Origin of the sequence: Streptomyces sp. CB02009 (genome assembly GCF_001905825.1) — a bacterium.
Taxonomy (GTDB): Bacteria; Actinomycetota; Actinomycetes; order Streptomycetales; family Streptomycetaceae; genus Streptomyces.
Window position 1 is genome coordinate 748,041 of record NZ_LIVV01000003.1, and the last position, 56,293, is coordinate 804,333.

Annotated in this window: 52 protein-coding genes and 1 pseudogene (2 of these 53 only partly in view); 29 read left to right on the top strand and 24 right to left on the bottom strand. The window is 72.7% G+C overall.

Annotation, left to right across the window (positions count from 1 at the left end; all coding sequences use genetic code 11):
- A protein-coding gene (locus AMK27_RS15985; protein ID WP_073907319.1) for an alpha/beta fold hydrolase crosses the window boundary here: on the bottom strand, window positions 1-1,409 show its 5' portion. Its footprint begins 151 nt before the window's first position; 1,409 of the gene's 1,560 nt are visible here — the first part of the coding sequence; its start codon is at window positions 1,407-1,409; the stop codon falls past the left edge of the window.
- Window positions 1,410-1,524: 115 nt separating this feature from the next.
- The gene (locus AMK27_RS15990) at window positions 1,525-2,787 is read right to left on the bottom strand and encodes a hypothetical protein (protein ID WP_073907322.1); all 1,263 of its coding nucleotides are present in this window, start codon (window positions 2,785-2,787) and stop codon (window positions 1,525-1,527) included.
- Between the two features lie 123 nt (window positions 2,788-2,910).
- Between AMK27_RS15990 and AMK27_RS15995 the strand changes: the two genes are divergently transcribed.
- A complete protein-coding gene (locus tag AMK27_RS15995; protein ID WP_073907724.1) occupies window positions 2,911-4,167 on the top strand; it encodes a cytochrome P450 in 1,257 nt (418 codons plus the stop codon).
- On the opposite strand, the gene AMK27_RS16000 is transcribed toward AMK27_RS15995, so the two are convergent.
- Window positions 4,118-4,849: a hypothetical protein gene (locus AMK27_RS16000; protein WP_073907325.1), complete on the bottom strand. Its 732-nt coding sequence runs from the start codon at window positions 4,847-4,849 to the stop codon at window positions 4,118-4,120. The two genes, AMK27_RS15995 and AMK27_RS16000, sit on opposite strands and share 50 nt — an antisense overlap.
- 105 nt (window positions 4,850-4,954) lie before the next feature.
- Here AMK27_RS16000 and ggt point away from each other — a divergent pair, with 105 nt between their 5' ends.
- On the top strand, window positions 4,955-6,766 hold the full coding sequence (gene ggt / locus AMK27_RS16005; RefSeq protein ID WP_073907328.1) for a gamma-glutamyltransferase: 1,812 nt from the start codon (window positions 4,955-4,957) through the stop codon (window positions 6,764-6,766).
- A 179-nt stretch (window positions 6,767-6,945) separates the two neighbouring features.
- Here ggt and map read toward each other — a convergent pair whose 3' ends face one another.
- A complete protein-coding gene (gene map / locus AMK27_RS16010; RefSeq protein WP_073907331.1) occupies window positions 6,946-7,713 on the bottom strand; it encodes a type I methionyl aminopeptidase in 768 nt (255 codons plus the stop codon).
- A 32-nt stretch (window positions 7,714-7,745) separates the two neighbouring features.
- On the opposite strand from map, the gene AMK27_RS16015 reads away from it, so the two are divergent.
- The 10 genes from AMK27_RS16015 to AMK27_RS16060 all read left to right on the top strand — a co-directional run bounded on the left by AMK27_RS16015 (window position 7,746) and on the right by AMK27_RS16060 (window position 17,894).
- Window positions 7,746-7,997 (top strand): helix-turn-helix domain-containing protein, encoded by a 252-nt coding sequence (locus AMK27_RS16015; RefSeq protein WP_055601124.1) that lies wholly within the window; start codon window positions 7,746-7,748, stop codon window positions 7,995-7,997.
- A 59-nt stretch (window positions 7,998-8,056) separates the two neighbouring features.
- On the top strand, window positions 8,057-8,629 hold the full coding sequence (locus AMK27_RS16020) for a DinB family protein (protein WP_073907334.1): 573 nt from the start codon (window positions 8,057-8,059) through the stop codon (window positions 8,627-8,629).
- A 63-nt stretch (window positions 8,630-8,692) separates the two neighbouring features.
- Window positions 8,693-9,076 carry a PPOX class F420-dependent oxidoreductase gene (locus AMK27_RS16025; RefSeq protein WP_073907337.1) on the top strand — a complete coding sequence of 128 codons (384 nt, stop codon included), beginning with the start codon at window positions 8,693-8,695 and terminating at the stop codon, window positions 9,074-9,076.
- 113 nt (window positions 9,077-9,189) lie between these two features.
- Window positions 9,190-10,470, top strand: a complete 1,281-nt coding sequence (locus AMK27_RS16030) for a UL36 very large tegument protein (RefSeq protein ID WP_073907340.1) — start codon at window positions 9,190-9,192, stop codon at window positions 10,468-10,470.
- Window positions 10,471-10,765: 295 nt separating this feature from the next.
- Window positions 10,766-11,608: a nitrilase-related carbon-nitrogen hydrolase gene (locus AMK27_RS16035; protein ID WP_073907343.1), complete on the top strand. Its 843-nt coding sequence runs from the start codon at window positions 10,766-10,768 to the stop codon at window positions 11,606-11,608.
- A complete protein-coding gene (locus AMK27_RS16040; RefSeq protein ID WP_073907346.1) occupies window positions 11,605-12,885 on the top strand; it encodes an aspartate aminotransferase family protein in 1,281 nt (426 codons plus the stop codon). The genes AMK27_RS16035 and AMK27_RS16040 overlap by 4 nt, the downstream gene beginning before the upstream one ends.
- 149 nt (window positions 12,886-13,034) lie before the next feature.
- The gene (gene hydA / locus AMK27_RS16045; RefSeq protein WP_073907350.1) at window positions 13,035-14,438 is read left to right on the top strand and encodes a dihydropyrimidinase; all 1,404 of its coding nucleotides are present in this window, start codon (window positions 13,035-13,037) and stop codon (window positions 14,436-14,438) included.
- A 10-nt stretch (window positions 14,439-14,448) separates the two neighbouring features.
- The gene (locus AMK27_RS16050; protein WP_073907353.1) at window positions 14,449-15,462 is read left to right on the top strand and encodes a TIGR03842 family LLM class F420-dependent oxidoreductase; all 1,014 of its coding nucleotides are present in this window, start codon (window positions 14,449-14,451) and stop codon (window positions 15,460-15,462) included.
- A gap of 124 nt (window positions 15,463-15,586) precedes the next feature.
- Complete coding sequence (locus tag AMK27_RS16055) at window positions 15,587-16,150, top strand: GNAT family N-acetyltransferase (RefSeq protein WP_073907355.1); 564 nt, start codon at window positions 15,587-15,589, stop codon at window positions 16,148-16,150.
- 193 nt (window positions 16,151-16,343) lie between these two features.
- A complete protein-coding gene (locus AMK27_RS16060; protein WP_073907358.1) occupies window positions 16,344-17,894 on the top strand; it encodes an NCS1 family nucleobase:cation symporter-1 in 1,551 nt (516 codons plus the stop codon).
- Here the strand turns inward: AMK27_RS16060 and AMK27_RS16065 are convergent.
- The 3 genes from AMK27_RS16065 to AMK27_RS16075 form a co-directional block, all read right to left on the bottom strand.
- A complete protein-coding gene (locus AMK27_RS16065; protein ID WP_073907361.1) occupies window positions 17,848-18,660 on the bottom strand; it encodes a serine protease in 813 nt (270 codons plus the stop codon). The genes AMK27_RS16060 and AMK27_RS16065 overlap by 47 nt on opposite strands.
- Before the next feature lie 187 nt (window positions 18,661-18,847).
- On the bottom strand, window positions 18,848-19,735 hold the full coding sequence (locus AMK27_RS16070) for a hypothetical protein (protein WP_073907364.1): 888 nt from the start codon (window positions 19,733-19,735) through the stop codon (window positions 18,848-18,850).
- A gap of 321 nt (window positions 19,736-20,056) precedes the next feature.
- Window positions 20,057-21,124, bottom strand: a complete 1,068-nt coding sequence (locus AMK27_RS16075) for a lipoate--protein ligase family protein (protein WP_073907367.1) — start codon at window positions 21,122-21,124, stop codon at window positions 20,057-20,059.
- A 112-nt stretch (window positions 21,125-21,236) separates the two neighbouring features.
- On the opposite strand from AMK27_RS16075, the gene AMK27_RS16080 reads away from it, so the two are divergent.
- The 6 genes from AMK27_RS16080 (at window position 21,237) to AMK27_RS16105 (ending at window position 27,288) form a co-directional block, all read left to right on the top strand.
- A complete protein-coding gene (locus AMK27_RS16080) occupies window positions 21,237-22,073 on the top strand; it encodes an inositol monophosphatase family protein (protein WP_073907370.1) in 837 nt (278 codons plus the stop codon).
- Between the two features lie 72 nt (window positions 22,074-22,145).
- The gene (locus tag AMK27_RS16085) at window positions 22,146-23,573 is read left to right on the top strand and encodes a phytoene desaturase family protein (protein ID WP_073907727.1); all 1,428 of its coding nucleotides are present in this window, start codon (window positions 22,146-22,148) and stop codon (window positions 23,571-23,573) included.
- A gap of 9 nt (window positions 23,574-23,582) precedes the next feature.
- Entirely contained in the window at window positions 23,583-24,203 is a 621-nt protein-coding gene (locus AMK27_RS16090) for an L-threonylcarbamoyladenylate synthase (RefSeq protein ID WP_073907374.1), read from the top strand.
- Window positions 24,204-24,333: 130 nt separating this feature from the next.
- Window positions 24,334-25,095, top strand: coding sequence for a metallophosphoesterase (locus AMK27_RS16095; RefSeq protein WP_073907377.1), 762 nt, complete (start codon window positions 24,334-24,336; stop codon window positions 25,093-25,095).
- A gap of 195 nt (window positions 25,096-25,290) precedes the next feature.
- The gene (locus AMK27_RS16100; RefSeq protein WP_073907380.1) at window positions 25,291-26,766 is read left to right on the top strand and encodes an AlkA N-terminal domain-containing protein; all 1,476 of its coding nucleotides are present in this window, start codon (window positions 25,291-25,293) and stop codon (window positions 26,764-26,766) included.
- 21 nt (window positions 26,767-26,787) lie between these two features.
- The gene (locus AMK27_RS16105; RefSeq protein WP_073907383.1) at window positions 26,788-27,288 is read left to right on the top strand and encodes a methylated-DNA--[protein]-cysteine S-methyltransferase; all 501 of its coding nucleotides are present in this window, start codon (window positions 26,788-26,790) and stop codon (window positions 27,286-27,288) included.
- 59 nt (window positions 27,289-27,347) lie between these two features.
- Here the strand turns inward: AMK27_RS16105 and AMK27_RS16110 are convergent, their stop codons facing one another.
- On the bottom strand, window positions 27,348-28,067 hold the full coding sequence (locus AMK27_RS16110; RefSeq protein WP_073907386.1) for an SIR2 family NAD-dependent protein deacylase: 720 nt from the start codon (window positions 28,065-28,067) through the stop codon (window positions 27,348-27,350).
- 64 nt (window positions 28,068-28,131) lie between these two features.
- On the opposite strand from AMK27_RS16110, the gene AMK27_RS16115 reads away from it, so the two are divergent.
- Window positions 28,132-28,335, top strand: coding sequence for a type II toxin-antitoxin system VapB family antitoxin (locus AMK27_RS16115; protein ID WP_073907390.1), 204 nt, complete (start codon window positions 28,132-28,134; stop codon window positions 28,333-28,335).
- A 6-nt stretch (window positions 28,336-28,341) separates the two neighbouring features.
- On the opposite strand, the pseudogene AMK27_RS43685 reads toward AMK27_RS16115, so the two are convergent.
- Window positions 28,342-28,473: pseudogene (locus AMK27_RS43685) on the bottom strand (ADP-ribosylglycohydrolase family protein); the annotation flags it as partial.
- 121 nt (window positions 28,474-28,594) lie between these two features.
- Entirely contained in the window at window positions 28,595-30,304 is a 1,710-nt protein-coding gene (locus AMK27_RS16120) for a BCCT family transporter (protein WP_073907394.1), read from the bottom strand.
- 112 nt (window positions 30,305-30,416) lie between these two features.
- Between AMK27_RS16120 and AMK27_RS16125 the strand changes: the two genes are divergently transcribed.
- Complete coding sequence (locus AMK27_RS16125; protein ID WP_073907397.1) at window positions 30,417-31,568, top strand: glycerate kinase; 1,152 nt, start codon at window positions 30,417-30,419, stop codon at window positions 31,566-31,568.
- A gap of 431 nt (window positions 31,569-31,999) precedes the next feature.
- Here the strand turns inward: AMK27_RS16125 and AMK27_RS16130 are convergent, their stop codons facing one another.
- Window positions 32,000-33,199, bottom strand: a complete 1,200-nt coding sequence (locus tag AMK27_RS16130) for a PucR family transcriptional regulator (protein ID WP_073907400.1) — start codon at window positions 33,197-33,199, stop codon at window positions 32,000-32,002.
- A gap of 205 nt (window positions 33,200-33,404) precedes the next feature.
- On the opposite strand from AMK27_RS16130, the gene AMK27_RS16135 reads away from it, so the two are divergent.
- Genes AMK27_RS16135 through AMK27_RS16155 form a run of 5 tightly spaced genes read left to right on the top strand, consistent with a single transcriptional unit; the run spans window position 33,405 to window position 38,355 of the window.
- Window positions 33,405-34,223, top strand: a complete 819-nt coding sequence (locus tag AMK27_RS16135) for an ABC transporter ATP-binding protein (RefSeq protein WP_073907403.1) — start codon at window positions 33,405-33,407, stop codon at window positions 34,221-34,223.
- The gene (locus AMK27_RS16140; protein WP_241847510.1) at window positions 34,220-35,050 is read left to right on the top strand and encodes an ABC transporter ATP-binding protein; all 831 of its coding nucleotides are present in this window, start codon (window positions 34,220-34,222) and stop codon (window positions 35,048-35,050) included. The genes AMK27_RS16135 and AMK27_RS16140 overlap by 4 nt, the downstream gene beginning before the upstream one ends.
- Complete coding sequence (locus tag AMK27_RS16145; RefSeq protein WP_073907406.1) at window positions 35,047-35,937, top strand: branched-chain amino acid ABC transporter permease; 891 nt, start codon at window positions 35,047-35,049, stop codon at window positions 35,935-35,937. The genes AMK27_RS16140 and AMK27_RS16145 overlap by 4 nt, the downstream gene beginning before the upstream one ends.
- Window positions 35,930-37,072, top strand: coding sequence for a branched-chain amino acid ABC transporter permease (locus AMK27_RS16150; protein ID WP_445194851.1), 1,143 nt, complete (start codon window positions 35,930-35,932; stop codon window positions 37,070-37,072). The genes AMK27_RS16145 and AMK27_RS16150 overlap by 8 nt, the downstream gene beginning before the upstream one ends.
- Before the next feature lie 17 nt (window positions 37,073-37,089).
- The gene (locus AMK27_RS16155) at window positions 37,090-38,355 is read left to right on the top strand and encodes an ABC transporter substrate-binding protein (RefSeq protein ID WP_073907409.1); all 1,266 of its coding nucleotides are present in this window, start codon (window positions 37,090-37,092) and stop codon (window positions 38,353-38,355) included.
- A gap of 15 nt (window positions 38,356-38,370) precedes the next feature.
- On the opposite strand, the gene AMK27_RS16160 is transcribed toward AMK27_RS16155, so the two are convergent.
- Window positions 38,371-39,201: an NAD-dependent epimerase/dehydratase family protein gene (locus tag AMK27_RS16160; RefSeq protein WP_073907733.1), complete on the bottom strand. Its 831-nt coding sequence runs from the start codon at window positions 39,199-39,201 to the stop codon at window positions 38,371-38,373.
- 58 nt (window positions 39,202-39,259) lie between these two features.
- Here AMK27_RS16160 and AMK27_RS44355 point away from each other — a divergent pair, with 58 nt between their 5' ends.
- Window positions 39,260-40,261 (top strand): GNAT family N-acetyltransferase, encoded by a 1,002-nt coding sequence (locus AMK27_RS44355; protein ID WP_073907736.1) that lies wholly within the window; start codon window positions 39,260-39,262, stop codon window positions 40,259-40,261.
- 69 nt (window positions 40,262-40,330) lie between these two features.
- Here the strand turns inward: AMK27_RS44355 and pssA are convergent, their stop codons facing one another.
- The 9 genes from pssA to AMK27_RS16210 all read right to left on the bottom strand — a co-directional run bounded on the left by pssA (window position 40,331) and on the right by AMK27_RS16210 (window position 51,215).
- Window positions 40,331-41,197, bottom strand: coding sequence for a CDP-diacylglycerol--serine O-phosphatidyltransferase (gene pssA, locus AMK27_RS16170; RefSeq protein ID WP_073907412.1), 867 nt, complete (start codon window positions 41,195-41,197; stop codon window positions 40,331-40,333).
- The gene (locus AMK27_RS16175) at window positions 41,190-41,846 is read right to left on the bottom strand and encodes a phosphatidylserine decarboxylase (RefSeq protein ID WP_015037483.1); all 657 of its coding nucleotides are present in this window, start codon (window positions 41,844-41,846) and stop codon (window positions 41,190-41,192) included. Before AMK27_RS16175 ends, pssA begins: the two co-directional genes overlap by 8 nt.
- A 169-nt stretch (window positions 41,847-42,015) precedes the next feature.
- Entirely contained in the window at window positions 42,016-43,221 is a 1,206-nt protein-coding gene (locus AMK27_RS16180; RefSeq protein WP_015037484.1) for an acyl-CoA dehydrogenase family protein, read from the bottom strand.
- A gap of 2 nt (window positions 43,222-43,223) precedes the next feature.
- Complete coding sequence (locus AMK27_RS16185) at window positions 43,224-43,748, bottom strand: MaoC family dehydratase (protein ID WP_024759160.1); 525 nt, start codon at window positions 43,746-43,748, stop codon at window positions 43,224-43,226.
- A gap of 5 nt (window positions 43,749-43,753) precedes the next feature.
- A complete protein-coding gene (locus tag AMK27_RS16190) occupies window positions 43,754-44,719 on the bottom strand; it encodes an HpcH/HpaI aldolase/citrate lyase family protein (RefSeq protein ID WP_073907415.1) in 966 nt (321 codons plus the stop codon).
- Entirely contained in the window at window positions 44,716-46,737 is a 2,022-nt protein-coding gene (locus AMK27_RS16195) for a protein meaA (protein ID WP_030320140.1), read from the bottom strand. Before AMK27_RS16195 ends, AMK27_RS16190 begins: the two co-directional genes overlap by 4 nt.
- Window positions 46,738-46,751: 14 nt before the next feature.
- Window positions 46,752-48,089: a crotonyl-CoA carboxylase/reductase gene (gene ccrA, locus AMK27_RS16200; RefSeq protein ID WP_073907418.1), complete on the bottom strand. Its 1,338-nt coding sequence runs from the start codon at window positions 48,087-48,089 to the stop codon at window positions 46,752-46,754.
- Between the two features lie 398 nt (window positions 48,090-48,487).
- Window positions 48,488-49,318: a TetR family transcriptional regulator gene (locus tag AMK27_RS16205; RefSeq protein ID WP_198955879.1), complete on the bottom strand. Its 831-nt coding sequence runs from the start codon at window positions 49,316-49,318 to the stop codon at window positions 48,488-48,490.
- Between the two features lie 115 nt (window positions 49,319-49,433).
- On the bottom strand, window positions 49,434-51,215 hold the full coding sequence (locus AMK27_RS16210) for a 3-hydroxyacyl-CoA dehydrogenase family protein (RefSeq protein WP_073907424.1): 1,782 nt from the start codon (window positions 51,213-51,215) through the stop codon (window positions 49,434-49,436).
- A gap of 300 nt (window positions 51,216-51,515) precedes the next feature.
- Between AMK27_RS16210 and AMK27_RS16215 the strand changes: the two genes are divergently transcribed.
- Window positions 51,516-52,118, top strand: coding sequence for a HEAT repeat domain-containing protein (locus AMK27_RS16215; RefSeq protein ID WP_073907427.1), 603 nt, complete (start codon window positions 51,516-51,518; stop codon window positions 52,116-52,118).
- Here the strand turns inward: AMK27_RS16215 and AMK27_RS16220 are convergent.
- From AMK27_RS16220 to AMK27_RS16230, 3 genes are all read right to left on the bottom strand, one after another.
- Complete coding sequence (locus tag AMK27_RS16220) at window positions 52,089-52,565, bottom strand: RidA family protein (RefSeq protein ID WP_073907430.1); 477 nt, start codon at window positions 52,563-52,565, stop codon at window positions 52,089-52,091. The two genes, AMK27_RS16215 and AMK27_RS16220, sit on opposite strands and share 30 nt — an antisense overlap.
- A gap of 84 nt (window positions 52,566-52,649) precedes the next feature.
- Window positions 52,650-54,242: an alpha/beta hydrolase gene (locus tag AMK27_RS16225; protein WP_073907433.1), complete on the bottom strand. Its 1,593-nt coding sequence runs from the start codon at window positions 54,240-54,242 to the stop codon at window positions 52,650-52,652.
- A 116-nt stretch (window positions 54,243-54,358) separates the two neighbouring features.
- The gene (locus AMK27_RS16230) at window positions 54,359-55,390 is read right to left on the bottom strand and encodes an Rv2578c family radical SAM protein (RefSeq protein ID WP_073907436.1); all 1,032 of its coding nucleotides are present in this window, start codon (window positions 55,388-55,390) and stop codon (window positions 54,359-54,361) included.
- 147 nt (window positions 55,391-55,537) lie between these two features.
- On the opposite strand from AMK27_RS16230, the gene AMK27_RS16235 reads away from it, so the two are divergent.
- Together AMK27_RS16235 and AMK27_RS16240 are read left to right on the top strand one after the other, a co-directional pair.
- Complete coding sequence (locus AMK27_RS16235) at window positions 55,538-55,981, top strand: SRPBCC family protein (RefSeq protein ID WP_073907439.1); 444 nt, start codon at window positions 55,538-55,540, stop codon at window positions 55,979-55,981.
- A gap of 238 nt (window positions 55,982-56,219) precedes the next feature.
- On the top strand, window positions 56,220-56,293 hold the 5' end (the start) of the coding sequence (locus tag AMK27_RS16240; protein ID WP_073907442.1) for an MFS transporter. It continues 2,413 nt past the right edge of the window; the window shows 74 of its 2,487 coding nt (coding positions 1-74); it begins with the start codon at window positions 56,220-56,222; the stop codon falls past the right edge of the window.

The following is a 56,293-nucleotide window of genomic DNA, read 5'->3' on the forward strand; positions in this document are numbered from 1 at the left end:
GCCGTGGAGAACAGCTCCAGATCGACGCCGAACGCCTGGCCCGGGGTCCGGTCGTGGAAGGTGTACGGGGCGTTGCTGACGAGCTTGCCGACGCCGAGCGGACCCACGTCGTAGAGGTACGCGACGAGCGTGCCGCTCTCCTCGGTGGACGTGACGGTGGTGTGCACCTTCACCGTGCCGCGCACCCGCTGCGGGGTGTCGTACCGCTCCGACTGCCAGACGCCGGCGAAGGCGCGGGGGAGGAGGGGGACGGAGACGACGGGCGGCGTGCGGAGGAACTGGTCCAGGGCGTTGGTGAGCAGGGTGATGCCGCCGTTGGCGCCGGAGTCGACGTTCGCCCAGACCCGCTGGGTACCGCCGAGGGCGAACTTCCGCTGGTCGGCGTGGACGGACTTCCAGTCGGGGTATCCCTCGTAGCCGCCGGTGGAGCGGGACTTGAGCTGGACCGGCTGCTCGCGGTCGATGCCGTTGTCGGCGCCCTTGAGGTAGCGGTCGAACCAGCGGTGGGCGCTGGTCCAGGTGTCGTTGGGCAGGCCGAACAGGCCGGTGGCCTCGGCGGTGGCGTGGTCGCCGGGGCGGAACTCCAGCCGCTTGGGGCCGGTGAGCTTCTCGAAGAAGCTCGCGTACTGGTTGGGCGGGAAGATGGTGTCGCCCCAGGCGTTGCCGAGCATGATCGCGGCGCCGTTGGCGTTGATCCGGTCCAGCTGCTCGACGGGGGAGCGCTTGCGGCCCCAGGCGATCATGTCCTCCTCCTTGTCCAGGTTGGAGGAGAGGAAGTCGCCCAGGATCTGCTTGAGTTCGGGACCGGGGCGGCCGGTGAGGTAGCCCGCGCCCCCGAGCAGGGCGGCGGCCTGGAGGTGCTGGGTGCGGCCGCTGTAGATGGACTCGATGAGGTCGGCCCAGCCGCTGAGCGCGGCGACGGCCTTGATCCGCGGGTCGTGGGCGGCGGCGAGCAGGCTGATCCCGGCGCCGTACGAGACGCCCGCCATGCCGATGTGGGCGGGGTCTGCGGCGGTGTTGGCCAGCGCCCAGTCGATCACCTTGGAGGCGTCGGCGATGTCCTTGGGGCCCGCGGTCTCGATCTCGCCGCCGGACTGCCAGAAGCCCCGCGAGTTGTAACTCACCACGATGTAACCGGAGTCGGCGAGCAGCTTGGCCTGGACGAGGTACTCGACCTGGGGCATGGCCCAGCTCGTCGGCAGCACGATCAGGGGGTGGCGGGCGGTGTCGGTGGATCCGGCGGGGGTCACGACGTTCGCCTTGAGGACGGTGCCGCCCTCCCCGGCGATGTCGACGAAGCGGATGCCGGTGCCGCCGGTCTCCGCGGCCTGGGCGGCGGGCGCGAGCCCGAGGGCCGCCCCGGCCACGAGGGCGGCCGAGGCGGCGAGGGCCAGGGGTGTGCGTCGCACGGGTCACTCCTCACTGGGGTACTGCTGGGGAGGCAGTACGGGGCACTGATGGGGGGGCAGTGAAAGTGACCCGACGGTAACCGTGACGCCTTACCCGTGGTAACCGGTCGGTAAGTTACGTGCGGGTAACGATTGATGGCCGAGTGGCGCCTTCCCGGAGCGCCACGGCCTCCGCGAAGTCCGCGTGGGCCTCCCCGTAGCGGTCGGCGGCGGCCAGGAACATGGCGCGGTCGGTCAGGGCCCCGGCGGTCGCCTCCGACGCCCCGGGAAGGCGCCGGGCGAGCGCCACACCCTGGTCGAAGAGCGGGCGGAGCGGCTCGTGGATCCGCCGGGTGCGCTGCTCCTGGAGGACCGCGGAGCGCCGGACCAGCCGGTGGTGCGCCTCCATCGCCTCGGGGAGCCGGCCGTCCCCGGTCAGCTCGGCGACCCGGGCTTCCAGGGCGGGGATCTCACCCAGGTAGGACTCCCTCGCATCGGGCGACCAGTCGCGGAAGTCGGCGCCGAGGGGCGGCCGGGGCGCCTCCCGGGTGGCGGCCGGCTCGGCCGCCCGGCCCGACAGGGCGAACAGGGCGGACCACCAGGAGAGGGCGTTGCTCCGGCGGCTGGGCTCGCCCGTCTCCGCCAGCCGGGTGAGCAGCCGGAGGGCCTCCCGCCGGTCCGCTCCGGCCTCCTCCGGCCGACCGCAGGCGTCGAGCATCCCCGAGCGGTGGACGAGCAGCCACACCAGGTTGGCCAGGGCGGTCGCCCCGGCGTCCGTCTCGCTCCGGGTGAGGTCCACGAGCTCCGAGAAGGGCTCCGGCGCCTCCTCGTGCCGGCCGGCCGCGGCCAGCTCCGCCGCCCACCCGACCGCGGTCGAGAAGTCGCCCGTCGGCCGGCCCGGTCGGGCACTCCTGGCGAGGACGTCCCCCGCCTCGCCGTGGCGTCCCTCCTCGGCGAGCATCATCGCCAGCGGATGCTGCCCGTGTCCGGGGGCCCGCACGTGCCCCCGATCGAAGGCGAGCCGCCCCGCCTCCGCCATCTCCTCGCACACCGCGAAGGCCTCGCCGCGCCGGCCGACGGTGAGCGACGTGCGCCGGTACGCGTCCAGGACGCCGCAGAGCGCGTGCGCCCTGTTCGGTTCGTCGGCGCCGATGCGCCGGGCCGCGTCCGCGGCCTCCGCGTGGAGGGCGAGCCGCTGCTCCATGCCGCCGCGGCCCTCGACCTCGTACCCGTACGAGACCAACGCCTCGGCCAGCTTGGGCAGATAGGACGCCGGGCTGACCCGTGCGAGTACCCGGTACGCCTGGACCTCCTGCGCGAGGCTCGGCCGGCCGGATCCGAGCAGCATCGTCCGTGCCTGCAGCACCGCATCGTGATCGATCTTCTCGGAGTGATTCATGACGGCGATTCTGGGATCCGGAGGAGGGGCCGGACAAGGCTGTCGAAGTGTGCGATCAGTCCTACGAAAACCGCCTCTGACCTGTCATGATGGAAACGTCTTCACCCCTGACCTGGAGGCGTGGTGCACGAGTCGAGCGGCGTACCGGACGTCTTCGACCCACGGATCCACGCGGCCGGGATCCCGCACGACCGCTTCCGCGCCCTGCGCGACCGCACGCCCGTCGCCTGGCAGCGGGAGCCCCAGATCCTCGGCTGGCCCGCGGGTCCCGGGTTCTGGGCCGTCACCCGGCACGCCGACGTCGTGCGGGTGCTGAAGGACCCGGACACCTACTCGTCCTGCCTCGGCGCCACCCAGATCCGCGACCCCGACCCCACCGATCTGCCCTTCATCCGTCGCATGATGCTCAATCAGGACCCTCCGGGACACCACCGGCTGAGGCGCCTCGTCAGCCGGGCCTTCACCCCCGGCCGGATCGAGCGGTTCGAAGCCACCGCGCGCGAGCGGGCCCGGGAGCTGCTCGCCGGGGCGGTCGACGGCGGGGGCGAGGTGGACCTCGTCCGGTCCGTCACCGACGACTACGCCCTGCTCAACCTCACCGATCTGCTCGGCGTGCCCCCGAGCGACCGCGGGCTGCTGCACACCTGGACCGAGCGGGTCATCGCGTACCAGGACCCCGACGAGCCACCCGTCCTCGACGACGGGGGCCGGCCCGTCAACCCGCGCTCACCGGCGATGCTCGCCGACATGTTCGGCTACGCGCAGGAACTCGCCGCCCACAAGCGGACGCACCCAGCCGACGACGTGATGAGCGTGCTCGCCGCGTCCGAACTCGCCGACGCAGAGCTGGAGATGTTCTTCTTCCTGCTGACCGTCGCCGGGAACGACACGGTCCGCAGCGCCGCCCCCGGCGGCCTGCTCGCCCTCGCCGAACACCCGGACGAGCAACGGAGGTGGTGGACCGGCGGAGTCGGCACCGACACCGCCGTGGACGAACTCCTGCGCGTGCACCCGCCCGTGCTCTCCTTCCGGCGCACGGCCGCCGTCGACACCGCGCTCGCCGGGCAGCCGATCCGCCGCGGCGACAAGGTCGTCGTCTTCCACGCCTCCGCCAACCATGACGAGCGCGCCTTCCCCGACCCGCACCGACTCGACCTCGGACGGACCCCGAACCCCCACGTGTCCTTCGGCGACGGCCCGCACGTCTGCCTCGGCGCGCACTTCGCCCGGCTTCAGCTCCGCGTGCTCCACGAGGAGGTGCGCCGGGCCTGCGGCGGTCTCGAACTCGCCGGAGAGCCCCGGCGGCTCGTCTCCAACTTCATCAACGGCCTCAAGACGCTGCCGGTGCGACTACGGGAACCGATCGCGCCGCCCGCGTGACATCGGCCACCAGCTCCACCACATCGGGTCCGTACGCCTGCGAGTTGACGACCTTGAGCAGCACCACGAACGAACCGGAGCGGTGCAGGCGCGCCAACTCCTGGTAGTGCCGGGCGAGATAGCGGGTCGCCGCCTGGTTGGTGATGGCCCGCTGCCCGCAGAAGAGGAACACCGGCCGACCGCCCTCCCCGGCCGTGAGCCGGGCGAGGATCACGTACTCGCTGACCCCCGGGTCCGACGGGTAGCGCTCCCCGCCGATCAGGAACGCCCCGCGGTCCGCGCTCGGCTCGACCTCGACGTTCACCTCGATGCCCGGGAGCAGCGTTGCCAGATGGGCGGCCATCCGCCGGTTCGAGTAGGGGCCGCCGACGCAGAACTCCGTCCGGTCGCCGAACCCCTGGTGGGTCTGATCGTGCGAGAGGATCCTGGCCTGCGCCCCGCAGTCCTTGATCAGTGCGGACAGTTCGAGGAGGGCGAACACGTCGAACCGGTGGACCGAGCGGTCGCCGCCCGACTCCCTGTTCACCACGAGCAGGCACTCCGAGTTCCCCGGCAGGCCGAAGAACTCCTGCTTGCGGCGGAGCCTCCGCCGCCAGAGGTACGTGCGGCCCAGCCAGCCGAGCGACGCGCTGACCCCCGTCGCGAGCACCCCGAGCACGATGTTGCGCAGGTCTTCGTCCATGGGCGCGCATGCTAGCGGGGAAACGGCCTTCTGTTCGAGGCGGTCCTGACGGGAGGGGCCGGGGGAAGTTACGCTGCGCGGACGGTCCTTGACTGGAGGTAGGGAATGCGTCGTTCCGTCGCCGGGAAGGTCTCCGCACTCGCCGTCGCGGCGACAGTGCTCTCGATGGGCGCCGCCGCCCCGCCCCCGGCCCCACCGGCCGCACCGCCACCGCCCGTCAAGGAACCCGTCGCCGTCGGCTACGGCGGCGCGGTCGCCAGCGTCGACGCCGACGCCTCGGCCGCCGGCGTCGAGGTGCTCCGCAAGGGCGGGAACGCCGTGGACGCCGCCGTCGCCGTCGCCGCCGCGCTCGGCGTCACCGAGCCCTACTCGGCGGGCATCGGAGGCGGCGGCTACTTCGTCTACTACGACGCGAGGAGCCGTACGGTCCACACCGTCGACGGACGCGAGACCGCGCCACGCTCGGCCGACGCGAACCTCTTCGTGGAGAACGGCGCGCCGATCCCCTTCGAGGAGGGGATGACCAGCGGGCGCGGCGTCGGCACCCCCGGCACCCCGGCGACCTGGAAGGCCGCCCTCGACGCCTGGGGCAGCAAGCGGCTCGGCACCCTGCTCGAACCCGCCGAACGGCTCGCCCGCGAGGGCTTCACCGTCGACTCCACCTTCCGCGCGCAGACCGCCGGCAACGAGGCGCGCTTCCGCGACTTCCCCGCCAGCTCCGAACTGTTCCTGCCGGGTGGGCAGTTGCCCGTGGTCGGCTCGGTCTTCAAGAACCCCGACCTGGCCCGGACGTACGAGAAGCTCGGGCGCGAGGGCGTCGGCGCGCTCTACCGGGGTCCGCTCGCCCGGGACATCGTGAACACCGTCCGGACGCCTCCGGTCCGCGAGGGAGCCACCCGGAAGGTCCGCTCCGGTGATCTGACGGAGCGTGACCTCGCCGCGTACCGCACCGTGTTCCGCAAGCCCACCAAGGTCGCGTACCGAGGCCTCGACGTCTACGGCATGCCCCCGTCCTCCTCCGGCGGCACGAGCGTCGGCGAGGCCCTCAACATCCTGGAGGGCACCGACCTCGCGAGCGCCTCCCCGGCCCGCTATCTGCACCGCTTCATCGAGTCGAGCCGCATCGCCTTCGCCGACCGGGGCCGCTGGGTCGGCGACCCCGCCTTCGAGTCCGTGCCGACCCGCGGGCTGCTCTCCCAGCGGTACGCCGACTCGCGCGCCTGCCTGATCCGGGACGACGCCGCCCTGACCAGCCCCCTCGCTCCCGGCGACCCGAACAGCCCGGTGCCGTGCGCGAGCGGCGGCACGGCCGCGCCGACCACGTACGAGGGGGAGAACACCACCCACCTCACGGTGTCCGACAAGTGGGGCAACGTCGTCGCCTACACCCTCACCATCGAGTCCACCGGCGGCAGCGGGATCACCGTGCCCGGCCGGGGCTTCCTGCTCAACAACGAGCTGACCGACTTCTCCTTCGCCCCGGCGAACCCGGCCGTGCACGACCCGAACCTGCCCGGCCCGGGCAAGCGCCCGCGCTCCTCCATCTCGCCGACGATCGTCCTCGACGGACACGACCGGCCGGTCCTCGCCCTCGGGTCGCCCGGCGGCGCGACCATCATCACGACGGTCCTCCAGACCCTCACCGGGGTGGTCGACCGGGGGCTGCCGCTCGTCGACGCGATCGCCGCGCCGCGCGCCAGCCAGCGCAACCAGGCCACCACCGAACTCGAACCCGGCCTGTGGAACAGCCCGGTCAGGGCGGAACTCGAAGCCATCGGGCACGGCTTCCGGCAGAACCCGGAGATCGGCGCGGCGACCGGCGTCCAGCGGCTGCCGGACGGCCGCTGGGTCGCCGCCGCCGAGACCGTCCGCAGGGGCGGCGGGTCGGCGATGGTGGTCAGGCCGGCGGGGAAGTAGCGGCGGGAGGGGGCGCAGCCGGGCCCACCCGCCCGCACCCTGGCCCATCCGGGCCGCACCCTGGCCCAGCCGGGTGCGGGCGGGAGGGGCCCACCCGGGCCCACCGCGGCGCACCCGCGTGCGGGCGGGAGGGACGCACCCGGGCCCACCCCGGCCCACCCGGGTGCCCCCTCCGCGTCCTACAGCGCTGTCAGTACCCGCGGGCCCTCGTCCGTGATCGCCACCGTGTGCTCCGCGTGCGCGGCGCGCGAGCCGTCGAGCGTGCGGATGGTCCAGCCGTCACGCGCCGTGTAGTGGTCGTCGGTGCCGCCCCCGATCAGCATCGGCTCGATCGCGAGCACCATCCCGTGGCGCAGCTTCATGCCCCGGCCCGGTCGTCCCTCGTTGGGGACGCCCGGGTCCTCGTGCATCGTGCGGCCGATGCCGTGGCCGCCGAAGCCGTCCGGGATGCCGAACCCGGCGGCGCGGCACACCCGGCCGATCGCGTGCGCGATGTCGCCGATGCGGTTGCCGACGACGGCGGCCGCGATGCCCGCCTCCAGGGCCTCCTCCGCCGCGTCGATCAGGCGGGAGTCCTCCGGCCGGGCCGGGCCGACCGTGAAGCTGACGGCCGAGTCGCCCGCCCAGCCGCCGAGCAGGGCCCCGCAGTCGGCCGAGACCAGGTCGCCCGCGGCGAGCCGGGTGTCGTCCGGGATGCCGTGGACGATCGCGTCGTTCACGGAGACGCACACGACCGCGGGGAACGGCACCGGTGCCCACTCCGGGCGGTAGCCCAGGAAGGGCGATCCGGCGCCCGCTTCGGCGAGGACCTCCCGCGCGGCCCGGTCGAGGTCGGTCAGCGGCACGCCGGGCGCCGCCTTCTCCCGTACGGCGGCGAGGGCGCGGGCCACCACCCGCCCCGCCTCACGCATCGCGGCCAGGTTCTCGTTCGTCTTGATCTCCACCATGCCAATTACTATACCGGTATTAGTATGGCCTCATGGTGCGCACACCCCTGACCCCCGAAGAGCGCGAGCGCGGCGAGCGCCTCGGCCTGTTCCTGCGCGAAGCGCGCGGCGAGCGGTCGATGGTGGAGATCGCCGCCGCCGCGGGCCTGTCCGCCGAGACCCTCCGCAAGATCGAGACGGGCCGGGCCCCGACCCCGGCGTTCTTCACCGTCGCGGCCCTCGCCCGGGTCCTCGGCCTCTCCATGGACGAGCTGGTCGTCCGCTGCGCGCTCGCGCCCGTCTGACGGGCCGGGCCCCGGGCTGCGCGGGAATTCGGTGGCGCGGCGGACCGGCGCGGACGATCATGCGACGCATGAGCGACGAACCCACGCGATGGACCACGGCGACCGTCTACCCCGACATGTGGGCGGACCCCGACGACGACCCCCGCAACAACAACGGGGGTCCGGCCTCCGAGGGTGAACTGGCGACCCTCCAGGACGGTCTGCGGGACTTCCGGCTGACGCTCCTGATGAAGTGCGAGGGGCTGGACGCGGAGCAGCTCGCCCGCCGGTCGGTCCCGCCGTCGACGATGTCGCTGCTCGGCCTGGTCCGGCACCTCGCCGAGGTGGAGCGTGACTGGCGCAACTGGATCAGCGACGGTGAACCGCTGCCGAAGCTGTACGGCGCGAGGGACGCGGACTTCGACGGCGCCGTCGCCGAACAGGGCGTGGTCGACGCCGCGTTCGCCGACCTGGAGCGCGAGCAGGCGGCGCTCGACGCCGAGCTGGCCGAGTTCCCCGACCTGGGCGCACGGGTGGGGAAGGACGAGATCGCGATCCGGGAGCTGCTGGTGCACCGGATCGACGAGTACGCCCGCCACTGCGGCCACGCCGACCTGCTGCGCGAGTGTGTCGACGGCCGGGTCGGCCAGTGACGGGCCCCGCCCGGGAGGCCCTGCCCCGCGCCTCCCGGCCGGCCCCGGCATAGGCTCGCGGGCATGATGCCCGAAGAGCTGCGGCGCGGCCGCTACGTCAGCCTGACCACCTACCGCAAGAACGGCACGGGGGTCGCCACACCCGTCTGGTACGCGGTCGACGGCGACGAGCTGTACGTCTGGACCCGCACGGACTCCTGGAAGGTCAAGCGGCTCCGGAACGATCAGAGGGTCGAGGTCGCCGTCTGCGACCTGCGCGGCAACGTCGCCGAGGGCGCTGAGCGCTTCGCGGGCGAGGGCCGGCTGGTGACGGGGGAGGAGCTGCGCCGGATCCGGGGGCTGCTCTCGCGCAAGTACACCTGGCAGTACTGGCTGACCGACGTCCCCGCCATGCTCGCCCGGCGCGGGAAGCGCCCGCACACCGGGATCGTCGTACGACTCGGGTGAGCGGCGACAGGGCACGCGCAGGAAAACGGTCCGTAGTCGTCCCGTAACACGACTGCGGTCCAATACCCGCGGACCGGAAGGTTCCAGTCGACGGCGGGGCAGGTGCGAATCGCATGACGGTGTTTCAACTCCCGGTGGAAGTGGCCACGTTCAGACACTGGCTGGCGGACCTCGCGCGCCGCATCCCGCCGTACGGCGGCTGGTACGGAGTCTTCGCCGAACGCGACCCGGACGGGCTGCGGGCCTGCTTCGCCGGGACGGAGATCCTGCCCTGGGACATCGTCGAGTCCCTGCTCCAGGACGCCGGCGAAGCGGACGGGGGCTCGTTCGCCCTCCGGGGCAGGACGCTGTACGCGGCGGCCACCGGCGCCCACGACCGCCGCCCCGGCGCGGCCGGGACGCTCACCGAACGCCGCGCGCTCATGGAACGCGAACGCCGCTACGCCGAGTCCCGCGCCCGCGAACTGGGCGCCCTGCTCCGCGTGACCCCGGCCCCGGGTCCCGACGACACGGCGCGCCTGGAGCACGACCTGGCCTGGGCGCGCGACGACCACACACGGGCGACGGCCCGGGTCGCCGACCTGACGGCCCGGCTCGCACGGCTGGGGGAGCGGGGCGAGGGAGCGGCGGCGCCGGAGCCGCCGCAGGCGAAGGCCGGACGCCGCCCGCGCGGGGCGCGCTACGCCTGGCTGGACAGCGCGGCCGAGGACCAGGGTCCGGTGGCCGCGCCCGCACCCGTTCCCGTACTGCCCGCCGGGGGAGCGGCGCCTCGCGGGGCCCGGTTCGGCGGCGCGCCGCAGTCCGCCGGGGCCGCGGCGCCGAGCGGCGCCGACCCGGCCGCGCTGTCCGAGGCCGACGCCGTCGAGGCGGGCCGCGCCGCCGCCAACGCGGTGTACGCGCTCCAGCGGCTCCGCGCCCAGGGCCGCAGCGGCGAGGCCTACGCCCTGCTCTGCGAGGCGCTCAACGGGCCGCCCGCCCGGCTGCCCGCCCTCGCCGGGGAACTGCACCGGGCCGGTCTCGGCGCGGACTGGTCCATCCTGCTCTGGGAGGCGGCCTCGCTGCCGCCCGGCCGGCTCGCCGCCGTCGCCGGCGTGCTCGCCGACGCGGGCCGGCCCGCCGACTGCGATCAGCTCCTCCGCCAGGGCGTGGCCCGCCCCGTCGAGGAGCTCGCCGGGGCGTGCGCCGCGCTGCGCGCCGAGGGTCACCACCGCGAGGCCCACGCCCTGCTCACCGCGTTCGTCCGGGTCCGCGCTCCGGAGGACGCGGCCCGTCTGGCGGCCGAGGACCCGCGAGGCCTCACGCCCCAACTCCTCGAAGCGGCCCGAGCGGTGTCCGCGGCCCGCGAGCGCGATCTGCTGCACGCCCTCCGCGTGGCGGGCCTCGCGGGCATGTGAACCGGCGGGCCGGGCAGGTTCCGGGGGGCCGGAACGGCCGGCGATCCGCTCCTCCCGCGGTCCGGAATCCCACCCCGTACGGGCAGGCCCGCGCCGGTACGTCTCCGTCATGCCGGGACGTGCCGGTACGTGTCGGTACGTGTCCGACGTGGACCACTCGGGTATGAAACATGATCGACCCCGCCGCTTCCCGGCGGCGGTCTTGCTCCGAGGTGTGACGGGGCTTACGTTCTCCTCCTACGCATCGCGTCTACGTGCGTAGAGGCTCTCTGACGCCGTGCCGAAGGAGCAGATCATGACCGACGTCGTACGCGCCGCACTCGTCCAGGCGACCTGGACCGGCGACACCGAATCCATGATCGCGAAACACGAGGAGTACGCCCGGGAGGCCGCCCGCCAGGGCGCCAAGGTGATCGGCTTCCAGGAGGTGTTCAACGCCCCCTACTTCTGCCAGGTCCAGGAGCCCGAGCACTACCGGTGGGCCGAGCCCGTCCCCGACGGCCCCACCGTCAGCCGGATGCGCGACCTCGCCCGGGAGACCGGGATGGTGATCGTGGTGCCCGTCTTCGAGGTCGAGAGCGAGGGCTTCTACTACAACACCGCCGCCGTGATCGACGCCGACGGCAGCTACCTCGGCAAGTACCGCAAGCACCACATCCCCCAGGTCAAGGGCTTCTGGGAGAAGTACTACTTCCGCCCGGGGAACGCCGGCTGGCCGGTCTTCGACACCGCCGTCGGCCGGGTCGGCGTCTACATCTGCTACGACCGGCACTTCCCCGAGGGCTGGCGCCAACTCGGACTCAACGGAGCCCAGTTGGTCTACAACCCCTCGGCCACCCACCGCGGCCTCTCCTCCTACCTCTGGCAGCTGGAGCAGCCCGCCGCGGCCGTCGCCAACGAGTACTTCGTCGCCGCCATCAACCGCGTCGGCATCGAGGAGTACGGCGACAACGACTTCTACGGCACGAGCTACTTCGTCGACCCGCGCGGGCGGTTCGTCGGCGACGTCGCCTCCGACAAGACCGAGGAACTCCTGGTCCGCGACCTCGACTTCGGTCTCATCGAGGAGGTCCGCCAGCAATGGGCCTTCTACCGGGACCGGCGCCCCGACGCGTACGACGGGCTGGTGCAGCCGTGAGCGGCCTCTACGACCGGCACAAGGCCGTCATCCCCGACTGGGTCGCCCTCTACTACAAGGACCCCCTCGAGATCACCCACGGCGAGGGCCGCCACGTCTGGGACGCCGACGGACGCCGGTACCTCGACTTCTTCGGCGGCATCCTCACCACCATGACCGCCCACGCCCTGCCCGAGGTCACCAAGGCCGTCGCCGAGCAGGCCGGGCGGATCATCCACTCCTCGACGCTCTACCTCAACCGCCCGATGGTGGAGCTCGCCGAGCGGATCGCCGGCCTCTCCGGCATCCCGGACGCCCGCGTCTTCTTCACCACCTCCGGCACCGAGGCCAACGACACGGCGCTGCTCCTCGCGACCGCGTACCGGCGGTCGAACCAGATCCTCGCCATGCGGAACAGCTACCACGGCCGCTCGTTCTCCACCGTCGGCATCACCGGCAACCGCGCCTGGTCGCCCACCAGCCTCTCGCCGCTGCAGACCCTGTACGTCCACGGCGGCGTCCGTACCCGCGGCCCGTACGCCCAGTACACCGACGCGCAGTTCATCGAGGCCTGCGTCGCCGACCTCGAGGACCTCCTCGGCCACACCCGGGACGTCGCCGCCCTCATCGCCGAACCCGTCCAGGGCGTCGGCGGCTTCACCGCCCCGCCCGACGGCCTGTACGCCGCCTTCCGCCGGGTCCTCGACCGGCACGGCATCCTGTGGATCTCCGACGAGGTGCAGACCGGCTGGGGCCGCACCGGCGAGCACTTCTGGGGCTGGCAGGCGCACGGCCAGGCCGGGCCGCCCGACATCCTCACCTTCGCCAAGGGCATCGGCAACGGCATGTCCGTCGGCGGAGTCGTCGCCCGCGCCGACGTCATGAACTGCGTCGACGCCAACTCCATCTCCACCTTCGGCGGTTCACCCATCACCATGGCCGCCGGCCTCGCCAACCTCTCGTACCTCCTGGAGCACGACCTCCAGGGCAACGCGCGCCGGGTCGGCGGTCTGCTCATCGAGCGGATCCGGGCCGCCTGCGCCGGAGTCGATGCGGTACGGGAGGTCCGCGGCCGCGGACTCATGATCGGCATCGAGCTGACCGAGCCGGGCACCGAGCGGGCGAACCCGGACGCGGCAGCCACCGTCCTGGAGGCCGCCCGTGAGAACGGCCTCCTGATCGGCAAGGGCGGCGGCCACAACACCAGCATCCTGCGCATCGCGCCCCCGCTCTCCCTCACCGTCGCCGAGGCGGAGGAGGGCGCGGCGATGCTCGAAGCGGCCCTGCGAGAGCTGTAGCCGCCGCGCCCCGCGCACCCGGGGCCACCGCGTCCCGGAGAGGGCCCCCGCGCCCCCGCCGTACCGGGACGACACGGTCCCGCCGTACCGAGAGCCACACCGTCCCGCCGTATCGCGATCGGCCCGCCGCATCGAGCAGGGAGAGTCCCGTGAGCATCCGAACCGTCATCCGGGGCGGCCTCGTCGTCACCGCCGCCGACGAACTCCACGCCGACGTGCTGATCGAGGACGGCCGCGTGGTCGCCCTCGCGGCCCACGGCTCCGACGCGGCGGCCGCCTGGACCGCCGAGCGGACGATCGACGCCACCGACCGTTACGTGCTCCCCGGTGGCGTCGACGCCCACACCCACATGGAGCTGCCCTTCGGCGGCACCTTCGCCTCCGACACCTTCGAGACCGGCACCCGCGCCGCCGCCTGGGGCGGCACCACCACCATCGTCGACTTCGCCGTCCAGAGCGTCGGCCACAGCCTGCGCGAGGGACTCGACGCCTGGTACGCCAAGGCCGACGGCAACTGCGCGATCGACTACGCGTTCCACATGATCCTCTCCGACGTCAACGAGCACACGCTCAAGGAGATGGACCGGCTCGTGCAGGAGGGCATCACCTCCTTCAAGCTCTTCATGGCCTACCCCGGCGTCTTCTACAGCGACGACGGCAAGATCCTCCGGGCCATGCAGCGCTCCGCCGACAACGGCGGGCTGATCATGATGCACGCGGAGAACGGCATCGCCATCGACGTCCTCGTCGAGCAGGCCCTCGCCCGCGGCGAGACCGACCCCCGCTACCACGGGGAGGTCCGCAAGGCGCTCCTGGAGGCGGAGGCCACCCACCGGGCGATCCAGCTCGCCCGGGTGGCGGGAGCGCCGCTGTACGTCGTGCACGTCTCGGCCGAGGAGGCGGTCGCCGAGATCGCCACCGCCCGCGACAAGGGGCTGCCCGTCTTCGGCGAGACCTGTCCCCAGTACCTGTTCCTCTCCACCGACAACCTCGCGGAGCCGGGCTTCGAGGGCGCGAAGTACGTGTGCAGCACCCCGCTCCGGCCCAAGGAGCACCAGGCGGCGCTCTGGCGCGGACTGCGCACCAACGACCTCCAGGTGGTCTCCACCGACCACTGCCCGTTCTGCTTCGTCGGACAGAAGGACCTCGGCCGCGGCGACTTCTCCAAGATCCCCAACGGGCTGCCCGGGGTGGAGAACCGCATGGACCTGCTCCACCAGGCCGTCGTCGACGGGCACATCTCGCGGCGCCGCTGGATCGAGATCGCCTGCGCGACACCGGCCCGCATGTTCGGCCTGTACCCGCAGAAGGGCACGATCGCCCCGGGCGCGGACGCCGACGTCGTGATCTACGACCCGCACACCGTCCAGACCCTGTCCGCCGAGACCCACCACATGAACGTCGACTACTCGGCGTACGAGGGGAGGACGGTCACCGGCCAGGTCGAGACCGTCCTCTCACGGGGCGAGGTCGTCATCGACCAGCGCAAGTACGTCGGCCACGCCGGTCACGGCACCTTCGTGCCGCGTTCCACCTGCCAGTACCTGAACTAGGAGAGCGACGTTGGATTTTGGACTCGTCCTGCAGACCGACCCGCCGGCGTCGCAGGTCGTCAGCCTGATGCGCCGCGCGGAACGCAACGGCTTCCGCTACGGCTGGACCTTCGACTCCGCCGTCCTGTGGCAGGAACCCTTCGTCATCTACAGCCAGATCCTCGAACACACCACCAGGCTCCACGTCGGACCGATGGTGACCAACCCGGGGACCCGTACGTGGGAGGTGACCGCCTCCACCTTCGCCACCCTCAACGACATGTTCGGCAACCGGACCGTCTGCGGCATCGGCCGCGGCGACTCCGCCATGCGCGTCGCCGGCCGCGCGCCGAACACCCTGGCCCGGCTCGGCGAGGCCATCGACGTCATCCGCGACCTCGCCGAAGGACGGGAGGCACAGGTCGACGGCAACCCGATCCGCATCCCGTGGATCAAGGACGGGAAACTTCCCGTCTGGATGGCGGCGTACGGGCCCAAGGCGCTCGCGCTGGCCGGACAGAAGGCCGACGGCTTCATCCTCCAGCTCGCCGACCCGTTCCTCACCGAGTGGATGGTCAAGGCCGTCCGCCAGGCCGCCGCGGACGCCGGCCGCGACCCGGACGCGCTCACCATCTGCGTGGCGGCGCCCGCCTACGTCACCGCCGACGACTCCCCGGAAGCCCTGGCGCACGCCCGCGAGCAGTGCCGCTGGTTCGGCGGCATGGTCGGCAACCACGTCGCCGACCTGGTCGCCAAGTACGGCGAGCACTCCGGCATGGTCCCGGAGGAGCTCACCGCGTACATCAAGGACCGGCACGGCTACGACTACGCGCACCACGGCCGGTCCGGGAACCCCGACACCCGGTTCGTCCCCGACGAGATCGTCGACCGCTTCTGCCTGCTCGGCCCGGCCGGGGCCCACATCGAGAAGCTGCGGAGGCTGCGGGAGATGGGCGTGGACCAGTTCGCCGTGTACGCCATGCACGACGCCAAGGAGACGACGATCGACGCCTACGGCTCCGAGGTCGTCCCCGCCTTCAGCTGACACCCCCGGGGCGCGGGGCCCGGCCGCCCGCCACGCGGCCGGGTCCCGCCTCCTGGACCCCGCGACCCCGCGACCCCCTGAATCCTCAGCACGTCGTCGCGTTCACGATGGATACGATCGGCCGATGAACGCCACCGTCCTGCTCGCGGCCCCCGCGACGCCGACCGCGCCCGCTCTCCTCCTCCGGTCCTGGCGGGCCGACGACGTGGCGGAGCTCGTCGAGGCGTACCGCGATCCCGCCCTGCGGCGCTGGGCGGTCGCGCCGATCGGGACCGAGGACGAAGGGCTGGCGTGGGTGCGGGCCCAGGAGGCGGCGTGGGAGGCCGGTGGGCGACTCGCGTTCGCCGTCGTGGAGGAGCCGCCCGGCGGGGAACCCCGGCGGCTGGCGGGCGGCGTCGTGCTCAAGGGCGTCGCGCCCGGCACGCCGTCCGCAGAGGTGGGCTACTGGACGGCGGCACGCACCCGTGGGCGAGGGGTGGCTCCCCGGGCCCTGGAAGCCCTCACCGCCTGGGCGTTCGACTCCTTCCGTGCCGACGGCCTGGAGCGCCTCGAACTCCTCCACCAGGCCGACAACACGGCCTCCTGCCGCGTCGCGCAGAAGTGCGGCTACGCGTTCGACAGGACCCTCCCGGCAGCGCCGCCCGCCTTCCCGCTCGACGGCCATCTCCACGTACGGGAACGGCCGTAGACGCCCGGGGCCGTCCGACGGGGTGACGGGGGTCTACCCGCGTCGCACGCCGAGTGGAAGAATCGGTCCCCCACTCCTTGGCTGCAAGTGGTCCTTGACAGACCGCGACGGAGCCGATCCGGCATGGCACCCCTCGCCCCTCCCGGGGCGACACCTCGTTCCGTCCTCCCCGCCGAACGAAGGGTTCCTCCGTATGACCGCGACCATCCCCCCGGAGAGATCCGCAGGCCCCTCCGAACCCGCCGCACCCGGCGGACGCGTCGAGCTCGCCCCCGGCACCACCCCCGACGACCCCCGCTTCGTCAACGAGGACCTGCTCCCCGTCCCCGTCGCCCAACGCCGCTGGACCACCTACAACTTCGCCGCCCTCTGGGTCGGCATGGCCCACAACATCCCGTCCTGGCTGCTCGCCTCCGGTCTCGTCGCCCTCGGCATGGACTGGAAGCAGGCGGTGCTCACCATCGCCCTCGCCAACGTCGTGGTCCTGCTGCCGATGCTGCTCACCGGGCACGCCGGCCCCAAGTACGGCATCCCCTTCCCCGTCCTCGCCCGCGCCTCCTTCGGGCTGCGCGGAGCGAACCTGCCCGCCCTCGTCCGGGCCGGCGTCGCCTGCGCCTGGTTCGGCATCCAGACCTGGATCGGAGGCCAGGGCATCTTCGTCCTGCTCGACAAGGCCTTCGGCGGCGGCTGGGCGGACGCGTCGAGGATCGGCGGCCAGCCCTGGACCCTCTGGCTCTGCTTCGCCCTGTTCTGGGCCCTCGAACTCGCCATCATCTACCGCGGGATGGAGGCCCTGCGCCGCTTCGAGAACTGGGCCGCGCCCTTCGTCATCGTCGGCGCGCTCGTCCTCCTCGGCTGGATCGCGTACCAGGCGGGCGGCCTCGGCCCGCTGCTCGACCAGCCGTCGAAGCTCGGCTGGGGCGCCGACTTCTGGCCGGTCTTCTTCCCCGCCCTCATGGGCATGATCGCCTTCTGGGCGACGCTCAGCCTCAACATCCCCGACTTCACCCGCTTCGGCGCCGGCCAGCGCTCACAGGTCCTCGGCCAGTCCCTCGGACTCCCCACCACCATGACCCTGTTCGCGCTGCTCTCGGTGCTCGTCACCTCCGGCTCGCAGGCCGTGTACGGGGCTCCCGTCTGGGACCCGGTGGCCCTCGCCGCCAAGACCGACAACGTCTTCGGACTGCTCTTCGCCCTGGTGACGGTGCTCGTCGCCACCCTCTCGGTGAACATCGCGGCGAACGTCGTCTCCCCGGCGTACGACCTCGCCAACCTCGCCCCGAAACGGATCGACTTCCGCAAGGGCGCGCTGATCACCGGAGTCGTCGGCGTGCTCATCATGCCGTGGAAGCTCACCGCCACCCCCGAGCTGTACATCTTCACCTGGCTGGGCCTGGTCGGCGGCCTCCTCGGCACGGTCGCGGGCATCCTGATCGCCGACTACTGGCTCGTCCGCCGCACCGTCCTCGACCTGCCGGGGCTCTACCGGGCCGACGGCCCCTACTGGTACCGGGGCGGCTGGAACCCGGCGGCCGTGCTCGCCTTCCTGGTCGGCGGTGTCCTCGCCGTCGGCGGCTCCCACTCGGCCCCGGGCACCGGACCCTTCCCCGAGGACGGGCTGATCCCCTTCCTGAAACCCCTGTCCGACTACGGCTGGGCCGTCGGCCTCGCCGCCTCGCTGCTCCTCTACACCGCCCTCATGAGGCGCGCGGCGGCCGGCCGGTCGTCCGCTCGATCCAGCTGAGATAGGAGCGCACGCGGGTGTTCACGGCGGGAGTGTCGGTGGCGCACTCCTTGCCGTAGGACACCAGACCGACGACGTACGGCCGTCCCCGCACCACCCGCACCAGGGGGCCTCCGGAGTCGTACTGGCAGGTGTCGCGCCCGGGGGCGTACGTGCAGATCTGAGTGGGGGCGATCTGCGTCATGCCCCGGCTCGCGCAGGCCGGGTTGCTCATCGTGGAGAGGGCCACGGTCCGCAGCACGTCGGAGGTGCGCCCGCCGAACGAGGTGGTGCCCCAGCCCGGCACCTCGACCTGGGTGCCGTCGACACCACCGGGAGCGGACGCGGCGGGCAGTGCGACCGGGCGCACGTCGCGGTTGAGGGCGAGCGGCTCGGCGAGCTCGACCAGGGCGATGTCGTTCCGCTGCGTGCCGGGGTCGTAGTCCGGGTGCGGGACGAAGCGCGCGGGCGGGGCCAGGACCGCGTGGGGGCTGTCGGACCCGGTCGTCAGGTCGTGGTCGCCCAGCAGGACGCCCACCCGGGTGGGATCGCTGTACGAGCCCGTCAGGCAGTGGGCGGCGGTGAGGACGTACCGGTCGCCGATCAGCGCCCCGCCGCACATCACCCGCCGTTCGAGGACGTCCACGAGTCCCGCCATGAAGGGGTACTGGTGGGGTCGCGCCTCCTGCCCGCCGACCACCGCGTGCGCGGGCGGCGCGATCCCGAGGGGGCCTGCCGTGAGCAGTGCGCCCGCGACCGCCGCGAGGAACCTCTTCGCCCGTGCCACCTGATCTCCGTACCGTCGACGCCGTGTTCCGGGCCGTCGGCGTGCTGAGACGTTTCCGCACGTCCACCGCACGCCGCGCCGACCCGTACGGGCTCAACGACGCGGGCCGGATACGGTCACCTGCCCGCGGGGCCGGACCGGTGACCGCGGGCGGCGCGGCCCTGGCGAGTGGGTGCGACCGGCCGACTCAGCGGGCGGCGTCCGGGGCCCAGCCGGGGACGTGCGTCGCCGCGGCCGCTTCCCAGGCCGGGACGCCGCCGGGGAACGGCCAGGCCACGGTGCGGTCGTACCCGCTGACGATCGCGGTCAGGTCGTCGGCGAGAGCGCGGCTCCGGTGCGCGATCCGCGACGCGGCGAGCGGCCCCTCCAGAGCGGCGACCCGCTTCTCGTACTCCTCCACCGGACGGGCGGAGAGGAGCGCCACGGCCGCGGGGTCCACGACCGCCCGCGAAAGTATCAGCACCTCCGGGCGCCCGCCCTCCGCGAGCACCGCCGTCAGGCGGTCGTGGCCGTCGAGCACCACGGGGGAGTGGAGCCCGCTGATCCACCAGGCGAACACCGGAGGCAGGACACCCTCCCGGTACTGCCGGCGGTACGCCTTCACCCGCGGCGCCTCCGGGGCCGACAGGGCCCGCAGCGGCAGCAGGTCGCGCGCGTCCTCCTCCGGATCCCCGTATCCGAACCAGGTCAGATGCCCCCGGTCCGGGTCGTGGGCCAGGAGCTTGGGCCAGTTGACGGCCTTGAACCACCGGTGGACGTCGGGGAGAAGCAGCCAGTCGCCCGCGTGGAGCGGCCCCTCGGCGGCCCCGCGCAGCTCCGCCTCCGCGTGCGCGGCCCAGCGTTGCCGCCACTCCGTCGAACCGGGCGCCCCGAACTCCGCCACCGCACGCGCCCGTTCGGCCCTGAGCGCGGCGAGCGGGGAGACGTACCGGCCGGTGCGCGCGTAGTGCAGGCCGCGGTGGGTGGCCCGCTGCCGGGCGAAGAGCACGGGGGCGGCACCCTGCATCAGCACCAGCCGGCGCCCGTCGGCGCACTCCACCCGCAACCCCGGCTTCACCGGCCCCTCGACACGCATGCCGCCACCCTACGCAGCACTCCCGCCCGCGCGGCGCGTGCCCGTCGGCGCCCCGAGCCCGGAGTCACGGCGGAGCCCCCGAGCCCTGCCGGGAACCCCGACTGCGCCCCCGGGCCCCGGAGTCACGGTGGCGCCCCGGAGTTACGGCTGCGCCCCCGAGTCCGGCCCGGAGCCCCAACTACGCCCCCGAACCCTTGAGTCACGGCCGCGCCCCCGCGCCGCAGAGTCACCGGCGGCACCTCCGGCCCGGCCCTTCCCGGAGCCCCGACTACGCCCCCGGGCCCCGGAGTCACGCCCGCGCCCCCGGTCGCCGCCTCGCCGCTACGGCACCCGCCCCGTCCACTCCGCCGTCCCGAACTTCGTCTCCGCGAGCTCCTTCGCCCGCGTCAGCTCGTCCTCCGTGACCCGGCCCTCCGACAGGCCGTACCGGCTCCGGAAGGAGGCGATCATCCGCTCGATCACCGTCTCGCGCGGCAGACCGGTCTGCCGCCGCAGCGGGTCCACCCGCTTCTTCGCGCTTTTCGTGCCCTTGTCGGAGAGCTTCTCGCGGCCGATCCGCAGCACCTCCGTCATCCGGTCGGCGTCGATGTCGTACGCCATCGTCACGTGGTGGAGGACCGCCCCGTGGCCGGTCACCATCCGCTTCTGCGCCGCGCCCGCGATCTTGCCCGCGTCCGTCGCGATGTCGTTGAGCGGCTGGTACCAGGCGCGGATGCCCATGTCGCCGAGCGCACCGAGCACCCAGTCGTCGAGGTACGCGTAGCTGTCGGTGAAGGAGAGGCCCTGCACGAGGGCGTCGGGAACGGAGAGCGAGTACGTGATCGTGTTGCCGGGCTCGATGAACATGGCCCCGCCGCCGCTGATCCGGCGCACCACCTGGACGCCGTGCCGCGCGGCCGCCTCCGGGTCGACCTCGTTGCGGAGGGACTGGAAGCTGCCGATGACCACCGCGGGGGCGCCCCACTCCCAGACCCGCAGGGTCGGCGGTCTGCGGCCCGCGGCCACCTCGGCCGTGATGACCTCGTCGAGCGCCATGTGCAGGGCGGGGGACTGCGGCGGCTCGTGGATCAGCTGCCAGTCGTAGTCGGTCCAGTCCGTGGCGTGGGCGAGCGCCCGGCGGACCGCGACCCCGACGCCCTCCGCGGTCAGCCCGAACATCTGCGTCCCCAGCGGCAGTGCCGCGTCGATCCGCGCCGCGAGCCCGGACGCGTCGGTGTCGACCGGCGCGCCCTCCAGGGCGCGGTCGATCGCCAGGATCGCCTCGTCCGGTTCGAGGAAGAAGTCGCCCGCGACCCGGACGTTCCGCAGGACCCCGTCCTCGGCGTCGAGGTCGACGACCACCAGCTTGCCGCCGGGCACCTTGTACTCACCGTGGTACGCGCCGTGCACGGAACCCTCCCTGTACGTAAGGGGTGAACTCGGCCAAAGGGTACTCCCCGGGGAAACGGAGGGTGACAAATCCGCCGGTCCGGTTGTCAGCGCCCCGTGCTTAGCTGGACGCATGAGTGAAGAGTTCCTTGACCTTGTCCTGGCCGGCCGTACGACCGAGGTGGAGGAGGCGGTCCGCAAGGCGGCCGCCGCCGAGATCATGCCGCGCTTCCGGCAGCTCGCCGCCGACGACATCGTCGAGAAGAACGGTCCGCACGACCTGGTCACGGTCGCCGACCGGGCCGCCGAGGCCCACCTCACGGAATCCCTGACCGCCCTGCTCCCCGGCTCGGTGGTGGTCGGCGAGGAGGCGGTCCACGCCGACCCCGCCGTCTACGACGCCCTGCGCGGCGACGCCCCCGTCTGGATCGTCGACCCCGTCGACGGGACCCGCCAGTTCGTCCACGGCGACCCCGGCTTCTGCACCCTCGTCGCGCTGGCCCGGCACGGAGAGCTGCTCGCCTCCTGGACGTACGCACCCGCCCTCGACGAGTTCGCCGTGGCCGTACGGGGCCGCGGTGCCACGCTCAACGGGCAGCCGCTGCACGCCGGTTCACCCGCTCCCGGCGAGGTCCTCGAGGTCGCCACCTCGCACCCCGACTACACCACCCCCGACCAGAAGCGGGCCCTGCTCGGCCTGGCGGCCGAGGGCGTCGCCCCCCGGCCCTGCGGCTCCGCCGGGCTGGAGTACCTGGCCGTGGCGCGCGGCGCGCTCGCCGCCACGGCGTTCTCCTGGGAGTACGCCTGGGACCACGCGGCCGGGCTGCTCCTCGTCACCGAGGCGGGCGGGACGCACACCACCGTCGCGGGCGAGCCCTTCCGGATCACCGGCGGGAACGCGCTGCCGTTCACCGCGGCCCGGGACGCGGCCACCGCCGACCGGATCCTCACCCTCCTCAGGGGCCGGTGAGGGCGCCGGAACCACCGGCCTATCCTGGGAGCCCTGGTCATCGGCTGACGAAGGAGTCCGAAGGTGTCGAAGGTGACGTCGATGCTCGATGCCGTCGTCGTGGGGGCGGGACCCAACGGACTGACCGCCGCCGTCGAACTGGCCCGCCGCGGCTTCTCGGTGGCCGTCTTCGAGGCGAAGCCGACCGTCGGCGGCGGCGCCAGGACCGAGGAGCTCACCCTCCCCGGCTTCCGCCACGACCCCTGCTCCGCGGTGCACCCCCTCGGGGCCGGCTCGCCGGTCTTCGGGACGATGCCCCTGAAGCGGTACGGACTCGACTGGCTCCACCCCGAACTGCCCATGGCCCACCCGTGGGACGACGGCACCGCCGCCGTCCTCGCCCGCTCGGTCGCCGAGACCGCCGCCTCCTTCGGGCCGCGCGACGCGGGCGCGTACCGCAGGCTCGTCGCCCCCTTCGCCGGCAAGTGGGACACCCTCGCACGGGACTTCATGCAGCTGCCGCTCACGGCGCTGCCCCGCGACCCGGTCACCCTGGCCCGCTTCGGCCTCGCCGGACTGCCGCCGTCCACCTGGCTGATGCGCCGCTTCCGGGACGAGAAGGCGCGCGGGCTGTTCGCCGGGCTCGTCGCCCATGTCATGGCCCCGCTCGGCGGGTTCGCCACCGGCGCCGTCGGCCTGGTCTTCGCGCTCGCCGCCCACGCCGGCGGCTGGCCCGTCCCCCGGGGCGGCTCGCAGTCGATCTCCGACGCCCTCACCGCGTACCTCAAGGACCTCGGCGGCGCCGTCCACACCGACTTCGAGGTCAAGCGGCTCGACGACCTGCCGCCCGCCCGCGCCTACGTCTTCGACACCTCGCCGCGGGCCCTCGCCCGGATCGCCGGCTTCGGCGGCCACTACGACCACTACCGGTACGGCGCCGCCGCGTTCAAGATCGACTACGCCCTGGACGGCCCCGTCCCGTGGACCGCCGAGGCGGCCCGGCGCGCCGGAACCGTGCAGATCGGCCCCACCGCCGGCGAGATCGACACCGCCCTGCGCCAGGCGTCCACCGGCACCGCGCCCGACGCGCCCTTCCTCATCACCGCCCAGCCCAGCGTCGTCGACCCCTCCCGCGCCCCCGAGGGCAAGCACGTGTTCTGGGCGTACGGCCATGTGCCGAACGGCTGGCAGGGCGACCTCACCGACGCCGTCGAGCGCCAGATCGAGCGCTTCGCCCCCGGCTTCCGCGACCGCGTCCTGGCCCGCGCCACCGCGGGACCGTCCCAACTCGCCGAGCGCAACGCCAACTACATCGGCGGCGACATCGCCTGCGGCGCCGCCTCCGGCCTCCAGCTCGTGCTCCGCCCCACGCTCTCGCTCCGCCCCTACGCCACCCCGCACCCGGCGGTCTTCCTCTGCTCCTCCGCGACCCCGCCAGGACCCGGCGTGCACGGCATGTCCGGGCATAACGCCGCGAAGGCCGTCTGGCGCCTGCTGCGCGCCTCCGCCCGGGAAAATTAGACTGCCCGCATGGCGAAGTACTTCGACGTGCACCCCGACAACCCCCAGCCGCGCACCATCGGCACGGTGGCAGACAGCATCCGGAACGGAGCGCTCGTCGCGTACCCGACCGACTCCTGCTACGCGCTGGGCAGCCGACTCGGATCCAAGGACGGCATCAGCCGCATCCGGACGATCCGCGACCTCGACGACCGGCATCACTTCACGCTCATGTGCCAGAACTTCGCCCAGCTGGGCCAGCTCGTGCACATCGACAACGACGTCTTCCGCGCGGTCAAGGCGGCGACCCCCGGCCCGTACACCTTCATCCTGCCCGCGACGAAAGAGGTGCCCCGGGCGCTCCTCCACCCCAAGAAGAAGACCGTCGGCGTCCGCATCCCCGACCACGTCGTCACCCAGGCCCTCCTCGCAGAGCTCGGCGAACCCCTGCTCTCCAGCACGCTGCTGCTGCCCGACGAGGCGGAGCCGCTGACGCAGGGCTGGGAGATCAAGGAGCGGCTCGACCACCTGGTGGACGCGGTCCTCGACTCCGGAGACTGCGGAACCGAACCCACCACCGTGGTCGACTTCTCCAGCGGCGAGCCCGAGATCCTGCGCCGCGGCGCGGGGGACACCACACGGTTCGAGTAGCGGACCCCGCCGGGGCGCGTCACCGCCGCGGGCGGGCCACGCCCCGGGAAGCGGCCCTTACGGCACGGACCGCGACCACCGTACGGTCGGGTGGGCAGCCGCCCGCCCGACCGACGGAGGACCGAGCCACGTGATCGTCATCGCTCATGTCAGCGACATCCATGTCGACCTGAAGCAGCGCAGTGCCGACCGCACCCGCGCGGTCATGCGCCACCTGGAGGAACTGCCGTACGACCTGGCGGCCGTCGTCGTCACCGGCGACCTCGCCGACCACGCGACCCCGGACGAGTACGCCCTCGTGCGGGAGCTGCTGACCTCCCGTCACCCGCTCCTCGCCTGCCCCGGGAACCACGACGACCGGGCCGCCCTCCGGAAGGTCCTCCACCCCGAGGCGACCGGCACGCGTCCGTACGCCCCCGTCAACCAGGTGCTCAGGGGCGAGGGCTTCGTGATCGCCCTCTGCGACTCGTCCGTGCCCGGCCGGCACGACGGATTCCTGGAGGACGAGACCCTGGAGTGGCTGGACGGCGTCCTCGACGCCACCCCGCGCGACACACCCGTCCTCGTGGGCTTCCACCACCCGCCGGTCCCGCTGCACACCCCGTACGTGGACGGGATCCGGCAGTTCGGCGAGGAGCGGCTCGCCGCGCTCGCCGACCGGCACCCGCACCTGACCGCCTTCCTCGCGGGCCACGTCCACACCGCGGCCGCCACCACCTTCGCCGGGCGCCCGCTGCTCGTCGCCCCCGGCGTCGTCTCCTCGATCCGCCTCCCCTGGGAGCGGCCGGTGACGCATCCGCACCTCCACCTCGACCAGCCGCCCGCGCTCGCCTTCCACGTCCTGGGGGACGACGGCAGGCTGACCACCCACTTCCGGTCGGTGGTGGTCTGACCGCGCTCACGGCCTCCCGACCGGCCTCTCGACCGACCGGCCTACTGCCTCCCGACCGGCCGCGCGCCGGCCGCGCGCCTGGTGTGGGGCCGCCCCGGGCGCGGGGCCGCCCGTTCGGGGCCGGACCTCGGGCGCGGTGACGTCCATGTCGTTTTCTCGCCAGCCCGCGAGCCGTCCGTGCCCGATCCTGGACTCATGCACACCGACACCGAGCGCTGCGTGCGGGCCGTCCAGTCGAAGGACGCCCGCTTCGACGGCGTGTTCTTCACCGCCGTCCGCACCACCCGGATCTACTGCCGGCCCAGCTGCCCGGTCGTCCCGCCCAAGCCCGAGAACATGGAGTTCCACGCCAGCGCCGCCTCCTGCCAGCGCGCCGGGTTCCGCGCCTGCAAGCGGTGCCGGCCCGACACCAGCCCCGGCTCGCCCGAGTGGAACGTCCGCGCCGACGCCGTCGCCCGCGCCGTACGCCTCATCCAGGACGGCGTCGTCGACCGGGAGGGCGTCCCCGGGCTCGCCCGGCGGCTCGGCTGGTCCACCCGCCAGATCGAGCGGCAGCTCCTCGCCGAGCTAGGCGCGGGACCCCTCGCACTCGCCCGCGCCCAGCGCGCCCAGACCGCCCGGGTCCTCATCGAGACGACCCCGATGCCGCTCGGCGAAGTCGCCTTCGCGGCCGGTTTCGCCTCGATCCGCACCTTCAACGACACCGTCCGCGAGGTCTTCGCCCTCACCCCCGGCGAGCTCCGCGCCCGCGCCGCCCGCCCCGCCGCCGACCGCACACCCACCCCCGGGGTGATCAGCCTCCGGCTGCCGTTCCGCACCCCGCTGGAACCCTCCAACCTCTTCGGCCACCTCGCCGCCACCGCCGTACCCGGCGTGGAGGAGTGGCGCGACGGCGCCTACCGCCGGACCCTCTCCCTCCCGTACGGGCACGGCATCGTCGCCCTGGCGCCGCGCGCCGACCACATCGCCTGCCGGCTCTCCCTCACCGACCCCCGCGACCTCACCCAGGCCATCAGCCGCTGCCGCCGGCTCCTCGACCTCGACGCCGACCCCGTCGCCGTCGACGAGCGGCTGCGCGCCGACCCGCGGCTCGCGCCGATCGTCGACGCCGCCCCCGGCCGCCGGGTGCCCGGAACCGTCGACCCCGCCGAGTTCGCCGTCCGGGCCGTCCTCGGCCAGCAGGTGTCCACCGCCGCCGCCCGCACCCACGCCGCCCGGCTCGTCACCGCGCACGGCACCCCCGTCGACGACCCCGAGGGCGGCCTCACCCGCCTCTTCCCGGGTCCCGGGGCACTCGCCGCCCTCGACCCCGAGACCCTGGCCCTGCCCCGCAGCCGCCGCACCACCCTGCTCACCCTGGTCCGGGCGCTCGCCGACGGCTCCCTGACCCTCGGCCCCGCCGACGACCGCGAGGAGACCCGCGCGCGGCTGCTCGCCCTGCCCGGTTTCGGCCCCTGGACCACCGAGATCATCGCCATGCGCGCCCTCGGCGACCCGGACGCCTTCCTCCCCGGCGACCTGGGCGTCCGCCGCGCCGCCGAGGGACTCGGCCTCCCCGGCACTCCGGCCGCCCTCACCGCCCGCGCGACGCACTGGCGGCCCTGGCGCGCGTACGCCGTCCAGTACCTCTGGGCGACCGACGACCACCCGATCAACCACCTGCCCGCGTAAAGGACCGTGAGGACCCCTCCCATGCCCGCCATCCAGCACACCGTCGTGGACAGCCCGTACGACCCGCTGACCCTCGTCGCCGTCGACGGCGTCCTCAGCCGCGTCCACATGACCGGCCAGCGCCACCGCCCCCCTGAGGAGACCTTCGGCGAGCCCGACCCGCGCCCCTTCGGGGAGGCGATCCGCCAGCTCGACGCCTACTTCGCGGGCGAACTCACCGCGTTCGAGCTGCCGTTGAACCTGATCGGCACCCCGTTCCAGCTGCGGGTCTGGGAGGGGCTCCTGCGCATTCCGTACGGGGAGACCCGGACGTACGGCGAACTCGCCGAGGAGCTCGGCAACCCCGGCGCCTCGCGGGCCGTGGGCCTCGCCAACGGCAAGAACCCCGTCAGCATCATCGTCCCCTGCCACCGGGTGGTCGGAGCGAGCGGCAGCCTCACCGGCTACGGCGGCGGGCTGGACCGCAAGCAGCGGCTGCTCGCCTTCGAGTCGGGCACGGCGGCACCGGCCGCGCTCTTCTAGCGGAGCCGGCCGAACCTCTGGCGCAGCCGGCCGCGCCTCCAGCGGCGCCGGTCGAGCGCCTAGCGGAGCCGTTCGAGGAGCGCCGGCAGCGCCGTGCCGATCGGCTCGCGCACGACCTCGTCGGCGACGGGGTCGTACGGGGTGGGCTCGGCGTTCACGATGATCAGCCGGGCGCCGTGCTCCGCCGCGATCCCCGCGAGGGAGGCCGCAGGCTGGACCTGGAGGCTGCTGCCGACCACGACGAACACCTCGGTGGCCTTGGCGATCGACATGGCGTCGCCGAGCACCACCGGATCGAGCCGCTGCCCGAACATCACCGTCGCCGACTTCAGGATCCCGCCGCACGCCCGGCACGCCGGATCGTCCTCGCCGGCCCGCACCCGGTCGAGCGCCTCCTCCATCCCCGAGCGCGCGTGGCAGGCCGTGCACACCACCGACCGTGCCGAGCCGTGGAGTTCGAGGACCTTCCGCGCGGACACCCCGGCGGCCTGGTGCAGTCCGTCCACGTTCTGCGTGATCACCCGCAGCGGGTTGCGGCTCGTCCGCTCGTACGCGGCGATCGCGAGGTGCGCGGCGTTCGGCTCGGCGCTCAGCACCGGCCCGTCGAGACGCATCCGCCACGAGCGGCGGCGGATCTCCGGATCGGCCATGTACGGCCCGTACGTGACGAGCCGCTCGGCCTCGGGGTCCTTCCGCCACACGCCGTTCGGCCCCCGGTAGTCGGGGATGCCCGAGTCGGTGGAGACACCGGCGCCACTGAGGATCGCGACCATCGTCATACGACGAGCCTAGGCACCACCGAACTGCTCCCGCGAGCGGGTTTCCCGGTGCTAGGTTCCCGGCATGGCCAAGGTGAACATCGGTCTCGACGCCGAACTCGTCGTGGAAGTCATGGTCCTGGCCGGCATCGGCAACCCCCAGGACGCCGTCGAGGCGGTGGTCCGCGACTACATCGCCCGCGGCCACCGCACGGAGGCCCGCGCCGTCAGCAGGGACGAGGCCGTGCGCACCGGCGAGGCCGTCCAGCCGGAGCCACCCCAGGGCTGACGGGGGTCAGGCGGACTCGGCCAACCGCACGGTCCGCTCCGCCAGTTCACGGATCCCGACGCCGTCGGAGCCGAAGACGGCGCTGCGGACCCGGTCCCGCAGCGGCTCCGACCACTGCGGAGGGACGGCCGCCGCCCCGTTCCGCGGTGCGGTCCCCGTGCGAGCCGTCCCCGGGTGTCGTGCCCATACCTCCGGTGTACCGAACCGGGTGGCCGCCCGCGCGCCGGAGCGGCTTCCGATCGGCCCCGGCGGGCCCGGGTCAGCCTCGTGGTGGACTGGTGCTTTCCGGCGGATCCGGGTCCGGGTCCGTGCGCGCCTTCGCCGCCCGTCGCGCCCGCTGCGGGGAATCGCCGCCCTGCTCCGTCATCGCCTCGCCGACCAGTGTCCGCACCGCGTCCCGCAGACCGTGCAGGGCATGGTGCCGGGCGGGGCCCGCGCCGGGATCCTCGCGCAGCTCCTTCAGGAGCGCCCAGCACAGCACCAGCATCACCATCACGAACGGCAGCGCCACCAGGATCGTCGCCGTCTGGAGCGACTTCAGACCGCCCACCACGAGCAGCACCGCCGCCACGGCGGCCATCAGGACGCCCCAGGCCACCACGAGCCAGGTCGGCGGATGGAGCGAGCCCCGGCTGGTCAGCGACCCCATGACCAGCGAGGCCGAGTCCGCGCTGGTGATGAAGTACGTCATCACCAGCAGCATCGCCACCACCGAGGTCACCGTGCCGATCGGCAGTGCCTCCAGCATCGCGAACAGCGACGCCTCTGCCCCGTCCCTCATCGCCGTCGCCAGGTCCGCCGCGCCCGTCGACTCCAGCCGGATCGCCGTACCGCCCATCACGCAGAACCAGACCACCGTCGCCCCGGACGGCACGAGCAGCACGCCCATCAGGAACTCCCGGATCGTGCGGCCGCGCGAGATCCGCGCGATGAAGGTGCCGACGAACGGCGCCCAGGAAAGCCACCACGCCCAGTAGAAGATCGTCCACGCCCCGAGCCACGCACGGTCCGTGAACGCGCCCGTACGGCTCGCCATCGGCAGCAGCTCGTGGAGGTAGCCGCCGACGGAGGCGGGGATGGTGTCCAGGATGTAGACGGTCGGGCCGAGCAGGAAGACGAACAGCATCAGACAGCCCGCGAGCACGATGTTGATCGTGGACAGCCACTTCACGCCCTTGTGGAGGCCCGAGAAGGCCGACAGGACGAAGGCGCCGGAGAGCGACACGATGATGATCAGCTGGGTGGCCGTCGAGTTCTCCACGCCCATCGTCAGGTTCAGGCCCTCGGCCACCTGGAGGGCGCCGAGCCCCAGGCTCGTCGCCGTGCCGAACACCGTCGCGAACACCGCGAGCAGATCGATCGCCCTGCCCTGCCAGGAACCCGCCCGACGGGCCCCGATCACCGGCACGAACGCCGAGCTCAGCCGGTTGCCGCGGCCCTTGCGGAAACCCGCGTACGCCAGGGCGAGGCCGGCGATGCCGTAGATCGCCCAGGGGGTCAGCGTCCAGTGGAAGAACGAGTACTCCAGAGCCGTCCGGGCCGCGGGCCCGGTCCCCGCCGGGACACCCGTCGCCGGAGGCGGGCTCAGGAAGTGCGTGAGCGGCTCCCCGACCCCGTAGAACATCAGACCGATGCCCATGCCCGCGCTGAACATCATCGCGATCCACGCCAGGTTCGTGAACTCGGGCTCCGAGTCGTCCGCACCCAGCCTGATCCGGCCGAAGCGGCTCAGCGCGATCACCACGCACAGCACCAGGAACGTGTCCGCCGCGACCACGAACAGCCAGGCGAAGTTGTCGAGCACCCACCGCAGGGCCGAGGACGAGGCACGGTCGAAGGAGGCCTCGCCGAGGGCCGCCCAGGCGACCACGGCGACCACCGCGGCCATCCCGATCCCGATGACCGTGCCGTCGGGCGCGTGCCGTTCCTGCTGGTCCTGCGGGGCCCGGTCGATCGGTTCCGTCCTCATGCGACCCCACTATGGTGCGAAATATCAGGCGATCCGGGGGTGGCACGCCGTCCGGCGGTACGGATAGGGTCGGCCTCGGCGCGACTGCACGTTCGAAAGCAAGGGATGCAAGGTGACGGACGGGGCAGCAACTCAGGTCGCTCACGTGCTCGTGGCGGCCGACAAGTTCAAGGGCTCGCTCACGGCCGTGCAGGTCGCGGAGCGGGTCACAGCAGGTCTGCGACGGGTGATCCCGGAGCTCACGGTGGAGACCCTGCCCGTCGCGGACGGCGGCGACGGCACCGTCGCGGCGGCCGTCGCGGCCGGGTTCGAACGCCGTGAGGTCCAGGTGACGGGGCCGCTCGGCGAGCAGGTCACCGCCGCGTTCGCGCTGCGCGGGACCACCGCGGTCGTCGAGATGGCCGAGGCCTCCGGGCTCCAGCTCCTCCCGGCCGGTGTCTTCGCGCCGCTGACCGCGACGACGTACGGCTCCGGCGAACTGCTCCGGGCCGCGCTCGACGCCGGCGCGACCACCCTCGTCTTCGGCGTCGGCGGCAGCGCCACCACCGACGGCGGCGCCGGCATGCTCGCCGCGCTCGGCGCCCGCTTCCTCGACGCGTCCGGCGCGCCCGTGGGCCCCGGCGGCGCGCCTCTCGCCGACCTCGCCACCGCCGACCTCAGCGGCCTCGACCCCCGCTTCGCCTCGGTCGACCTGATCCTCGCGAGCGACGTCGACAACCCGCTCACCGGGCCGAAGGGCGCCCCCGCGGTCTACGGGCCGCAGAAGGGCGCCACGCCCGACGACGTCCGGACCCTGGACGCGGCCCTCGCCCACTTCGCCACCGTCCTGGAGAAGGCCGTCGGCCCCAAGGCGGCCGAGGCGGCCGTCGCCCCCGGCGCCGGCGGCGCGGGCGGCATCGGCTACGGCGCGCTCATCCTCGGCGCGAGCTTCCGGCCCGGCATCGAGCTGATGCTGGAGGTCCTCGGCTTCGCCCCCGCCCTGTCGCGGGCGACCCTCGTCATCACGGGCGAGGGCTCCCTCGACGAGCAGACCCTGCACGGCAAGGCGCCGGCGGGCGTCGCGGCGGCGGCGCGCGCGGCGGGCAAGGAGGTCGTCGCGGTCTGCGGCCGGCTGGCACTGCCGCCGGAGGCGTTGGGCGCGGCGGGGATCCGGCGGGCGTACGCCCTCTCGGCGCTGGAGCCGGACCCGGCGAAGTCCATGGCCAACGCGGGCCCGCTCCTGGAAGAAGCCTCGGCGAACATCGCCCGCGACTTCCTGAAGTAACCCCAGCAGCACCCTCGTTGTGGGCATCTGTTCCGCTGGGGCGGAACGGGTGGGCACAACGGAACGGCGCCTGTTGCCGGGCCTAGGCTTCCGCGCCTGGACCCGCACCACACGTGCGGTGCGCAGTCGGGTGCGGGTCCAGGCACAAGGGGCGGAGGCGCCGCCGAGGGCGCCGTCCCGTGTGCCCACCCGTCCCGCCCCAGCGGGACGATTGCCCACACGGGGGTGGGTGGCGGGTTGCGGCCCGCGCGCCCACAGCGGGTGCGGCCCGCACGGTGGGGTCGCGGGCGCAGCCTGTGCGGCGGGTGGCAGGCGCGGTCGCGGTCCGCAGGGCCCGGGCGGGCGGCGGGCGAGGCACAACGTGGCGGCGCGGTCCGCAGGGCCACGGGGGAGGCGGCAGGCGCAGCCCCCGCGCGGAGCGTGTCGGGACCCTAGCCCGGGGACGTCAAGCGGAAGGCGTCCAGTGCCAGGGTCATCTCCGTGAGGTCCCGCGGCCGGGACAGCGACCGGGCCGTCAGTTGTTCCAGGCGCCGCAGCCGGTTGAAGACCGTGTTCCGGTGGCAGTAGAGCCGGCCCGCGGCCCGCCCCGCCGACCCCTCGCACTCCAGCCACGCGTCCAGCGTCTCCAGGAGCACCGCCCGGTCCGCCGGGTCCAGTTCGAGCAGCCCGCCCAGGACGTCCGCGACCAGCAGGCTCGCCACCTCCGGCTGGGCCACCACCAGCGCGCCCGCCATCCGCCGGTCGAGCCGTACGATCTCGCGGCTCCCCGGCGGGCAGGTCCGCAGCGCCAGCTCGGCGAGCCGCCGTGCCCGGCCCAGTTCGGTCAGGCCCACCACGACCGGACTGATCCCTCCGGGGCCCGGGCACCGCCCGTCGAGGAGTTCCGACAGCGCGTCCAGACCGGTGTCCCCGGCGAGCGCCACCACCCCCAGCTCGCAGTCGGCCCCCATCCGCCACAGGAACCGGACGCCCTCGCCCTGCACCTGCCGGTGGAACAGCTCCCGCTCCTCCCGCCGGTCGTAGCGCAGCACGACCACCGCGTACCGGCCCTGCTCGGGCAGGTCGAGGCCCGCCGCCGCCCGCGCCACCAGCTCCGGCGAGCGCCGGCCCTGGAGCAGTGCGTCGAGGAGCGCCTGGAGCTGCTCGTCGGTACGGCGGCGCAGTTCGAGCTCGGTCGTCCGGTACGCCTCCGACGCCGTGTCCGCCTGCGCGTCCACCGCCGACCACACGGTCGTCGCCGACTGCATCAGCGCCGCCAGCTGCGCCGTGTCCGTCCCCGCGCCCTCGATCAGGGCGTCCCAGACGAGGTGCCCGGCGTGCCGGTAGGCGTGCACGACCAGTTCGAGCGGCATGCCCTGCGCGGCCCGCCGCCGGCCCATCTCGTCCGCGTGCTCCAGGTCCCGCCGGGGCGAGCTGCGGGGCGCCGAGATCATCTCGATCCCGATGCGTATCGCCTCCTCGGCCTCCTGCCAGTGCTGGTCGTACGGGAGGATCCGCCCGTAGGCGGGCTCGTACGCGTGGAGTTCCCTCAGATGCTCGTCCACCAGCTCCGGCACCCGCTGAAGAAGCGCCGTGCACGCCTGCGCGAGCACCTTCCAGTCGTCGCCGGTCCGCCGTCTGCGCCGTCCCATGCCCGGAGGATCCACCGCCCCGGCCCCCTCCGCACAGCCCTGACGCGCAGCGTTGTGCGCATGCACAGCCCTTCGGCGCGCCCGCTGGTCACCGGCAGCGATTCGGCCGCGGGCCGTGGACGCGCGGTCCGGCCCGGTGCTGGGGTGAGCGCCATCGAACGGCCGAGTAACAAGAAACGGCCGGGAACACCGGAAAAGGGGAACCATGGGAGGTACCGCACCCGCCCTCGAGGTGACGGACCTGACGGCGGGATACGGACCGGTACACGCGTTGCGGCAGGTGTCGCTGACCGTGCCGGCGGGTGAGGTCGTCACCGTCCTCGGGGCCAACGGGGCCGGCAAGTCGACGCTGCTGCGGGCGGTCTCGCGCACCCTCCGGTTCCACGGCGGCGCCGTGGTGTCCGGCACGGTGAGCCGCGACGGCCGGCCCCTCGACGGCCTGCCGCCCGACCGCGTCGTCGCGGCCGGCGTCTCCCAGGTGCCCGAGGGCCGCCAGGTCTTCGCCCGGATGACCGTCGAGGACAACCTGCGCGCCGGGGCGCTCGGCAGCCGCGGCGGACGGTCGGCCAGGGCCGCCTCGCTCCGCCGGGTCCACGAGCTCTTCCCGGTGCTCGCGGAGCGGGCCCGCCAGCCCGCCGGGCTGCTCTCCGGCGGCGAACAGCAGATGCTGGCCGTCGGCCGCGCCCTGATGGCCTCGCCCGGCCTGCTCCTGCTCGACGAGCCCTCGCTCGGGCTCGCCCCGCTGATGGCGGCCCGGATCGCGGACGCCGTCCGGGAGATCAACGCCCAGGGCACCGCGGTGCTGCTCGTCGAGCAGAACGCGGCGCTCGCCCTGCGGCTCGCCTCCCGCGCCTACGTCCTGGAGGTCGGCGAGGTCACCCTCTCGGGCCCGGCCGACGAACTCGCCGCCTCCGACGAGGTGCGCCGCCGCTACCTGGGCGTGGTCGACGAGGACGCCGCCGCCGACGCGGCCCGCGCCCGCGCCACGCACCCGGTCCTGTCCCGCTGGGAGGAAGCCCGATGACCGCGCCTCTCCCGCAGCCCCCGACGCTGCCCGAGCCCGCTGCCCCCGCCCCCGACGTCCCCGCCCTCGAAGTCCGCGACCTCACCGTCCGCTTCGCCGGCCTCACCGCCCTCGACGCCGTCGGCTTCACCGTCCGGCCCGGCACCGTGCACGCCCTCATCGGACCCAACGGCGCCGGGAAGTCCACCTGCTTCAACGTCCTGTCCGGTGTCTACCGGGCCACCGAGGGCTCCGTCCGCCTCGGCCCGCACGAGCTGACCGCCCTGCCCCCGCACCGGATCGCGGACCTCGGCGTCGGCCGGATCTTCCAGAACCTGGCCCTGCCGCCCCGCGCCACCGTCGAGGACAGCCTGATGCTCGGCCGCCACCGGCTGACCCGCACGGGCTTCGTCGCCGCCGGGCTCCGCCTCCCGTCCGCCGCCCGCGAGGAGGCGCGCCACCGCGCCCGGGTCCGGGAGATCGCCGCCTTCGTCGGTCTGGAGCAGCAGCTCGCGCGGCCGGCGGGCTCGCTCCCGTACGGGCAGCAGAAGCTGGCCGAACTGGCCCGCGCCCTCTGCATGGAGCCGAAGCTGCTGCTCCTCGACGAGCCCGTCGCCGGGATGACCGCCGACGAGCGGCGCCGCACCGCGTCGGTCATCGCCGGGGTCCGCGACAGCCTCGGGATCTCGGTGCTCCTCGTCGAGCACGACATGGGCCTGGTGATGCGGCTCGCCGACTCCGTCACCGTCCTCGACTTCGGCCGCCGGATCGCGGACGGGGCACCCGCCGACGTCCAGAACGACCCGGCGGTCGTCCGCGCCTACCTCGGAGAGGAGTCCGCCGCGTGAGCACCTTCGCCGAGTTCCTGATCAACGGCATCTCACTGGGCTCGATCTACGCCCTCATCGCCCTCGGTTTCGTGGTCATCTTCCGGGCCACCGAGGTCGTCAACTTCGCCCATGCCTCCCTCCTCCTCGCCGGCGGCTACGTCACCGCCGTCCTGCACGACGAGATCGGCTTCTGGCCCGCCCTGCTCGCCGGCATCGCGGGCGCGGCGGTGGTCGGCGCGGCCGTCGAGTTCTTCGTGATGCGCCGCCACCGGGGCTCCGACCACAGCGTCCTCGCCATCGTCACCATCGGCGTCGACATCCTCCTCGCCACCGAGCTGACCCGCCGGATCGGCACCGACATCCTCGCCCTCGGCGATCCGTGGGGGGACGCCGTCGTGACCGTCGGCGGGGTCACCGTCGCGGAGACCCGGATCGCCGCGCTGCTGGCGGCGGCCCTCCTCATCACCGCGTTCCTGCTCGCCTTCCGGTACACCTCCTGGGGCGTCGCCATGCGGGCGGCCGCCGAGAACCAGGAGACCGCCGCCCTCATGGGCATCCGGCTCGGCCGGGTCTCGATCGGCGCCTGGGCGGTCGCCGGCGGTCTCGCCGCCGTCGCCGCGCTCTTCCTCACCGTCTTCCCGACCCCGGGACTCGAACGGGCCACCTCGCTCGCCGCGCTCAAGGCCTTCCCGGCCGCCATCCTCGGTGGCCTCGACTCCACCACGGGCGCCCTCGTCGGCGGGCTCCTCGTCGGCGTCACCGAGTCCCTCGCCACCGGCTACCAGAGCGACCTGGCGTTCCTCGGCCGGGGGATCGGCGACCTGGCCCCGTATCTCGTCATGGTCGCGGTGCTCCTGATCCGCCCGGCCGGACTCTTCGGCACGAAGGAGCTCGCCCGTGTCTGAGACTCTCGCCCGGAGCGGCCTGCGGGTCGGCAGCCCCGCGGTGTACGGCGGGGCCGCCGCCTGCCTCGTCCTCCTCGTCCTGCCCTTCTACCTGGACCGGTTCTGGCTCCAGGCCGGCCTGTTCGCGATGGCCGCCGCCATCGGCGCGATCGGCATCAACCTGCTGACCGGCGCCACCGGACAGCTCTCGATGGGACACGCCTTCTTCCTCGCCGTCGGCGCCTACGGCTACTGCGCCTTCGCCGGGGACGGCACCGACGGGCTCGCCGGACTCGGCCTGCCCGGCTGGCTCGCCGCCGTCCTCGCCGTCGCCCTCTCGGGCCTGACCGGCGGGGTGTTCAGCCCGATCGCGGGGCGGCTGCGGGGCGCGTACCTGGGCATCGCCACCCTCGCGCTGATCTTCATCGGGCAGCACGTGCTCTTCAACGCCCATGACCTCACGGGCGGCTTCAACGGTCGCGCGGTCCCGCCGCTCACCCTCTTCGGGCTGACCTTCGACGACACCGAACTCCTCGTCGCCCAGGTGCCGTTCGGGGCGGTGGAGAAGCTCTGGTACCTCGGTCTCGTGCTGCTCCTCGGCGGGGTGCTCTTCGCCCGCGGCGTCCTCCGGGGCCGCCCCGGACGGGCGATGAACGCCATCCGCGACCACCGGATCGCCGCCGGAGTGATGGGCATCCCGGTCGCCCGCTACCGCGGCGCCGTCTTCGTCCTGTCCTCCATGTACGCGGGCCTCGCGGGCGTCCTGCTCGCCCTGGTCTTCCAGCGCACGGTGCCGGAGTACTTCGGCATGGCGCTCTCCCTCGAGTACCTCGCCATGATCGTCATCGGCGGTCTCGGCTCGGTCGCGGGAGCGGTCGCCGGAGGCGTCTTCGTCTCGCTCCTGCCCCAGATCCTGAACCGCTACAGCGACGCGCTGCCGCTGGTCTCCGCCCCGGGAACGGGCGGCATCGCACCGGGGGAGGCCGCGCGCTACCTGTACGGCGCCGCCGTCGTCGCGGTGGTCCTGTTCCTGCCCGGAGGCCTGGCCCGGCTGGCCGCCCGAAGGCCCGGAAGAGCCGGAAGCACCGGCACCCCCAAGACCCCCATGCACACCCCGAACACCCCGAACACCCCCAACACCCCGCCCACCACCTAACCCTCAGGGGAGGCACGATGAACCACCGACGACAGGCCGTGCGGGGCCTGGCCGCCGCGCTCGCCGCACTGGTCGCCCTCACCGCCGCCGGATGCAGCTCGAAGGCTAAGACCGGCGACGGCAAGCAGACCGGCGCGGGCGGGGTGAAGACCGGCGAGGGCGTCACCGACAAGACGATCTCGCTCGGCGCGCTCACCGACATGACCGGCGTGTACGCCACCCTCGGCAAGAGCGTCACCCAGGCCCAGCAGCTGTACGTGAAGCAGGTCAACGCCGCCGGCGGGATCTGCGGCCGGCAGCTGGAGCTGACGGTCCGCGACCACGGCTACGACCCGCAGAAGGCTCTCGCCGCCTACACCGAACTGGAGCCGAAGGTCGTCGGCTTCACCCAGTTCATCGGCTCCCCGTTCGTCGCCGCCGTCAAGCCCCGGGTGGACGTCAAGGACAAGGGCCTCGTCCTCCCGCAGGCCTGGTCGGCCTCGCTGCTCGGCTCCCCGTACATCCGGGTCCTGGGCGCCACGTACGACGTCGAGACCATCAACGCCGTCGACTTCCTCCTCAAGGAGAAGGGCCTGAAGTCGGGTGACAAGCTCGGCCACGTCTACTTCGAGGGCGACTACGGCGAGAACGCCCTCAAGGGCTCGAAGTACGCGGCGGAGAAGGCCGGACTCACGGTCGTCGAGCAGAAGATCAAGCCCACCGACAACGACATGTCGGCGCAGGTCGCGGCGCTCAAGCAGGCCGGGGTCAAGGCCGTCGTCATCAGTGCCGGCCCCCGCCAGGCCGCCTCCCTCGTCGGGGTCGCCGCCGCCACCGGCCTCCGGGTCCCCGTCGTCGGCAACAACTCCGCCTTCGCGCCGCAGCTCCTCGGCACCCAGGCCGGTCCCGCCCTGGAGAAGATGTACTGGTTCGCCTCCCCGAGCCTCCCCATCGGCGCGGACACCCCGACCGCGAAGAAGCTCGTCGCGGACTATCAGGCCGCCTACCCGGGCGACTCCCTCGACAACGGCATCGTCGCCGGCTGGACCGCGGCGAGCGTCTTCGGCGAGGCCCTGAAGAAGGCATGCGCGAGCAAGGACCTCACCCGTGACGGCGTCGACAAGGCGCTCCTGACGCTGACGTCCTACGACGCCGGCTTCGGGATGAGCCACAACCTCGGCGACCCCAAGGCCCCGTCGTCCCGGGAGTCCGTCATCATCCAGCCCGACAAGAAGGTCCCCGGCGGCATGCGCACCGTCCGGCAGCCCTTCGTCGCGGACGCCGCGACGTCGTACACCCCGTAAGGGGGGCCGGCTGGATCAGCCCGGGTCCCGGTCCGCGAAGCCCGTCCGCCAGGACGGGTGGGCCGGGGCCCAGCCCAGGGCCCGGGCCCTGGCGTTCACCGCGCCCCGGGCCCAGGCCGCCCCGCCGTCGCTCCGCGCCGGGGCCGGCACCTCCAGGGCCTCGGCGAGCACCGGCAGCCAGATGTGGCCGGGCGCGGGCTCGTCGTCCACCACGTTGTACGCGCCCGAGGGCCACGTCAGAGCCCGCACGGCCGCCTCGGCCGCGTCGGCCACGTGCACGAAGGAGCTCACCGCGTCGTCTGCCGCCGTGCTCCCGAGGAACCGGGCCGCCGGGTCCCCGGCGGCCACGGCGCCGCCCGGGGCGTACCAGGTGCCGGGGCCGTAGAGGATCCCGTACCGCAGCACGACCGCCTCGGGGAGCTCGGCGACCGTCTCCTCCAAGGCCCGCACCCCGGCGACGATCCGCGACCTGGGCGGCTCGTCCGTCGGGTCGAGCGGTACGGACTCGTCGGCGGGCCCGTCGCCGGGGGCGTACGCCCAGCTGATCGACTGCGCGACGATCCGGCCGACGCCGGCCCCCCGCGCCGCGTCCACCAGGTTCCGGGTGCCCTCGACCCGTACGCGGTTGTTCGCGTTCCCGTCCGCCGCGCCCAGGTCCGTGAGCTGATGGACCACGGCGTCCGGCGCCGCCTCGGCCACCGCGCGGCGGACCGCCCCGGCGTCCAGCACGTCCACGGGGCGCGGACCGCGCCGGGACAGGCCCACGACCTCGTGGCCGGCCGCTTCCAGACGCGGCACGAGCTGACGGCCGACGGCGCCCGTGGCGCCCGCTACCAGTACACGCATGAGCCCAGGGTAGAAGATCTTCACGTCCCCGAAACATCGCGGTGTGAAGCTCGGGCCCATGACCGCACGCATCGAGGAGAACCGCTCCCACGCCCGCCTCCCTGACCTGCTGGCCGCCTACCACCTGGCCAACCAGGCCGAGAAGGGGACGGCGGTGGAGGCGGTCGCCCAGCTCCCCGCCGTATACCGTGCCGAGGCCGAGGACCCGGCCGGCGCCTTCGCCGCCGACACGGTGCTGCTCGCCACCCCGCCCGGTGAGGACCTCCCGGCCGGCTGCGTCGTCCTCAAGGCCCCGTACGAGGGCCGGGCGCCCGAGATCAAGCGGCTCTGGGTCGCGCCGGAGGCCCGGCGGCAGGGCCTCGCGAAGGCTCTCATGGCCGAGGCCCTGCGGCGGGCGGCGGCCTCCGGCGCCGGGGCCGTACGCCTCACCGTCTGGAACTGGCGGGAGGAGCCCCTGGCCCTCTACCGAGCCCTGGGCTTCGAGACGGTCGCCTCCTGGGACGAGCGGCCCGACCTCCTGTGCCTGGAGAAGCCCTTCGACGCCATCGAGCGCCTCACCTCCGACGCCGTCCGCGCGCACGCCTCCGACGGTCTCGCCGCGCTGCTCCTCGACGCCGTGGACTCGGGCGCCTCCGTCGGCTTCCTGGCGTCCCTCACGGCCTCCGAGGCGGCCGCCTGGTGGACGCGCGTCGCCGAGGAGGCCGCCGGCGGGGTACGGGACGTCTGGGCGGCCCACGGCCCCGACGGGAGCCTCACCGGCGTCGTCACCCTGGTCCGCGGCGGCGCGGCCAACGGCGCGCACCGCGGCGAGATCGCCCGCCTCCTGGTGCACCGCTCGGCCCGCGGCAGAGGCCTCGGCCGGCGGCTGCTCGCCACGGCCGAGGCCCACGCCGCGGCCACCGGCCTCGGCCTGCTCGTCCTGGACACCCAGACCGACAGCCCGGCCGAGCGCCTCTACCGGGGCACGGGCTGGACGGCCGCCGGCACGATCCCGGACTTCGCCGCCGACCCGGCGGGCGTCCTGAGGGCGACCACGCTCTACTACAAGCGCCTCGGCTAGCCCGGGGGGACGGGAAGGGCCCCGGAGGCGATCGCCTCCGGGGCCCTTCCCGTCTGTACGTGTCCTGCGCTACGGCAGCTGAGCCGCCCGCGCCTCCCGGCTCTCACGCCGGTTGCCGCGGAAGGTGTTCACCCGGCGGGCCGTCGCGAAGAGGGGGATCACGGCGCCCATCACGACCTGGAGCGCGCACCCGGTCTGGAGCAGGAACTGCCCGCCCGGAGCGTCGAAGGCCCAGGCCGCCAGCATGCCCATCGCGCCGACGATCCAGCTGAGCATCGCCACCGCGAGGATGCCGCGCGGCTTGGGGTACTCGACCCGGCTCACCATCAGCCAGGCGACACCGATGATCGCGAGCAGCGTCGGGATGAACGGCAGCTCGAGCAGCACGATCGAGACCACCGTCAGCGCGCCGAAGGGGCTCGGCATGCCCTGGAACATGCCGTCCTTCATGGTCACGCAGGAGAATCTCGCCAGCCGCAGCACCACCGCGAGCAGCACCACGATCGCGGCGACCGCCGAGACCTTCTGCTGCGCGCCCGGCGTGACCATGCCGTACACGAGTACGAAGTAGGCAGGGGCCAGACCGAAGCTGATCAGGTCCGAGAGGTTGTCGAGCTCGGCGCCCATCGGGGAGGAGCGCAGCTTGCGCGCCACGATGCCGTCGAACAGGTCGAAGATCGCCGCGGCCAGCATCAGGATCACGGCGGTGGCGGCGCTGTTGCGCGCCATACCGGTCTCCGTGCTGCCCGTGAGGTGCGGGATGAGGATGCCCGTGGTGGTGAAGTACACCGCCATGAACCCGCACGTGGCGTTACCGAGCGTGAGGGCGTCCGCTATGGACAGCCTCAACGACAGCGGCATCTCCTCGGCCTCTTCGGACCCTTCCGCGTCGGTGCCGGCGACCCAGTCGGCGGCCCGTGTGTCGGGATCAATCACGGTCAATGCGAGTCACCCCCGCTGTGGTGGCCTGGCCGACCTCGACGGCGACCTCGACACCCTCGGGGAGGTAGATGTCGACGCGCGAGCCGAAGCGGATCAGACCGATGCGGTCACCCTGCTCGACCTTGGTCCCCTGCGGGATGTACGGCACGATGCGCCGGGCGACGGCGCCCGCGATCTGCACCATCTCGATGTCGCCGAGCTCGGTGTCGAAGTGCCAGACAACGCGCTCGTTGTTCTCGCTCTCCTTGTTGAACGCCGGGACGAACCCGCCGGGAACGTGCTCCACGGACGTCACGGTGCCGGCCAGCGGCGCGCGGTTGACGTGGACGTTCAGCGGGCTCATGAAGATGGCGACCCGGGTGCGCCCGTCCTTCCACGGCATGATGCTCTGCACCACACCGTCGGCGGGGGAGATGACCCGGCCCTGAGCGATCTCACGCTCGGGGTCGCGGAAGAACCACAGCATGCCGGCCGCGAGCGCGGTGGTCGGCACGGCGATGGCCGCGGCCCGCCTCGACTTGCGCGCGCGCACGAGGCTGAGCGCCGCGGTGGCGACGGTCGGCAGAAGCCACGGCGATGCTCCGCGCGCAATGCGTACGCCCGTGAGGCTGTCGCGGTGTGCAGAGGTTTGGCTGTGGGGCATGGATGACCTTCGTAGCGGATGATGCCGCACTGGCAACGGGGGACGGCGGCTTTCCCTCGATGCTATCGGTTGCGGGGCGCAACTGGGTAAGCCAGGAACCGAGTCGACGGCCGGAAGACGAACACAGGGTGTGATCTTCTTCGCGGCCGAAACGACTCAAAACCGACACTCAACCCTGGAATCGGTACTCCTCGAGCAGCCGACGACCAATGATCATTTTCTGGATCTCGGCGGTACCTTCACCGATGAGCAGCATCGGCGCCTCGCGGTAGAGGCGCTCGATCTCGTACTCCTTGGAGAACCCGTAGCCGCCGTGGATGCGGAAGGCATCCTCGACGACCTCCTTGCAGTATTCGGAGGCGAGGTACTTCGCCATCCCTGCTTCGAGGTCGTTTCGTTCCCCGGAGTCCTTTTTGCGTGCTGCGTTCACCATCATCGCATGAGCGGCCTCGACCTTGGTAGCCATCTCGGCCAGCTTGAACTGAATCGCCTGGTGCTGGGCGATCGCCTTGCCGAAAGTGTGACGTTGCTGGGCATACGAGACACCGAGTTCGAAAGCACGCTGAGCGACGCCGCAACCACGGGCCGCCACGTTGACGCGGCCGACCTCGACGCCGTCCATCATTTGGTAAAACCCTCGGCCGGTGACGCCGCCGAGGACCCGATTGGCCGGAATGCGCAGTCCGTCCATGATGAGCTCGGTCGTGTCGACGCCCTTGTAGCCCATCTTGTCGATCTTCCCGGGGATGGTGAGGCCGGGGCGGACCTCTCCGAAGCCGGGCTCCTTCTCGACCAGGAAGGTCGTCATCGACTTGTGGGGGGCGGTGCCCTCCGGGTGTCCTTCGTCACTCCGGACGAGAACGGCGACCAGCGTGGACGTTCCGCCGTTGGTCAGCCACATCTTCTGGCCGTTCAGGACGTACTCGTCGCCGTCCTTCACCGCCTTCGACGTGATCGCCGACACGTCCGAGCCGAGGCCCGGCTCCGACATCGAGAACGCGCCGCGCGTCTCGCCGGCCGCCATCCGCGGAAGGAAGTAGTCCTTCTGCTCCTGGGTGCCGTGCTGCTTCAGCATGTACGCCACGATGAAGTGCGTGTTGATGATGCCGGAGACCGACATCCAGCCACGTGCGATCTCCTCCACGCACAGCGCGTAGGTGAGGAGCGACTCACCCAGACCCCCGTACTCCTCGGGGATCATCAGACCGAAGAGGCCGAGCTCCTTGAGCCCGTCGACGATCTGCTGGGGGTACTCGTCGCGGTGCTCCAGCTCGGTGGCGACCGGGATGATCTCCTTGTCGACGAACTCCCGGACGGTCTTGAGGATCTCCTGCTGGACGTCCGTGAGCCCGGCGGTCTGGGCGAGTCGGGCCATGGCTACTTCTCCGTCTTCTTGGCGGGCTCGATCAGCTCGGGGCGGCCGGGCTGCTCGCCGCCGCGCTCCTTGATGTACGTCTCGGTGGGGACCATCACCTTGCGGCGGAAGACGCACACGAGGGTGCCGTCCTGCTTGTAGCCCTTGGTCTCGACGTAGACGATGCCGCGGTCGTTCTTCGACCTCGAAGGGGTCTTGTCGAGGACCGTGGTCTCGCCGTAGATCGTGTCGCCGTGGAAGGTCGGCGCCACGTGCCGCAGGGACTCGATCTCCAGGTTGGCGATGGCCTTGCCGGAGACGTCCGGCACGGACATGCCGAGCAGCAGCGAGTAGATGTAGTTGCCCACGACGACGTTCTTGCCGAAATCCGTCGTGTTCTCGGCGTAGTTCACATCCATGTGCAGCGGATGGTGGTTCATCGTCAGCAGACAGAAGAGGTGGTCGTCGTACTCCGTGACCGTCTTCCCGGGCCAGTGCTTGTACACGGCACCGACTTCGAACTCTTCGTAGGTGCGGCCGAACTGCATCGGGATCAGGCCTCCGGGATCTCGAACTTGCTGGTGCGCTGCATGCCGGCGGCGCGGCCCTTGCCGGAGATGACCAGGGCCATCTTGCGGGAGGCCTCGTCGATCATCTCGTCGCCGAGCATCGCGGAGCCCTTCTTCCCGCCGGCCTCGGACGTGTAGTAGTCGTACGCGTCGAGGATCAGCTCGGCGTGGTCGTAGTCCTCCTGCGAGGGCGAGAAGATCTCGTTCGCGGCGGCGACCTGGTCCGGGTGCAGCACCCACTTGCCGTCGAAACCGAGGGCGGCGGCGCGCCGCGCGACGGCCTTGTAACCCTCCTGGTTGCGGATCTGGAGGTACGGGCCGTCGATCGCCTGGAGGTTGTTGGCGCGGGCGGCCATCAGGATGCTCATCAGGATGTGGTGGTACGCGTCCGCCGGGTAGCCGGGCGGCTGCTCGCCCACGACCAGCGACTTCATGTTGATGGAGGCCATGAAGTCGGCCGGGCCGAAGATGATCGTCTCGACGCGCTGGGAGGCCTGCGCGATGGCATTGACGTTGTTCAGGCCCTGGGCGTTCTCGATCTGCGCCTCGATGCCGATCTTGCCGACCTCGAAGCCCATCGTCTTCTCGATCTGGGTCAGCAGGAGGTCGAGCGCCACGATCTGCTGGGCGTCCTGGACCTTCGGCAGCATGATGCAGTCGAGGTTCTGGCCGGCGCCCTCGACGACGGTCACGACGTCACGGTACGTCCAGTGGGTCGTCCAGTCGTTGACGCGGACGACGCGGGTCTTGCCGGTCCAGTCGCCCTCGTTCAGGAACTTCACGATGGTGTGCCGGGCCTCGGGCTTGGCCAGCGGGGCGCACGCGTCCTCCAGGTCCAGGAAGACCTGGTCGGCGGCGAGGCCCTGGGCCTTCTCCAGGAAGCGCGGGTTGGAACCGGGGACCGCCAGGCAGGAGCGGCGCGGACGCAGGCGGTTCACGGGGCTGGTCATGCGGGGACCTCCGTACTTTCAAGGGGGTGGAGCTTGTTCGCTGTCCGGATCTCGTCGACGATACGTCCGATGATCTCCGTGATACCGAAGTCCTTCGGTGTGAAGACGGCGGCCACACCCGCACGCTTCAGTTCTGCGGCGTCGGCGTTCGGGATGATCCCGCCGACGATGACCGGCACGTCGGCCGCGCCCGCCTCGCGGAGGCGGTCGAGGACGTCCGGCACCAGCTCGGCGTGCGAGCCGGAGAGGATCGACAGGCCCACGCAGTGCACGTCCTCCGCGAGGGCCGCGTTCACGATCTGCTCGGGCGTCAGCCGGATGCCCTGGTAGACCACCTCGAAACCGGCGTCACGCGCGCGTACCGCGATCTGCTCGGCCCCGTTGGAGTGCCCGTCCAGGCCCGGCTTGCCGACGAGCAGCCGCAGCCGCCCGACGCCCATCTCCTCGGCGGTCCGCGCCACCTTGTCCCGTACCAGGGCCAGCGGCGTGCCCGCCTCGGCCGTCACGGCGACCGGGGCAGAGGACACGCCCGTCGGGGCGCGGAACTCGCCGAAGACGTCCCGCAGCGCCCAGGACCACTCCCCGGTCGTGACGCCCGCACGCGCGCACTCCAGGGTGGCGGCGAAGAGGTTGCCGTCACCGGCAGCCGTCGCCTTCAGCGTCGCCAGGGATTCCTGGGCGCGGGTCTCGTCGCGGTTGTCGCGCCACTCGTGCAGGGCCGCGACCACCCGCGCCTCGTTCGCCGGGTCCACCGTCATGATGGCGGTGTCCAGGTCGGCGGTGAGGGGGTTCTCCTCGGTCGCCTGGAAGATGTTGACGCCGATGATCTTCTCGTCGCCGGCCTCGATCCGGGCGCGCCGCTCGGCGTGCGAGGAGACGAGCTGCGACTTGAGGTAGCCGGACTCGACGGCGGCCATCGCGCCGCCCATCTCCTGGATCCGCTCGATCTCGGCCAGGCACTCCTCGACGAGCGAGTCGACCTTGGCCTCGATGACGTGCGAGCCGGCGAAGATGTCCTCGTACTCCAGGAGGTCGGACTCGTGGGCCAGGACCTGCTGGATGCGGAGCGACCACTGCTGGTCCCACGGCCGGGGCAGACCGAGCGCCTCGTTCCAGGCGGGCAGCTGCACGGCACGCGCGCGGGCGTCCTTGGAGAGGGTGACGGCCAGCATCTCCAGGACGATCCGCTGGACGTTGTTCTCCGGCTGGGCCTCGGTCAAGCCGAGCGAGTTGACCTGCACGCCGTAGCGGAACCGGCGCTGCTTCTCGTTCTCGATGCCGTACCGCTCGCGGGTGACCTTGTCCCAGATGCGGCCGAAGGCCCGCATCTTGCACATCTCCTCGATGAAGCGGACGCCCGCGTTCACGAAGAAGGAGATGCGGGCCACGACCTCGCCCTTGCGGTCCTCCGGGACCTGGCCCGAGGCGAACACCGCGTCGAGCACGGCGATCGCGGTGGACATGGCGTACGAGATCTCCTGGACCGGGGTGGCCCCGGCCTCCTGCAGGTGGTAGCTGCAGATGTTGATCGGGTTCCACTTCGGGATGTTGTTCACCGTGTAGGTGATCATGTCCGTCGTGAGGCGGAGGGAGGGGCCGGGCGGGAAGACGTGCGTCCCGCGCGACAGGTACTCCTTCACGATGTCGTTCTGGGTGGTGCCCTGGAGCCGGGTGATGTCCGCACCCTGCTCCTCGGCGACCACCTGGTAGAGCGCCAGGAGCCACATCGCCGTGGCGTTGATGGTCATCGAGGTGTTCATCTGGTCCAGGGGGATGTCCTGGAACAGCCGGCGCATGTCACCGAGGTGCGAGACGGGGACGCCGACCCGGCCGACCTCGCCGCGGGCGAGGATGTGGTCGGGGTCGTAGCCCGTCTGCGTCGGCAGGTCGAACGCGACCGAGAGGCCGGTCTGACCCTTGGCGAGGTTGCGCCGGTACAGCTCGTTGGACGCCTCGGCGGTCGAGTGACCGGCGTACGTCCGCATGAGCCACGGCCGGTCCTTCTGGCGCTCAGTCATCTATGGTCCCGGGCTCAGATGTTGCGGAAGCGGTTGATGGCGTCGATGTGCTGGGCGCGCAGCTCCGGGTTGCGGACGCCGAGGCCCTCCTCGGGCGCGAGCGCCAGGACGCCGACCTTGCCCTGGTGCAGGTTGCGGTGGACGTCGTAGGCGGCCTGGCCGGTCTCCTCCAGGGAGTAGACCTTCGACAGGGTGGGGTGGATCTTGCCCTTGGCGATCAGGCGGTTGGCCTCCCACGCCTCGCGGTAGTTGGCGAAGTGCGAGCCGATGATGCGCTTGAGCGACATCCACAGGTAGCGGTTGTCGTACTCGTGCATGTAGCCCGAGGTGGAGGCGCAGGTGGTGATGGTGCCGCCCTTGCGGGTGACGTAGACGCTGGCGCCGAAGGTCTCGCGGCCGGGGTGCTCGAAGACGATGTCGATGTCCTCGCCGCCGGTGAGCTCGCGGATGCGCTTGCCGAAGCGCTTCCACTCCTTCGGGTCCTGGGTCTGCTCGTCCTTCCAGAACTTGTAGCCCTCGGCGTTGCGGTCGATGACCGCGTCGGCGCCCATCGCCCGGCAGATGTCGGCCTTCTCGGGGGAGGAGACGACACAGATCGGGTTGGCGCCGCCGGCCAGGGCGAACTGCGTGGCGTACGAGCCGAGGCCGCCGCTCGCGCCCCAGATGAGGACGTTGTCGCCCTGCTTCATGCCGGCGCCGTTGCGGGAGACCAGCTGGCGGTACGCGGTGGAGTTGACGAGGCCCGGGGAGGCCGCCTCCTCCCAGCTCAGGTGGTCGGGCTTCGGCATCAGCTGGTTCGACTTGACCAGCGCGATCTCCGCCAGGCCGCCGAAGTTGGTCTCGAAGCCCCAGATGCGCTGCTCGGGGTCGAGCATCGTGTCGTTGTGGCCGTCCGAGGACTCCAGCTCGACCGAGAGGCAGTGGGCGACGACCTCGTCACCGGGCTTCCACGAGTTCACGCCGGGGCCGGTGCGGAGCACGACGCCCGCGAGGTCGGAGCCGATGACGTGGTACGGCAGGTCGTGGCGCTTGCTGAGGTCGCTCAGCCGGCCGTAGCGCTCCAGGAAGCCGAAGGTCGAGACGGGCTCGAAGATCGAGGTCCAGACCGAGTTGTAGTTCACGGAGCTGGCCATGACGGCGACCAGGGCCTCGCCCGGGCCGAGCTCGGGCACCGGCACGTTGTCGAGGTGGAGCGACGTGCGCGGGTCCTTGTCACGGCTGGCGAGCCCGGCGAACATCTCCGCCTCGTCCTTGTGGACGGTGATGGCGCGGTACGACTCGGGGAGCGGGATGTTCGCGAAGTCGGCGGACGTGGAGTCCGAGGACTGGATCGCGTCCAGGATGTCCTTCACGGGGTTGCCTCCGGCGGTGCGGCGTCCTGAGGGGTGGACGCGCTGAGGGGTTACGTCTGGGGCTGCTGCTGTGGAGGTGTGCCGTCGGTTCGGCGGGGTGGTGCGGGCTGCGCCTGGTGGGCGCGGTGGGTGCCTGTGACGCAGGCGTCCGGGCGCACGATCACGATTGCTTGTGGGGACAGCCGGCGCACGAGGAGACCTCTGCGCGCCGGCCGCCCGGACACCTTCAACGTATGGCACGCCGTGTCACGTGACAAGGCACTGCGTGCCAACAATTTCACTCATATGCAATCTGCCGGTCACATGTGAGCGATGATCGATCGAATCGCAGGTCAAAACGGGCGAAGGCCGCCCCGGAGAGGGGCGGCCTTCGTCGTGCGGAGGGGGCGGGTCGGGGGTCAGCCCCGCGTCAGCGCCTGCTGGATCGTGCGCATGACCTCGTCGAGCGGGGCGTCCGTCCGTGCCACGGCGATCACCACGTCACCCGTGGTGGAGGCCCGGACGGCCGGGGCCGGCTCTGCGGTCCCCTGGGAGGACGGGGAAGGGGCCGGACGGCCCGCGCCTATGCCCGAGCCGAAGGTCTCCCGGACGATCGCGAAGGCGTGGTCCAGCTGCGTCTCCACGTCGCCCTGCCCGCCCGCCCGCAGCCAGCGGCGCAGGACGTGGTTGTGGGCCGTGACCACCGCGGAGGCGGCGACCTCGGCGAGCAGCGGGTCGTCGTTCCCGTCGTGGTGGTCGCGCTCGTCGAAGTGGCCGAGCAGATAGCGGGTGAACAGCCGCTCGTAGCGGGCCACCGAGGCGATCTCCCGCTCCCGGAGGGTCGGCACCTCGCGGGTGAGCCGGTAGCGCTCCACGGAGACGGCGGGGGAGCCCGCGTACATCTTCATGACTTCCTTGATGCCCCGGCACACCGTGTCGAGCGGGTGCTCGTGCGGCGGGGCCGCGTTCAGCACTGCCTCCGCCCGCACCAGGGTGTCGTCGTGATCAGGGAAGATCGCCTCTTCCTTGGAGCGGAAGTGCCGGAAGAACGTGCGCCGCGCGACCCCGGCCCGGGCGGCGATCTCGTCGACCGTCGTGGCCTCGTACCCCTTGCTCGCGAAGAGCTCCATCGCCGCCGTGGCGAGCTCCCGGCGCATCTTGAGCCGCTGCGCGGCGGCACGGGTGCCCGCCGCGCTCTCCGGAGCGTCGGACGGGGACGTGGCACGGGGTGTCTTCGCGGCCTTGGGCATGGTCCGAACGTACTGCATCGGAGGGGGAGTGTGCCCAGGTGGGGGCGGGGAGCCCCCCGGGACACCGGAGGTGCCCGGAGGGCTCAGCAGACCGCCCCAGCCGGCCGCTCGCGGCTCAGCGTCGGGCATATTCGCGGAAGCCGCGCCCCGTCTTGCGGCCCAGGCAGCCCGCCGCCACGAGGTGCTCCAGGAGCGGGGCCGGGGCCAGGCCCGGGTCCCGGAACTCGCGGTGCAGCACCTGCTCGATCGCGAGGGACACGTCCAGGCCGACCACGTCGAGCAGCTCGAACGGGCCCATCGGGTAGCCGCCGCCCAGCTTCATCGCGGCGTCGATGTCGTCCAGGGTCGCGTAGTGCTCCTCGACCATCTTGATCGCGTTGTTCAGGTACGGGAAGAGCAGCGCGTTCACGATGAAACCGGCCCGGTCGCCGCAGTCCACCGGGTGCTTGCGGATCTTCGTGGTGACCTCGCGGACGGTCGCGTGGACGTCGTCGCCGGTCAGCACCGTGCGGACGATCTCGACCAGCTTCATGGCCGGCGCCGGGTTGAAGAAGTGCATCCCGATGACGTCCTGCGGGCGCGAGGTGGCGCGGGCACAGGCCACGACCGGCAGCGAGGAGGTCGTGGTGGCCAGCACCGCGCCCGGCTTGCAGATCTTGTCGAGCCGCGCGAACAGCTCCTGCTTGACCTCCAGGTCCTCGGCGACCGCCTCCAGGGCCAGGTCGACGTCGGCGAAGGCGTCCAGCGTGCCGGCCGGGGTGATCAGGGCCAGCGTCGCGTCGCGCGCCTCGCCCGTCATCCGGCCCTTGTCGACGGAGCGGGCCAGCGACTTGGCGATCCGGGCCTTCGCGGTGTCCGCCTTCTCCTGGGAGCGGGCGGCGAGCACGACCTGGTACCCGGCCTTCGCGAAGACCTCGGCGATGCCGGAGGCCATGGTGCCCGAGCCGGCGACGCCGACCGAGCGGACCTCACGGCCGCCGACGGCCTCGGCGGCGCCCAGTGGGGTCAGCGCGTCCCGGACGACCTCGCCGGAGCCCGGCGCCTCGTAGGTGTAGAAACCGCGGCCCGACTTGCGGCCGGTCAGGCCCGCCTCGCTGAGCTGCTTGAGGATCGGGGCCGGGGCGTGCAGCCGGTCGTGGGAGTCCGCGTACATGGCCTCCAGGACCGTACGGGCCGTGTCGACGCCGATCAGGTCGAGCAGCGCCAGCGGGCCCATCGGCAGACCGCAGCCCAGCTTCATCGCCGCGTCGATGTCCTCGCGGGAGGCGTACTTGGCCTCGTACATGGCGGCGGCCTGGTTCAGGTAGCCGAAGAGGAGCCCGTCCGCGATGAAACCCGCCCGGTCGCCGACCGCCACCGGCTCCTTGCCCAGGTCGAGGGCGAGCCGGGTGACGGCGTCGACGGCCCGCGGGTCGGTCAGCACCGAGGAGACCACCTCGACCAGCTTCATCGCCTGGACCGGGGTGAAGAAGTGCAGGCCGAGGACCCGCTCGGGGTGCGCCGAGTCGGCGGCGAGCCGGGTGACGGAGAGCGCGTTCGTGCCGGTGGCGACGATCGTGCCGGGCCGGACGATGCCGTCGAGGGCCCGGAACACCTCCTGCTTCGCCTCGTACGACTCGGGCACGACCTCGATGACGAGGTCGGCCTCGGCGGCCGCCTGGAGGTCGGAGAAGGTACGGAAGCGGGCCAGGACGTCCTGCCGCTCCTCCTCGGTGATCCGCTCGCGGGCCACCGCTCGGGCGGTGGAGGCCTCCAGGGCGGCGACGGCCTGGGCGGCGGCGGTGTCGCTGATGTCGATGCCGATGACCTCGCGGCCGGCGCGGACGAGGACATCGGCGATACCGGTGCCCATGGTGCCGAGGCCGACGACGGCGATGGTGGAGAGAGGGGTGTCCATCAGGGGACTCCTGAGAGGAAGAGTGACGACTGAGGGCAGTGCGCGCACGAGAGGGCGCGGGAAAGAGCGAGGGCTCTGCCCGGAGAAAGGGCGATGCCCTGGAGGAAAGGGGCGACGGACTCTGTCCCGGAGCCACGTCGAAACTGCCGAACCGACCGACACCCACAACGGCTGCGTCACCAGGCCGTTGTGAGAAGCGGGGGGTGACCCGCTCACGTGAGACTAACCGGCGGGTAACGAGCGCGCCAGTCCCGGGAAGTTGAGGAAAATGTGATCTGAATCGCGGATAGGCTCGGATTCATGGAATACGCCGAGGATCCGGAATTCTGCTCGATGATCGATCGATTGCGGGATGAGATCGAGAATGACTCCGAATCCGTTCCTGCGGCATTCGAACAGCTCGCGGAAACCACCGATCCCGAGGAACTGCACCATGTCCTCACCGCCCCGGGGCAGCCCCTCTGGGCCCGCGAGATCGCGGCCTACGCGCTGGGCGTCACCGGCGACCGCCGCGCCTTCGAGGCGCTGGTGCTCCTCCTCAACCACCGCGACCCGGAGCGCTGCGTCACCGCCGCCCACGCCCTCACCCGGCTCGGCGACCCCCGTACCGCCCGCGCGGCCGCCGCCCTCGCCACCAACGAGCTCCGCGTCGCCTACGCCCTGCTGCCGATCCGGCTGCTCGCCGCCCTCCGCGCCCCCGAGTCCGTACCGGCGCTGATCACCGTCCTCGAACGGCGCCTGCCCGCCGACGACCCCCACTGGCGGGTCGGTCTCGCCTGCGTCGAGGGCCTGGGCGCCCTCGGCGACCTCCGTGCCCGCCCCGCTCTGGAGGCCGCGCTCCCGCACCCCCGGCTCGGCGCCGCGGCGCAGGCGTCACTGGGCCGACTCGGCACCACCCACTGAGCGGAGCGCCGGGCGGGCCGTACCGTCGGCCCCGGCCGCCGGACTCCGCTCCGGCACCAGCGCGAACGCCTCGATCTCCACGAGAAGTTCCGGGCGGACGAGCGCCGACACCTGGACCGCCGAGCTCGCCGGCAGCGGAGCCCCCGCGAAATGGGCGTCCCTGGCCTCCCGCACGGCCGGGAGGTGGGCGACGTCCGTGACGAAGTACGTCAGCTTCACCACGTCCCGGAAACCGGCGCCCGCCGCCGCGAGGCAGCGCCCCAGGTTCGCGAAGACCTGACGGGCCTGCGCCACCGCGTCGCCCTCCCCGACCACCGCGCCCGAGGCGTCGAACGCGCACTGGCCGGATATCGCGACGAAGCGGCCCGTCCCCCACACGACATGGCTGTACTGCGGGCTGGCGGCGATCCCGTCGGGAGCGGGCACGTGGGTCAGGTGGCTCGTCATGCCCCACATCCTCGCCCACGGCACTGACAGCGCCCGCACCCCGGGGGAGGTGCGGGCGTGGCCGGCGTACGCGGCCGGGGAACGTCAGTGCACGTGGCCGAGGAACCCGTGCAGCGCGCCGCCCGCGGACTCGGCCGCGGTCGGGGCGGTCCGGGTCGCCGGCTCGGGCTCCGGCTCCGGCAGCGCCGCGCAGGCCGCGTCCACCTCGGCGTCGCCCTCGGCGCGCGGGACCTCGCCGGTGGCGAGGTAGGTGGACAGGTGCTCGTCCATGCACGCGTTCCCGCCGAGGGTCACGCCGTGGTTCCCGCCGCCCTCCTCCACGACCAGGCTGGAGCCCCGCATCAGCCGGTGCAGGGCGACCCCGCCCTCGTACGGGGTCGCCGCGTCGTCCGTGGCCTGGAGGATGAGGACCGGCGGCACCTCGTCGTTGCTGACGTCCGGCGGCGTCAGCGACTCCACCGGCCAGAACGCGCACGGCGCGTTGTACCAGGCGTTGTTCCAGGTGGAGAAGGGCGCCTTGGCGTGCACGTCCCAGTTGTCCTTGCGCCAGACGCTCCAGTCGCGGGGCCACGCCGCGTCCCTGCACTGCACGCTCGTGTAGACCGAGTAGCCGTTGTCGGCGGCCGCGTCGGCCTCGCCGTACCGCTCGTACGCCTCCGTGAGCGGCACCGCGTTCGCGTCGTTGACGTAGGCGGAGAACGCCTTCGCCAGCCGGGGCCAGTAGCCGTTGTAGTACCCGCCGGGCAGGTAGGTGTCCTCCAGCTCGCCCGGTCCGACCTTCCCGCCGGCCGGCTTGGCGCGCAGCGCGTCGCGCATCCGGTACCAGGCCGCCTCGACGGCGGCCGGGTCGGCGCCCAGCTTGTACACGGAGTCCTGCCGGGCGACCCAGGCCATGAAGTCCTTGTGCCGGGTGTCGAAGGCGTAGTCCTGCGCGATGTTGTCCTCGTACCAGACGCCGTGCGGATTCACGACGGAGTCCAGCGCCATCCGCCGCACCCGGTCCGGGTACAGCCGCGCGTACACGGCCCCCAGGTAGGTGCCGTACGAGTAGCCGAGGTAGTTGATCTTCTGGGCGCCGAGCGCGCGCCGGATGACGTCCATGTCCCGGGCGGTGCTCACGGTGTCGATGTACGGCAGCACGTCCGCGTACTTCCTGCCGCAGGCCGAGGCGAAGGCCTGCGCCCGCTCGATCGCGAGCCGCTCGGCGGCGGCGTCGCCCGGCACCGAGTCGGGGCGCACCGGGGCGAAGTGGCCGGGTCTGCAGTCGAGGGCGGGCTCGCTCTTGCCGACCCCGCGCGGGTCGAAGCCGATCACGTCGTACTCGGCGGCCACCTTGGCGGGCAGCGAGGCCGCCACGTAGCCGGCCATGCCGCGGCCGCTGCCGCCGGGCCCGCCCGGGTTCACGAGCAGCGGCCCCTGGAAGGTCTTCGCGGTGTGCGGGATCCGGGTGAGGGCGAGCGTGACGGTCCGGCCGGCCGGGTCGTCGTGGTTGAGCGGCACCCTGAGGGTGGCGCACTGGAGCTTCGGGTAGGCCTCGGTGGCACAGCCGGTCCAGGCGAGCGTGGGCACGGGGCGGGGGGCCGGTTCACCGGCGCCCGCGGGGGCGGCGGGCAGGACGGTGACCGTCCCGGCGACCAGCGCTCCTGCGGCGATCAGCATTCCTGCGCGTGGGGTCATAGGGCGTTTGTGTCCCGAACCGGCGTGGAGGGGACCTGTTTCACTCAGAGTTGACCCGAACGGAGGCGGATCCGACGGCGTGTCAGCTCAGCGGTCCGATGATCGCAGGAGCGCCCTCAGAGGAGGGTGAGCTGCTCGGGGGCGGCCGCGAGGGACGGTTCCTCCGGCACGGGGATCCGGCGCGGCGCACCCCGGTGCGCGGGTCCGATGCCGAACTCGGCGGCCAGTTCGTGCACCTGACGGGTGATCCGGCGCTGGTACCACGTGGGCGCGTACGCCCCGTCCGCGTACATCCGCTCGTACCGCCCCACCAGGCCGGGGTGGTGGCGCAGCAGCCACTGCATGAACCACTCGCGGGCGCCCGGCCGCAGATGCAGCACGAGCGGGGTGACGGAACTCGCCCCGGCCTCGGCGATCGCGCGGACCGTGTCGCGGAGCTGCTCGGGCCGGTCGCCGAGGAAGGGCACCACGGGTGCCATCAGGACCCCGCAGTCGATGCCGTGCGCGCCGAGCGTCCGGACCACGTCGAGGCGTCGCTCCGGGGACGGGGTGCCGGGCTCGATCGTGCGCCACAGCTCCTGGTCGGTGAAGCCGACGGAGACGGAGATGCCGACCTCGGTGACCCGGGCGGCCTGGGTGAGCAGCTCCAGGTCCCGCAGGATCAGCGTGCCCTTGGTGAGGATCGAGAAGGGGTTGGCGCGGTCGCGCAGGGCGGTGAGGATGCCCGGCATCAGGCCGTACCGGCCCTCGGCCCGCTGGTAGCAGTCGACGTTGGTGCCCATCGCGATGTGCGCGCCCTGCCAGCGGGCTGAGGAGAGCTGGCGGGCCAGGAGCTCCGGGGCGTTGGTCTTGACGACGATCTGGGAGTCGAAGCCGAGCCCGGTGTCGAGGTCGAGATAGCTGTGGGTCTTGCGGGCGAAGCAGTAGACGCACGCGTGCGTGCACCCCCGGTAGGGGTTGACCGTCCACTCGAACGGCATCCGGGAGGCGCCGGGCACCCGGTTGAGGATCGAGCGGGCCCGCACCTCGTGGAAGGTGATGCCGCGGAACTCGGGGGTGTCGAAGGTCCGGGTGGTCACCGCGTCCGTGCCGAACAGGGCGATGTCGGCGGGAGCGGCGGGGGTGTCGCCCAGATTGTCCCAGCGCACGGGCGCCTCCTCGATGGCTCTGCGTCGACCGTTCGCTCAGAATAGAACACCTGTTCCCTTGATCGTTGCAACCCGGATTTCGCGCGCCGGAGCCCACGTGGTTCTCTAGGCCCACACCCCTGAGGAACCACGAGCTGGAGGAAGTCAATGGCGCAGGTCGAGGCCACCACGGAACGGATCATCGCCGCCGACGCGGAGACGGTGTTCGACGCGCTGGCCGACTACAGCGGCACGCGCGCGAAGCTGCTCCCCGAGCACTTCAGCGAGTACGAGGTGCGCGAGGGCGGCGACGGCGAGGGCACCCTCGTCCACTGGAAGCTGCAGGCCACGAGCAAGCGCGTCCGTGACTGCCTCCTGGAGGTCACCGAGCCCACCGACGGGCAGCTCGTCGAGAAGGACCGCAACTCCTCCATGGTCACCACCTGGCTCGTGACCCCCGCGGGCGAGGGCAAGTCCCGCGCCGTCGTCACCACGGTCTGGGACGGCGCCGGCGGCGTCGGCGGCTTCTTCGAGCGCACCTTCGCCCCCAAGGGCCTCGGCCGTATCTACGACGCCGTCCTCGCGAAGCTGGCGGACGAGGTCGAGAAGTAACGCCCGGAGCGTTCACCGATTCGAGTGGATCGCCCGCGCCCCCGTAACGGCGCCCCCTGCGCGCCGGGGGCGCGGGCCCCCTTGTAAACGCGCTGATGAGCGACCCAAGTGCGCCGTACCGCAGGGCCGTTCGGACCTCCGGACGCCACTGACCTCCCGTACCGCCCGACTTGCTCCCCCTTCGTGCCCAATGCGAAGAATGGCGCGGCGCAGACGCCGTGACGAGGGGAGCAGATACGTGGGTGCGATCACGATCGCGAAATCCGCCGAGGACGGACAGGTGCCGGCGGACCCGGGGAGCGCGGCACCGCT

Excerpts from the sequence above, each read along its gene's own strand:
- AMK27_RS15990 (WP_073907322.1), bottom strand. The coding sequence starts at position 2,787 with ATGAATCACTCCGAGAAGATCGATCACGATGCGGTGCTGCAGGCACGG.
- AMK27_RS16000 (WP_073907325.1), bottom strand. The coding sequence starts at position 4,849 with ATGGACGAAGACCTGCGCAACATCGTGCTCGGGGTGCTCGCGACGGGG.
- ggt (WP_073907328.1), top strand. The coding sequence starts at position 4,955 with ATGCGTCGTTCCGTCGCCGGGAAGGTCTCCGCACTCGCCGTCGCGGCG.
- map (WP_073907331.1), bottom strand. The coding sequence starts at position 7,713 with ATGGTGGAGATCAAGACGAACGAGAACCTGGCCGCGATGCGTGAGGCG.
- AMK27_RS16015 (WP_055601124.1), top strand. The coding sequence starts at position 7,746 with ATGGTGCGCACACCCCTGACCCCCGAAGAGCGCGAGCGCGGCGAGCGC.
- AMK27_RS16020 (WP_073907334.1), top strand. The coding sequence starts at position 8,057 with ATGCGACGCATGAGCGACGAACCCACGCGATGGACCACGGCGACCGTC.
- AMK27_RS16025 (WP_073907337.1), top strand. The coding sequence starts at position 8,693 with ATGATGCCCGAAGAGCTGCGGCGCGGCCGCTACGTCAGCCTGACCACC.
- AMK27_RS16030 (WP_073907340.1), top strand. The coding sequence starts at position 9,190 with ATGACGGTGTTTCAACTCCCGGTGGAAGTGGCCACGTTCAGACACTGG.
- AMK27_RS16035 (WP_073907343.1), top strand. The coding sequence starts at position 10,766 with ATGACCGACGTCGTACGCGCCGCACTCGTCCAGGCGACCTGGACCGGC.
- AMK27_RS16055 (WP_073907355.1), top strand. The coding sequence starts at position 15,587 with ATGAACGCCACCGTCCTGCTCGCGGCCCCCGCGACGCCGACCGCGCCC.
- AMK27_RS16060 (WP_073907358.1), top strand. The coding sequence starts at position 16,344 with ATGACCGCGACCATCCCCCCGGAGAGATCCGCAGGCCCCTCCGAACCC.
- AMK27_RS16070 (WP_073907364.1), bottom strand. The coding sequence starts at position 19,735 with ATGCGTGTCGAGGGGCCGGTGAAGCCGGGGTTGCGGGTGGAGTGCGCC.
- AMK27_RS16080 (WP_073907370.1), top strand. The coding sequence starts at position 21,237 with ATGAGTGAAGAGTTCCTTGACCTTGTCCTGGCCGGCCGTACGACCGAG.
- AMK27_RS16090 (WP_073907374.1), top strand. The coding sequence starts at position 23,583 with ATGGCGAAGTACTTCGACGTGCACCCCGACAACCCCCAGCCGCGCACC.
- AMK27_RS16100 (WP_073907380.1), top strand. The coding sequence starts at position 25,291 with ATGCACACCGACACCGAGCGCTGCGTGCGGGCCGTCCAGTCGAAGGAC.
- AMK27_RS16105 (WP_073907383.1), top strand. The coding sequence starts at position 26,788 with ATGCCCGCCATCCAGCACACCGTCGTGGACAGCCCGTACGACCCGCTG.
- AMK27_RS16110 (WP_073907386.1), bottom strand. The coding sequence starts at position 28,067 with ATGACGATGGTCGCGATCCTCAGTGGCGCCGGTGTCTCCACCGACTCG.
- AMK27_RS16115 (WP_073907390.1), top strand. The coding sequence starts at position 28,132 with ATGGCCAAGGTGAACATCGGTCTCGACGCCGAACTCGTCGTGGAAGTC.
- AMK27_RS16120 (WP_073907394.1), bottom strand. The coding sequence starts at position 30,304 with ATGAGGACGGAACCGATCGACCGGGCCCCGCAGGACCAGCAGGAACGG.
- AMK27_RS16130 (WP_073907400.1), bottom strand. The coding sequence starts at position 33,199 with ATGGGACGGCGCAGACGGCGGACCGGCGACGACTGGAAGGTGCTCGCG.
- AMK27_RS16135 (WP_073907403.1), top strand. The coding sequence starts at position 33,405 with ATGGGAGGTACCGCACCCGCCCTCGAGGTGACGGACCTGACGGCGGGA.
- AMK27_RS16140 (WP_241847510.1), top strand. The coding sequence starts at position 34,220 with ATGACCGCGCCTCTCCCGCAGCCCCCGACGCTGCCCGAGCCCGCTGCC.
- AMK27_RS16155 (WP_073907409.1), top strand. The coding sequence starts at position 37,090 with ATGAACCACCGACGACAGGCCGTGCGGGGCCTGGCCGCCGCGCTCGCC.
- AMK27_RS16160 (WP_073907733.1), bottom strand. The coding sequence starts at position 39,201 with ATGCGTGTACTGGTAGCGGGCGCCACGGGCGCCGTCGGCCGTCAGCTC.
- AMK27_RS44355 (WP_073907736.1), top strand. The coding sequence starts at position 39,260 with ATGACCGCACGCATCGAGGAGAACCGCTCCCACGCCCGCCTCCCTGAC.
- AMK27_RS16175 (WP_015037483.1), bottom strand. The coding sequence starts at position 41,846 with ATGCCCCACAGCCAAACCTCTGCACACCGCGACAGCCTCACGGGCGTA.
- AMK27_RS16180 (WP_015037484.1), bottom strand. The coding sequence starts at position 43,221 with ATGGCCCGACTCGCCCAGACCGCCGGGCTCACGGACGTCCAGCAGGAG.
- AMK27_RS16185 (WP_024759160.1), bottom strand. The coding sequence starts at position 43,748 with ATGCAGTTCGGCCGCACCTACGAAGAGTTCGAAGTCGGTGCCGTGTAC.
- AMK27_RS16190 (WP_073907415.1), bottom strand. The coding sequence starts at position 44,719 with ATGACCAGCCCCGTGAACCGCCTGCGTCCGCGCCGCTCCTGCCTGGCG.
- AMK27_RS16195 (WP_030320140.1), bottom strand. The coding sequence starts at position 46,737 with ATGACTGAGCGCCAGAAGGACCGGCCGTGGCTCATGCGGACGTACGCC.
- AMK27_RS16205 (WP_198955879.1), bottom strand. The coding sequence starts at position 49,318 with ATGCCCAAGGCCGCGAAGACACCCCGTGCCACGTCCCCGTCCGACGCT.
- AMK27_RS16210 (WP_073907424.1), bottom strand. The coding sequence starts at position 51,215 with ATGGACACCCCTCTCTCCACCATCGCCGTCGTCGGCCTCGGCACCATG.
- AMK27_RS16215 (WP_073907427.1), top strand. The coding sequence starts at position 51,516 with ATGGAATACGCCGAGGATCCGGAATTCTGCTCGATGATCGATCGATTG.
- AMK27_RS16220 (WP_073907430.1), bottom strand. The coding sequence starts at position 52,565 with ATGACGAGCCACCTGACCCACGTGCCCGCTCCCGACGGGATCGCCGCC.
- AMK27_RS16225 (WP_073907433.1), bottom strand. The coding sequence starts at position 54,242 with ATGACCCCACGCGCAGGAATGCTGATCGCCGCAGGAGCGCTGGTCGCC.
- AMK27_RS16235 (WP_073907439.1), top strand. The coding sequence starts at position 55,538 with ATGGCGCAGGTCGAGGCCACCACGGAACGGATCATCGCCGCCGACGCG.